We start from the raw sequence: 56,395 nt of genomic DNA on the forward strand, positions 1-56,395 counted from the left end.
ACGCTCGAACTGCTGCTTCTGCTCGGTCGACAGTGCCATTGGGTTCCTCCTGTTGCGAGCAAGCTAACTCGCGAGACCGCGGAGCAACATGGAACATTGGGTCGATCGCATGTAATATTCTGCTATGGCGCAACCTCACGAGTTCTCGCACACCCCTGTTATCCGGCTGCTGACCGGTCATTACCGCGAAACATCCGGCTATCGAGTGCATCGGCCGGATGGTGTCGGAGACTGGCTGCTGATCTTGACCATCACCGGCGCCGGCCGCTTCGGTCACGTCGGTGGAGAGTTGATTTCGGGCCCCGGCGACTGGGTGCTGATCCGGCCGGGGACGCTGCACGACTATGCGGTTGCCCCTGCTGCAGCCGGTTGGGAACTGCTCTGGGTGCACTTCCATCCGCGCGCCCATTGGCTGGAATGGCTTGATTGGCCGGCCATTGCACCCGGCCTGATGCTGCTGCGGCCCGATCCCCCGAAAGCCGCCGAGCGCTTCCACGAGGTGCACCGGCTGATGCACGGCGACCTCAGACAACGAGAGGCTTTCGCCATGCATGCGCTCGAGGGTCTGCTGCTCGAATGCGACCTGATGAACCCGCTTGCCGCCACGTCGCATTACGACGCGCGCGTGCGCCGGGCGATGGACTACCTGGACGGCAACCTCGCCAGCAAGGTTTTGCTCGACGACGTCGCCGCGGCGGTCGGCCTCTCGAGCTCACGGCTGGCGCATCTGTTCACGGCCGAGACCGGCCAGAGCGTGCAGCGCTACCTCGAGATGCGCCGCATGCAGCGGGCCAGCGAACTATTGGCGCGCACCGGCTTCTCGGTGCTGCAGATCGCCGAAACCGTGGGGTTCGACAGCCAGTTCTATTTCAGTCAGCGCTTCAAGCGGTGGACCAGGCAAAGCCCGCTGGCGTTCCGCCAATCTCTGCGGCCGGTGCACCGCGATCGCGTTGACACGCCCTCGGGTCGAGGCTAGCTTTCCCTCGCCGCGCAACAGAGAGGAGGCGCTCCGATGACTGACATTGTGAGAACTGCCTTCCGTCGCGCAGCCGCGTAACTTCCGCACACACGGGATTCCGGCTGGCGCCTTCATGGCCCCGATCCAAGGAATTCCATTTTGCTCGAACAATACGGCTGGAGCGATGCGCTCAAGCAGCAATTCACCACCCACGCGGCCGCGGGCCTGATCCCGGCGCGGGTCATCGTGCAGCAGCGCGGTCTCTACGACATCGTGACCGAGCTGGGCGAACTCACGGCCACGCTAGCCGGCAGGCTCGCCCATGACGCCGAGGACGGAACCCTTCCGGTCACCGGCGACTGGGTTGCGGTACTGGCGCGGCCCACCGAGGGGAGCGCGACGATTCAACATGTGCTGCCACGCAGCAGCACGTTCACGCGCCGCGCCAGCGGCCCGGGTGCGGCGCGCAGCCAGCTTGTCGCCGTCAATGTCGATGTCGCCTTGCTGGCTGCCTCGATGAACGCCGATCTCAACGCACGGCGGATCGAACGCTATCTTGCTACCGCCTGGGAGAGCGGGGCCGACCCGGTTATCGTCCTGACCAAGGCCGATATGTGCAGCGACGCCGAGGCGCGCCTCAGCGAGATCGAAGCGGTGGCGATGGGCGTGCCGGTACTCGCCGTATCGGCGGTGACCGGAGCCGGGCTCGACGCCTTGCGGGGCTACCTCCAACCAGGACGGACAGCCGTGTTGCTCGGCAGTTCAGGCGTCGGCAAGTCGACGCTGGTCAATGCCCTGGCCGGCCGGGAGCGGATGGCTACCCAGGCCATCCGCGAGGACGACGCCCGTGGCCGCCACACCACTTCGCACCGCGAACTGGTGCTGCTGCCCAGCGGGGCGCTGATCCTCGATACGCCGGGCATGCGGGAGCTCGGCCTGTGGGAGGCCGGCGACGGCATGTCGGCGGCCTTTGCCGATATCGAGGCGCTCGCTGCGCAGTGCCGCTTCCGGGACTGCGGCCATGACGGCGAGCCCGGCTGCGCCATCGCCGCGGCGCTCGCTACCGGCGCGCTCGATGCTGCACGCTGGCGGGCCTATGGCAAGTTGCAACGCGAGCTGGAATTCCAGGTCGGCAAGGAGGACCCCAAGGCGCAGGCTGAAAGCCGCAGGGTCCGGATGAAGCGCAACAAGCTGCACCGCGCCGAGATGAAGTTTCGCAAGCGGCTCGAGTGAGTTGGTCGTATCGAACCGCCAGCGCGTTCCGGGCTCACCCGGAGCCGAACGCCCAGCGCACCATCCTGACGAACTCGGCTTGCCAGAATGGGTCGCCATGGTTGCCGGCGCGCTCGTTCATGACGACATCCGCGCCGGCGATCCGCAGGGCCTCGGCCCAGCGGTTTGCGTTTCTCGAGGAAGAAAGGTTCGAGGGTGCCAGCGGTGAGGTAGGCTCGCGGCAACATTTTTGGCATGACCGCAGGCGGGCGGTACCCCGCCCCGGGAGAGGCGGCGAACACGGTGTGGTAGCGATCCGGGTGTCGCATCCCCATGGCGAGGGAGAGTTCGGCGCTCGCCGATACACCAGCTACCGCGGTGCGCTCGGCCGGCGGCGCCGCACCGAACCTCGATCGGACCCATCCGCGGAGGCTATGAACAAAAAACTGCTCGTGCGCCGCAAAGCGTGCCGGATCGATCGGGGGCGAATACTCGCCCAGCCTGAGCATCTCGTCCTCGGACGTAACCCGATGGGCACCGACGATCATTGTCGGCACTGTGCCCGCCGCTTCGAGACAGGCGCCCCACCCGGAAATCAACTGGCCGTCACCAGCGAACACCACGGCCTCGGGACGGTCGGGCGGCAGGTACACCGTAACCTTCCGACCGCCATCGTAGTCAAAGGTCTCGGTGACGAACTCACCGACGACAGGATCGGCGCGAGGCGGTTCCGGAACACTCTCGTCCCCCCTGTCGCGGTCCGGGTCGTCAGCAGGTGCCACGTTGCCCTCCGCCTTTCCGGCATCCGGTTGGTATTGCGAGCGCTGAGAAGTACTGGCTGCCGGTTGATAACAAGGCAGTCCGTCTGGGTCCACATCCACCCGGTTACCGGCGACACGTGGAACGGCTTAAGTCCCATATTCCCGACCCACCCGGTAGGCTAACCTCGCCTTTGTATTTTGCTGCTAATGCTCGGTGGCATTTCGCGAAAAACCGTCGCATTTCCGTCGCGGCCTCACGCTAGAGCCTCGGGAATGCCCTAGTGCTATTGGACGCCCCACGTGCAGGTCTATCTGCCGATCGCCGAGCTTTCGATGAACCTGTTCTTCCTTGTGGGGATCGGGGGCGCGGTCGGGTTCCTGTCGGGGCTGTTCGGGGTGGGCGGCGGGTTCCTGCTGACGCCACTGCTGATCTTTTCAGGCGTCCCGTCCTCGGTCGCGGTGGCCTCGGTAACCGGCCAGGTGGTGGCGGCTTCCACCTCCGGGGCGCTCAGCTACTACCGGCGCGGGCAGATCGACCTGCATATGGCGCTCTACCTGGTGCTGTCGGGTGTGCTTGGGGCGTTCGGCGGCGTTGCGACCTTCCAGGTGCTGCGCGCCGCCGGCCAGCTCGATCTCGTCATCTCGCTCGGCTTCTTGATCCTCCTCGGCTTCGTCGGCACGCTGATGCTGATCGAGGCGGCGCGCGCCATCATGAAGCGCCGCGCCGGTATCGTGGTGCGGGAAAAACTGCCCAACCAGCACAACTGGTTCCACGGCCTGCCGTGGCGGGTGCGATTCAAGAAATCGCGGCTCTATATCTCGGTGATCCCGGTGCTGGCGCTGGGTGTCGCCATCGGCTTTGTCGGTTCGCTTCTGGGCATCGGTGGCGGCTTCATCCTGGTGCCGGCGCTGGTCTACATCCTCAGGATGCCCGGCAACATGGTGATCGGCACGTCGCTCCTGCAGGTGGTGGCGATGATGGCGGCGACCACCATCCTCCACGCCGTGTCGAGCCAGAGCGTCGATATCCTGCTCGCCTTCTGCCTGATGGTCGGCGGCACGGTGGGGGCGCAGTTCGGCGCCTCGGCCGGCAAATACCTGCGCGGCGAACAGCTGCGCGCACTGCTCGCCATCCTCGTTCTCGCTGTCGCCATCCGCTTCGGCATCAGCCTGGTGCTGACCCCGGGCGATGTCTATTCGACCGCCGTGATCGGCGCGTCGGGGGTGATCTGATGCGCCGGCTGCTGCTCGCGCTGGCGCTGGTGCTCGCCGCCTCGCCGGCCTCTGCCGAGCGGCTGGTGACGCAGGTCAGCCAGGACGAGGTGTCGATCACCTCGAGCTTTGCCGGCCAGACGCTGACATTGTTCGGCTCGATCGAGCCGGAAGTGGGCGCCGAACAGCGCTTCGTCGAAGGCCCCTATCACATCATCATCACCGTAACCGGGCCGCTGCAGAACCGGGTGGCGCGGCGCAAGACCAACCAGTTCGGCATCTGGCTCAACACCTCGCAGGCCGAGTTCGAGCGCTTCCCCTCGTTCTACCAGGTGCTGAGCGACGCGCCGTTGAGCAACATCACCGACCCGATCACGCTGGCGGAAAAGGAAATCCCGCTCGACAGCCAGGCGCGCTACACTGCCAAAGCCGGCTGGTGGGACGCCACGGTGTTCGGCGGCGAACTCACCCGGCTGATGCAGCAGAAGGGCATGTTCAAGCTCAACGAGAACGGCGTGGTGTTCCGTTCGGACACCTTCTACTTCGCGCAGGTGGCGCTGCCGTCCGACGCGCCGCCGGGACCTTATCTGGCGCATACCTACCTGATCAAGAACGGCCAGGTGATCGCCGAGAAGTCCGACGGGTTCTCGGTCAGGAAGATCGGCTTTGAGCGCTTCCTCGGCCAATCGGCGCGCACGCAGCCCCTGCTCTACGGCCTGGTCTGCGTGGCGCTGGCGCTGTTCACCGGCTGGCTCGGCGGCGTGGTGTTCAAGCGGTAGAGGCGAGAGCCTCCCGCCCGTGCCGGCGTCATCCCCACCTGCGCGCATACGCGCAAAGTTAGGGTCGTGGCCTACCCACCGGGTCATTCCCGCGAAAGCGGGAACCTCTGTTTTGGTGCCTGCCGCATGATCGCAAACGGTGTTCCCCGCTTTCGCGGGGATGACCCGGTGGGCTTAACCAAACCCAGGTTGTGCCTAAGCCTAGTTCTCCAGCTTGATATCGCTGCCGCTGCTCGCTTCCTGGTCGACCTCGGCTGGGTTGCCGTAGATGCTGAGGTCGGAGCCCGACGAGGCGTTGGCCTTGATCGACTTCGAGGCATAGACCTCGAGGTCGGAACCACTGGAGGCGTTGGCATCCATGGTGGCGCAGAGCAGGTCTTCGGCATCGAGGTCCGAGCCGGACGAGGCGTTGGCCTTGCCGTCGACGCACGTACCTTCGATCTTGAGGCCAGCGCCGGACGAGGCGTCGAGCTCGACCAATTTACCGACCACGCCGCTAAGCGACAGATCAGCGCCGCTCGAAGACCCGAATTCCAGGATGTCGCCGGTCATCCCGGCGGCGACGACATCAGAACCGGCACTGGCTTCGATCTTCTTCAGCGCCGGCACGGTGATGGTGAGCTTGATCTGGTCGCGATCGCCGAAGCTGAAAATGTCGAAGAAGCTCCAGTCGTAATAGGCCTTCAGCGTGTTGCCCTCGACCTTGAGCTGCAGGTCGTCCAGCAGGCGCTTGTCCTTGGCCTCAGCAGTGATCGACTGCGCCGCCCCAATGCTGACGACGGCGTCGATGCCCGAGGAAACATCGAGCGCGGTAAAGGCCGGCAGCTCGATGGTGCGCGTCTCGGCGAGGGCCGGCGCAGCGAGCAACACGAAGGCCACCGAAGCGGCGGCAAGTTTCACGATCCCATGCATGTCAGGCGTCCCATCCTGTGTGAGGCTGACACGTGGGTGGTGTGTTACATGCCGATCAAGAGCAAGGCAGCAGTTTATTTCGGCATGCCGAGCTATTGGATGCAGCCGTCGGGGCCGCCACAGGGCACCTCACCACCGGCACCGCCACCGCCGTCGCCGCCGGCGCCTTCCGAGCTCTTGGTCTCGGGCGCGGCGCCAACGCCAGCACCGAAGTTCAGCACATTGCCCAGGGCCTTCTTGCGCGGAGCGCCCTTGGGCAGGTAGCCGGTGCAGGTGCCGCCATCGGAACAGGCGACCAGAACCCCGTTATTGGTGTTGTAGCAGCCGTAGCCGGTGCCACCCTCACCCTTGACCGGGACACCGCCGCCACCCTCGATGTTGTCGCAGGCTTTCTTGACGTCGTCCTTGCTGGCCTGGAAAACCACCCGGCTCTCGGCGATGGCCGAAGCGCCGAATGACAGGGCGAGGGTAATGCCGAGGATGAGGGCCGGAAGTCGCGCGTTCGCGATATGCAGCATGGCTGTTCTCCATAACTGCGGGCACAGTCAAGCGCCCGGGGGGACGGCCCACCGCCGGACGACAGTTCTCCAAAATGCTGGTCGGGTCGATACGGCCCGAGGTCGCCAAGTGGCTTACCGAGGTCGCCAAGTGGCTTACCGAGGTCGCCAAGCGGCTTACCGAGGTCGCCAAGCAGCTACCAGTCGGAGCCGGGCACCAGCCGCTTCGGGCTCACCGGGTACACCCGCCCCCGCCCGATCATCGCCACCTCGAGGGTCGGCCAGTGCAGCAGACCGACGAATGCCGGACTGAGGATATTGAGGCTGCCGGTAGCGGAGCCGTAGGCGGGGAGCACAAACAGCCGGCCATCGTGGACGAAGCAGGGGCGGCGCACCGAGCGGCCGTTCATCGCCACATGGGCAGCGGGGTGGAGGTGGCCGGCGATGACGCCCTGCCCCGCTCCGGGCTCATGCGTCAGCGTCAGCCCGGAGCGGCTGAGGCCGGTGACGCAAACGCCGCCGAGGCTGTGCGGGGCGGGATCGTGGTTGCCCGAAATCCAGGTCCAACGGGCCTTGCCCATCAGGGTGGCGAGCCGCAGGCGGTCGGCCGGCTGCAGCGTCGAAGTGCCCTCGTCGCGGTGAAAACTATCGCCCAGCGCGATGACTTCGGCTGCGCCGGTCGCAGCGATGTCGGCCTCGAGGCGGCGCAGCGTCAGCCCGGTATCATAGGGCGGCAGCAGGCTGCCGCGCCTGGCGAAGGACGAGAGCTTTTCTAGGTGCAGGTCGGCGACCAGCAACACGCCCTCGGCGGCCCACCACAGGGCGCCCGAGGGGAGCGGCTCGAAGCTGTGACCGGCGAAATGCAGGTACACGGGGTCGCCCCTGTCATCGATCGGGGCAGTGCGCGCTGCCCAGGCTGAAGTCAATTCGCCCGTTTCCTCATCTCGCTTGACGCGGGGCTGACGCCCATGGCCTCGGCGATCAGTTCCTCGGCGGCTTCGGCCATGGTGCTTTCGCGGGCCTCGCCGACCACCGGAACCTTTCCGATATCGAGCAATACCGGTACCGCCAATGGCGAGATTCGGTCGAGCGGCTTGTGCACGATGTGACGCTTGATGCGGGCGAGCATGTGGCCGAGCCGCTCGATGTCGAGCAGCCCGCGGGCAGCGTCGCGGCGGGTGGCCTGGATCAGGATGTGGTCGGGCTCGTGCTGGTAGAGCACATCGTAGATGATGTCGGAGGAGACGGTGATCTGCCGCCCGGTCTTCTCCTTCTGGCCCGGGTGCCGGCGCTCGATCAGCCCGGCGATGATGGCGCAGTTGCGGAAAGTGCGGCGCATCAGCTGGCTCTCGTCGAGCCAGGCCTCGAGATCGTCGCCCAGCATATCCTCGTCGAACAGGTCGTCGAGCGACAGCCGGTCGGTGCGGATCAGCGCCGAAAAATCGCCCAGGCCCCAGACGGCGAGCGAGTAGTCAGACGCGACGAAGCCGAGTGGGCGGGCGCGGGCCCGCTCCAGCCGACGGGTCAAGAGCATCCCCAGCGTCTGGTGCGCCAGCCGCCCCTCGAACGGGTAGCAGACGAGATAGTTCTGCGCGCCGCGGGGGAAGGTCTCGACCAACAGCGAGTCCTCGGCAGGCAGGATAGAGGCCTCCTGCTGCAGACGCAGCCAGTCGCTCACCTGGTCGGGCAACAGGTGCCATTGGTCGGGATGGGCGAGGAGCTTGCGCACTCCGTCGGCGAGGAAGGTGGAGAGCGGGAACTTGCCGCCCATATAGGAGGGGATTTTCGGGTCCTTGCCCTGCGAGCGCGAGACATAGGCCTCGCTCTCGAACATCCCCTCGTAGGCGACGATCTCCGAGCCGAACAGGAACGTGTCGCCCTTGGTGAGGGTGGTGAAGAAGTACTCCTCCATCTCGCCCAGCACCCGGCCGAAGCGGCCGATCGGGCCGGTGGTGGCGCCCTTGGTGAAGCCGCGGCCCTTGACCAGCCGCACCTTCACCATCGGCTCCTCGACGATGGTACCGATATTGAGCCGGTATTGCTGGGCCACCTGTGGGTTGGAGATGCGGAACTTGCCGTCGCCGGTCTGGCGGAGCTTGGCATAGCGCTCATAGGCGCGCAGCGCATAGCCGCCGGTGGCGACGAAATCGACGGTACGCTCGAACTGCTCCCAGCTGAGCTCGCGATAGGGCCAGGCGCGGCGGATTTCGGCGTGTAGTGCAAGCGGATCGAAGGCATCGGCGCAGGCCATACCGAGGATGTGCTGCGCCAGCACATCGAGGCCGCCCGATACCGGATCCTCGCTGTCCTGGTGGTTGTGCTCGACGGCTTCCAGCGCTGCCTCGCACTCCAGCACCTCGAAGCGGTTGGAGGGGACGAACAGCGCCTTGCTCGGTTCATCCAGCCGGTGATTGGCGCGGCCGATGCGCTGCAGCATGCGGCTCGCGCCCTTGGGGGCGCCGACCTGCACCACGAGATCGACATCGCCCCAGTCGATGCCGAGGTCGAGCGTCGAGGTGCAGACTACCGCGCGGAGCCGGCCTTCGGACATCGCCGCCTCGACCTTGCGCCGCTGCTCCACTGCCAGCGAGCCGTGGTGCATGGCGATGGGCAGCATGTCCTCGTTGGCCTGCCAGAGTTCCTGGAACAGCATCTCGGCCTGGCTGCGCGTGTTGACGAACAAGAGCGTCGTCTTGTGCTCTTTGATGGTGCGGTAGAGATCGGGGATGGCGTAGAGCGAGGAGTGTCCGGCCCAAGGGATCACCTGCTCAGACTTCAGAATTTCGATATGCGGCTTCGCTCCGCCCTGCCCCATCAGCAACCGCGCCTCGGCGCCCGGCACCGGGCTCGCGATCCAATCGCGCAACAGGTCCGGGCGGGCCACGGTGGCGCTGAGCGCCGTGATCCGGAGTTGGGGCGCGATCGAGCCGAGCCGCGCGACACCGAGCGACATCAGCTCGCCGCGCTTGTTGGTGACCATGGCGTGCAGCTCGTCGAGCACGACGCGCCGGAGCGAGCCGAACAGCTTGCCGGAGTCCGGATGGCTCAGCAGCAGCGCCAGTTGCTCGGGCGTGGTCAAGAGGATCTGCGGCGGATCGAAACGCTGCCGCTGCCGCCGGTGTGACGGAGTATCGCCGGTGCGGGCCTCGACCCTGATGCCAAGGCCCATCTCGCTGATCGGCGTCATCAGGTTGCGCTGCACGTCGACCGCCAGCGCCTTGAGCGGCGAGAGGTAGAGCGTGTGCAGCCCGGGCCGCGGGTGCTCGATCAGGTCGTTGATGGTGGGCAGGAACCCGGCCAGCGTCTTGCCAGCGCCGGTCGGGGCGATCAGCAGCGCCGAGTCCCCGGCCTCGGTCGCCTCCAGCACCGCAAGCTGATGCGCGCGCGGCGCCCAGCCCTTGCCGGCGAACCAGTCGGTGATCTCTGAGCGGAGGGGCAAGGGGCGTTCCCGGTTTGTGCCTAGTATGGGGGGCGGAAGGTTCAGCGACAAGAGGCAAGCCGGTGGCTGTGCCCCCCACCCCTGTCCCCTCCCCGCAAGGGGGAGGGAGACGCTTCCACTGGCGTTAGTGTTTTGGTCTCCCTCCCCCGTGCGGGGAGGGGACAGGGGTGGGGGGCAGCACGCGCAAATGTTCAACGTTTCATTCCCGCCGCCTCGGGAATCCATTACCAAGGACGGCCGGAGGCCCGCCAATGAACGACAACGAACAGCAAGTGTTGCAACTGAGGCCGGAGGCGGCGCTGGCGCTGCTGGTCGAGCGGGTGCAGCACATGCTGACCACCTACGACGGGCGCATCGCCATCGGGCTCGCCGGCGGGCCGGGTGTCGGGAAATCGACGCTGGCGGTGAAGCTGGTAGAGGCGCTGAACGCGACGACCCCTGAGCTGGCCGCCTATGTGCCGATGGACGGCTTTCACATGCGGCACGCCAAGCTCGAGAGCCTCGGCACGGTGAAGGACAAGGGGGCGCCGCACACTTTCGAAGGCGCGGCGTTCGCTGAGTTCCTCGCTGGGGTGAAGGCGGCGACGGTGCAGGTGAGCGGCCCCGGCTATTCGCGCGAAATCGAGGACGTGGTGATCGACGCCTTCATCGTTCCGGCTGGCGCGCGGGTGCTGGTGGTCGAGGGCAACTACCTGCTGCTGGCCAATGCGCCGTGGTGGCAGGTGCGGCCGCTGCTCGACCTTGCGGTGTTCATCGACCTGCCGCGCCACACGGTGAAGGCGAGGCTGCTGGCACGGCATGCCGAGCATGGCCTGTTCACCGCCGAGCGCAACCGCGAACATATCGAGCGCGTCGACCTCGCCAACTACGATCTGGTAAAACGCTCCCGCGGCCGTGCCGATATCGCCATAGATCTGGTGACCGAGCGCTGACCCGGCTACCGCCGCGCCCATGCGCCTGCTACGCATCTAAGGCGTCTCGGCGGCGGGGTCAGGTCCATGCTTGTTCGCTTCTGCAAGATCGGCTTCGTGGCGGTGGTGGCGCTGTTCTTTTCGGTCATCGCCTACGGCAACATCACCGACTACGACAGCAACTGGCAGTTCGTGCAGCATGTGCTGAGCATGGACACCATTTTCCCCAATTCGACGCTGAAGTGGCGGGCGGTCACCGACCCGAACCTGCAGAGCGCCGGATACTGGGGCATTATCGGCTGGGAGGCGCTGACGGCGCTGGTGCTGTGGATCGGCGTGATCCGGCTGCTCGCGGCCGTCTCCGGTTCGGGGTTCGCCCGCGCCAAGGGCATCGCCGCTGCCGGCCTCACCATGGGCTTTCTGCTGTTCGGACTGGGTTTCGTCGTCGTCGGCGGTGAGTGGTTCGCCATGTGGCAGTCGGAAACCTGGAACGGCCAGCAGAAGGCCTTCGAGTTCATTTCGATGATCGGCCTTGCCCTCGTCATACTGCTGTTGCCAGAACCGGCGGAGGCGTGACCGGGCCGCACGGCTGGCGTAGAGTTTAGCCCGTTCCATCGAATCGCCCACCTCGCCTCCAGTTCAGACGGCCCAATTGACCCGACCGACCTATCCGTTCGACGTGCGCTCGCGCGACGTCTGGGCCATTGCGCTGCCCGCCTCGGTGGCCTTCATCACCGAGCCGCTGGCCGGGCTGGTCGATATCACGGTGATCGGCCGGCAGGGCGATGCGGCAATGCTGGGCGGCGTTGTGCTGGGCGCGCTGGTGTTCGATTTCATCTTCTCGATGGCGTATTTCCTGAGGACCGGCACGGCCGGGCTGACCGCCCAGGCGATCGGGGCGCGCGACCCGCGCGACGGCCTGCTGCATGTGGCGCGGGCCATCGGCATCGGAGTGATCGCCGCCGTGCTGATGATCGCGCTGCAGCTGCCGCTGCTGGCGCTGGCGAACCTCGCGATGGCGCCGACCGCCGGTGTCGCCGAGGCGTTGAAGCAGTATTTCGAGGTGCGGATCTGGGCGGCGCCATTCTCGCTGATCAACTATGCGCTGCTCGGCTGGTTCTATGGCCGGGCGCAGGCCAAAACCGGCATGATGCTGCAGATGCTGATCCACGGCATCGATATTCCGCTGTCGATCCTGTTCGTGATGAGCTTTGGCTGGGGCCCGCATGGCGCGGCGCTGGCGACGGTGATCGGCCAGGCCGCGGCGTGCCTCCTCGGGCTGATATTCCTGGTCCGGCATTTCGGCGGCTTCAGAAAAATCATGGCGCTGATCGTGCCGGACGAGTTGTTCCACGGCCATGCACTGCAGCGGATGTTCGGGCTCAGCCGCGATCTGATGATCCGCTCGATCGCGCTGATGGGGGCCTACGCCTATTTTGCCGCGCAGGGCTCGCGGCTGGGCGAAGTGCCGCTCGCCGCCAACGCCATCCTCCTCAACTTCCTGATGATCTCGGGCTTCTTCCTCGATGGCATCGCCCAGGCAGCGGAGCAGCTCTGCGGCAAGGCGGTCGGCGCCAACTGGCGGCCGGCTTTCGACCGCGCCTACACCCTCGCGTTCCGCTGGGGGACGCTGATCGCGGTCGGGCTGGCGCTGGTCTGGTTCGCCGGCGGCTGGTACCTGATCGACTTCATGACCACGAGCGAACCGGTGCGCGAATATGCCCGGATGTTCCTGTGGGTCGCGGCGCTCTCCTCGCTTACCGGCATGCCGGCCTTCGTGTTCGACGGCATTCTGGTGGGCGTGACGCTCAATACGGTGATGCGCAACGGCATGGTGCTGGCGCTCGGCCTGTTCCTCGCCGCCGCCGTGGTGCTGCAGGGGGCGTTCGGCAATACCGGGCTATGGATCTCGATCCACCTGTTCTTCCTCTGCCGCGCCGGCTTTTACTGGTGGGCGCTGGAGCGGAAGAAGGCGGGGTTGTTTGACGCGTAGCAGCGCAAGAGCAAGGCCCCACCCAGCGACGCTAGCTCGCTTCGCTCACAAGCTTTGCTGCCCTCCCCACAAGGGGGAGGGAGACGCAGGAACCGATAGCTTGCAGTCAGATCTCCCTCCCCCTTGTGGGGAGGGATCAAGGGTGGGGGTGGCCCCACGCTCGAACGCTAGAGGCTAGCTTTGCCCGAAGCCCATTCCGACGTCGTCAGCCCGGTCAGTTCCGATACCGACTTCAAACCCCTGCTCCGCACCGCAGCGCTCAGCCCGCGCTTCAGCCGGTCGAGCATATCGAGCCCGCCGAACACCAGGGCCGAGTAGAGCTGGATCGCGTCGGCGCCGGCCTCGAACTTGGCCACGGCGCTCTCGGGCGAGTGGATGCCCCCAACTCCGATGATCGGGAGCTTGCCCACCCGCTGGCGGACCTGCGCCAGCTTCTGCGTCGCGAGGTTGAACAGCGGCTTGCCGGAGAGGCCGCCGGTTTCGGTGGCATTCTCCAGGCCCTGCACCGGGTCGCGGCTCAGCGTGGTGTTGGAGACGATCAGCCCGTCGAGATCGGTGGCGAGCACCACTTTGGCGATGCCGTCGAGCGCCTTCTCGTCGAGATCGGGGGCGATCTTCAGCAGCACCGGCACGCGCACCGAGGCTTTGGAGCGGGCCTTCAGCACCGCGGCCAGCAGCCGCGTCAGCGCCTCGTCGGCCTGAAGGTTCCTGAGGCCGGGGGTGTTGGGGGACGAGATGTTGACCGTCAGGTAATCGGCGACCTCGGCGAAGCGGGTGACGCCGGTGACATAGTCGGCGACGAAATCCTCAGAGTCCTTGTTAGCCCCGATATTGACCCCGAGGATGGCGCCGACATGCGCACCCTTCAGCCGGGCAAAGGCCGCGTCATGGCCCTCGTTATTGAAGCCCATGCGGTTGATCACCCCATCGGCCGGGGTGACCCGGAACAGCCGCGGCTTGGGGTTGCCGACCTGCGGGCGCGGCGTGACCGTGCCGATCTCGACCATGCCGAAGCCCATGCGGGCCAGCGGCTTGGGCACCTCGGCATTCTTGTCGAAGCCGGCCGCCATGCCGACCGGGTTCTTGAGGTCGAGCCCGCAAAGCGTGATGTGCAGTTCGGGGGGATCGACGCCCTCCTGCTCCGGCGCGAGGCCAAGCCGCAGCGCCGCGATGGTGGCGCCGTGGGCGATCTCGGGGTCCATCTTCAGCAGCGTGTCACGGGTCAGGCCCGAGACCAGCGGCATACGGAGCAGCGGGGAGAGACGCGAGAAGATCATTTGACCCAATCCGGCAGTGAGACGAGACCGTCAGCCGGGACATCGAGCCGTGTCATGTTGGAAACCGCCGACATCGGCAAGCTGGCGAACAGATGCGGGAACAGATCGCCGTCGCGCGATGCCTCCCATTTCAGCGCCTCGCCGAGCGGCGCCGCGGGCACCTGGAACAGCACCTGATCGCCGAGCCCGGCGAAATAGAGCCGGATGGTTTCGCCGAGCTGTGGGGCGCTGGAGAAGTGGATGTAGCCATCCTTGAGGTCGATCGGCTGGCCGACGAAGCGGCCGGCGGCCAGCGAGGCGTCATAGATCTCGCGGCTCGCGACCTTGTAGATGAACTCCGGGGTGGCCACGGCATGCTCCTTGGATCGAACGCGCCGGACCCTAGAGAGTCAGGCCGCCGATCACAAGTTGGTCCGGCCCGCTTTACAAGCGTCTGGGCCAGGTTTTGGATAGGACTTGTTTCCGCGCGGAGACAGCATTCCTCGGGGAGCTCGACCGGAAAGCATGCTCTCGCATAGCGACATCTGGAACGCCATCGACACGATCGCCGGACGGCACGGGCTGTCGGCGTCCGGGCTGGCGCGGCTTGCGGGTCTGGATGCGACCGCGTTCAACCGATCCAAGCGGATCAGCAAGGACGGGCGCAAGCGCTGGCCTTCGACCGAGAGCGTCGCCAAGGTGCTGGAAGCGACCAACGAGAGTTTCGATGCCTTCCTCGCCGGCAGCGGCGCCTTTCTGCAGGTACGGGCGCCGAACGCTACGCGGTCGTCTGTCCCACTGCTCGGTCTCGGACAAGCCGGCTCGGGCGGCTTCTTCGATGCGGCTGGCTTCCCGCAGGGCCAGGGCTGGGACGAGGTGGCCTTCCCGTCGGCGCCCGAGGACGGCAGCTACGCCCTCGAAGTCTCGGGCGACTCGATGCAACCGCTCTATCGCGATGGCGACATCATCGTGGTGTCCCCCACCATGCAGATGCGCCGCGGCGATCGCGTGGTGGTGCGCACGAGGGCCGGCGAAGTGCTGGTCAAAGTGCTGTACCGGCTGACCCCGAAGCTGGTCGAACTCCACTCGCTCAACCCCGCCCATCCACCGCGCATCCTCGCGATGAAGGACGTCGAGGGTATGGGCCGCATCGTCTGGGCCAGCCAGTGACCGAACAACTCGAGATCGTCCTGCCCCCTGACGGCAGCGGGCTGGGTGTGCTGCTCATCCATCCGTGGTGGGGCCGCAACCAGACAGTGCTGGATTTTGGCCGGCGCCTCGCCGAGCGCGGCTTCGTCGTCGGGCTGGCCGACGCCTTCGAGGGTAACGTCGCGACCGAGCGCGATGCGGCGCAGGGGCTGCTGGAGCGCTACTGGCAATCGGCCCCGGCGCTGCTCGCCGACAATGTCCGCACCCTGGCCGCACATGCGGCGGTGACCGGTGGCGTCAGTGGGCTGGGCTTTTCGTTCGGCGGTTTCCAGTTGCTGCAGCTACAGGAGGAGCTGCCGCTCAGGCGCGTCGTCACCTATTACGCCGACCGCGAAGTCAGGTTGAAGGTGCCGGTGCTCGGCCACTTCGCCGAGACCGACCCGTTCGCTGACGATCAGGACGGGATGATCAGAAAGCTCGTGGCCGCCGGTGCGCCCAGCACCGCCATCGTCTACCCCCACACCACGCACTGGTTCGCCGAAGCCGACCGGCCGGAATATGATGCCGCGGCCGCCGAGGCGGCGTTCGAACGCTCGGTGGCGTTCCTCCGCGCCGACTGAGCGTCAGCCGTTCAATCGGCAGCGGTGACCAGCTTGCCGGCCAGCGCATCGGCGATCAGCTTGCGGGTCTCGGCCACGCCGTAAAGCGCGATGAACGAGCCGAAGCGCGGGCCCTGGTCGGCGCCGAGCAGCACCTGATAGATGGCGCCGAACCAATCGCGCAGCGGATCGAAGGCGTGCGCATTGCCGACCGCATAGACGATGTCCTGCAGTTCCTTGGCCTCGAGCGCTTCCTTGCCGGCGAGTTGGTCGGCGAGATCCTGCAACGCGGCGCGTTCCTTGTCAGTGGGAGCGCGGAACGTCTTGGTCGGCTTCACCTCGTCGTTGAAGTACCGCACCGCATAACCCGCGAGCCGGTCGAGCTCGGGGTTGGTCAGCGGCGTCTCGCCTGGCAGGCGGCGCGAGATATAGTTCCACAGCGCCGACTTCTCGTGCGCGTTGGCAGCCGAGGCGAGGTTGAGCAGCAGCCCGAAGGAGATCGGCATATCGACCACCGGGACCTTGCCCGAATGGATGTGGAAGGCCGGGTTCTCGAGCGCCGCTGCCGCGTCCTGGCCGTTATAGGCGGCGACGTGCTGGTAATACTCATCGACGGCGCGCGGGATCACGTCGAAATAGAGGCGCTTGGCCACCCGCGGCTTCTGGAACATGTAGAGGCTGAGGGTCTCGGTGCCGGCATAGGTCAGCCACTCGTCGATGGTCAGCCCATTGCCCTTCGACTTCGAGATCTTCTGGCCCAGGTCGTCGAGGAACAGCTCATAGACATAGTGCTCGGGCGGGGTGCCGCCGAGGATGGCGCAGATCTTGTCGTAGAGGTGCTGGTTGGTCTGGTGGTCCTTGCCGAACATCTCGAAATCGACGCCCAGCGCCGCCCAGCGCATGCCGAAATCCGGCTTCCACTGCAGCTTCACATGCCCGCCGGTGACCGGCAGGGTGGCATCGCGCCCATCCTCGTCGACAAAGGTGACCGTGCCGGCCTTGGCATCGACGTGCTTCATCGGCACGTAGAGCACGCGGCCCGAAATCGGCGAGATCGGCAGGAATGGCGAATAGGTCGCCTGCCGCTCCTCGCCGAGGCTGGGGAGCATCACCGCCATGATCTCTGCATAGCGCTCGGCGGCGCGCAGCAGCACTTCGTCGAAGCGCCCTGCCTTGTAGTACTCGGTGGCGCTGGCGAACTCGTAGTTGAAGCCGAAGGTATCGAGGAAGCGCCGCAACATGGTGTTGTTGTGGTCGCCAAAGCTCGGATAATCGCCGCCGAACGGGTTCGGCACAGCGGTCAGCGGCATCTGCAGGTAAGGCTCGAGTGCGGCGCGATCCGGCACATTTTCCGGGATCTTGCGCATGCCGTCCATATCGTCGGAGAAGCAGAGCAGCCGGGTCGGGATCTCGTCGCGGGTCAGGAGCCGAAAGGCAGTGCGGACCATGGTGGTGCGCGCCACTTCGCCGAAGGTGCCGATATGCGGCAGGCCCGAGGGACCGTAACCGGTCTCGAACAGCACTTCTTCCAGCCCCAGCCGCTCGACCCGAGCCACCAGTTTCCGGGCTTCCTCGAACGGCCAGGCGCGCGCCGTCTGAGCGGCGTCGAAGAAGGCGGGGTCGAGGGTCGGAAGCGGCGCGGGCACGGCAGGCCTCAGATGCTGAGTGGGGAGAAGGCGCTCAATTGCACCAGCCGGCTACGGGCGTCAATGGGAAGCGCCCTGCCCCGCCTTGCCAAGCGCCGGTGCGGTGCCTAGTTATGCGGGACTTTTCGATCAGGTCTTGGTTGTCGCAAGATCGAACCGGAAAGCTCTGCAACTTTCCTGATCTCGCTTTCGAGGACCCGATGGCCATTTCCCTGCAGGACGCTCTCATCCACATCATGGTGGTTACCGCCTCGTCCGACGAAGGCATCTCCGACCACGAGCTGGACGTGATCGGGAGCCTCGTGGTGCGCTCGCCGGTCTTCGCCGATTTCGACCTCGAGCGGCTCTCGGCGGTGGCCAACGCGGCGGTCGACAAGACCAACAGCGCCGGCCTCGACACGGTGCTCAACGATGCCATCGCCGCTGTGCCGAAGCGCCTGCACGACACCGCCTACGCGCTCGCCGTCGAGGTCGCGGTGGTCGACGTGCAGCTGCCGCAGGAGGAGCTGCGCCTGCTCGAGATGGTGCGCGATCGGCTGGACGTCGACCGGCTGGTCACCGCCGCGATCGAAGCAAGCGCCCGCGCCCGCATGCGCGCGGCCTAGAGCATTTCACCGCTTCTTTGAATCGGTGCGTGCTCTGGGTTTTTGATTTGGTCGCGCCTTCGAACCGGAAAAGTCTGCAACTTTTCCTGAAAGCGCTCTAATAGAAACTCACCGGGAACCAGCGCAGGTAGAGTTCGTCGTAGGCGCCCGAGCGCTTCAGCCGGGCGAGGCCGTAGTCGATGACCTGGCGGACGGCGTCGGCGCCCGCCGGTACGGCGACGGCCAGACCATCGCCGAACAGGTCGGGACGGAAATACGCCTCGCCCGCGAACTCGCAGCAGCCGACATGCTCGTTGAGCCAGAACGAGGCGCGCATCGCATCGCCGAAATAGGCGTCTGCTTCGCCCTTCGACAGCGCATCGAGCGCCATGATCTCGCTGTCGAACTGGATCAGCCCGGCTGCCGGCAGGTAGCGACGGATGAACTCGGCATGGGTCGAGCCGCGGCGCACCGCCACCCGCTTGCCGTCGAGCGATGCCGGCTCGAACCCGGCGGCCGCAGCGACGGGCGTGACGAAACGGCCGGGCAGCATCAGGTAAATCTGCGAAAAATCGAACAGCGCCCCGTTCTCGCGGGTCAGCGCCAGCCCGGCGATCAATGCGTCACCCTGCCGGTCTTCCAGCGCCCGTGCTGCCTGATCCCATGGCCAGGCCTGTACCGTGCAGGCAATGGCAAGATCGGCGCAGAGCGCCCGCGCCAGGTCGACATTGAAGCCGACCAGTTCGCCCTTGTCGTCACGGAAGTTGAACGGCGGAAAGTCGGCAGTGGTGAGAAAGCGGATCGACGGCACCGCGGCGAGGCTGGGGACGATTTCGCGCGCGCCGGGATCGATGTGATAGGGCAGCGCCTGCGCCATCACCGGCGCCGACGGGGCGAGCAGCAGAGCGAGGGCGAACAGTAAGGCGCGCATGACGTCCCGGGGCGAGCGATCCTCGGCTTATCGCCCAATTCGCCGCCAAAGGCGAGGGCCGATGCCGGCTGTTCCCAAGCTCTCGGTTTTCGAGCCGCTGGAGCGCAGCACGGATCAGGAAGCGTAACGGCTTAGCCCGAGGCATAAGCGTAACGGCTTAGCCCGAGGTCGGCGACTTCGATGTCGGGTGTCTGGCCGGAAATGATGTCGGCAAGCACGCGGCCGGACCCGGCGGCCATGGTCCAGCCAAGCGTACCGTGACCGGTGTTGAGGTAGAGGTTGGAGAACTTCGAGCGCCCCAGCACCGGCGTTCCATCCGGCGTCATGGGCCTCAGCCCGCACCAGAAACTGGCCTTCGACGCATCTCCGGCACTGGGGAACAGCTCGCGCAGCGAGCGGTCGAGCGGGCCGCGGCGCGCGGGGTGGAGCGTCGTGTCGTAGCCGGCAATCTCGGCGGTGCCGCCGACCCGGATGCGGTCGCCAAGCCGGGTCGTCGCCACCTTGTAGGTCTCGTCCATGACAGTCGAAACCGGCGCCACCGAGGCATCGGTGATCGGCACGGTGAGCGAATAGCCCTTGATCGGGTAGACCGGCAGGCCAATGCCGAGGGGGCGCAGCAGCAGCGGCGAATAGCTGCCGAGCGCCACGACATAGGCGTCGGCGGTCAACATGCCCTTGTCGGTGGCAACGCCGGTCACCGCGCCGGCCTCGATGGCAATGTGGTCGATACGGGTGCCGTAGCGGAAGGCGACGCCGTGGCTGGCGGCACGCCCCGCCAGGGCTTCGGTGAACATCTTGCAGTCGCCGGTGTCGTCGTTGGCAAGGCGCAGCCCGCCGACAAACGGCACTGTGGCCGTGGCAAGCCCCGGCTCCGCCGCGACGCAGCCCTTGGGGTCGAGCACCTCGTAGGGCACGCCGTACCGCTTCAGCACGGCGATGTCGTCGGCGGCGTGATCGAGCTGCTTCTGCTCGCGGAACAGCTGCACCGTGCCCTGCTGGCGGCCGTCGAAGGCGAGGCCGGTTTCGGCGCGCAGGGCGATCATCCTGTCGCGCGAGTACTCGGCCAGCCGCACCATGCGGCCCTTGTTGACGGCATAAGCGCGCTCGGTGCAGTTGGCCAGCAGCTGCAGGCCCCAGATCCACATACGCGGATCGAGCTTGGGCCTGAGCACCAGCGGGCCATCGGTCATCAGCAGCCACTTGATCGCCTTGACCGGGATACCCGGCCCGGCCCAGGGCGAGGCGTAGCCGTAGGACAGCTCGCCCGCATTGGCATAGCTGGTCTCGAGCCCCGGTCCCGGCTGGCGATCGATCACCGTCACCTCGTGGCCTGCCTGCGCCAGATAATGGGCAGAGGTGGTGCCGATGACGCCCGAACCGAGGATGAGGACTTTCATGCCTTCATCATCACGAGAGCGGGCTGAAAGGCAATACGCGACAGCAACATGGGCGGGTTACAGTGCATCAAGCACGCATGCCGACTTGCGCTTGGGTGCGCCCATGGGCATGCTTCGCCCGCGGGGGCGCAACAAAGACCATCGGGGAAATAAACGGTGAGAATTGCCGCGCTGTTCTTGGGGTTGATTGCCGGGCTGTTTGCGCTCCTGGCGCCGAGTGCGCTGCGCGTCGACCTCATTTCACCATTCCTCGACTTCTGGACGACGACCTCGAACGAGCGGCTGCTCGGCACCATCATCTGGTACGCCATCGCCGGCGCCGCGCTGCTGGGCGGCGTGCTCGCCACGGTGACACCGGGCTTTGCCGCGTTGCTGCTGATCGGCGCGGCGGCGGGCTGGCTGGTGGTCGCCATCTCGGTACCACAACTGTTCACCTACCACCTGCTGGCGCCGGCAGGCGCGGCCGGTATCGCGGCACTGTTCGCGTTCCTCGCCGGGGAATTGCAGGTGCGACGGCGGCGACTGGCCCGGCGCAACCGGAAGCTCGCGGCCGAGCCGCCCGAAGAGGTCGACAGCGAGTTCGAGCGCGAGGCAGCGCTGCGGATGGACCCGTTGCTGATGCCGCGGCAGGACGCAGCGCCACCGCCCAAGCGGGCCATTCCGCTGACGCTCGACGATGTGACGGTCACCTCTCGCCCAACGAGCATGCCCCCGCGCTGGCAGGATCTCGATGCGCAGCAGCCGCCGCGTCGGCACGATCCCGACATGTGGGCCGAGGCGCGGCGCGAGCAGCTGCGGCCGGAACCCGAAGCACCGCGGACCAAGGCTGCACCCGAGCTGCGAGCCGAGATGCGGGAACAGGACCCCGGGGTACGGCGACGCGAGCCGGAGAACCGCGAGCGGAAGCGCGAGGCGGAACCCCGGCGCGAGCCACAGGGCCGGCGCAGGACCCGACGCGGCAGCGTCTGGGTCGCAGCGCTGGCGGCGGTGGGCGCTGTGCTGGGTATCGGCATCCTTGCGGCGGGCGGCTACCTGATCTACCGCGACGGCTCGCTCGACGCCCTGCTCAGCCCACTGAACACCCCGATGGTCGCGGCCAGCGGCGAGGCGCCTGCCCCCGGGGCCGCCACGCCTGTTGCCGCAGCGAAACTGCAACCGCCGGCGACGCCTGTAACGGCAGCCGATGCGTCGACTGCTGCCCGGTCACTCGACGCTCCTGCCACGGCGACCCCGGCCGTCGCGGCGCTCTCCGCCCCTCTGCCCGCCGCTGCAGCGCCCGCTACGCCAGCTGCCCCGCTGCTCAGCGAGCCGGCAACAACGCCGACGCGCATTGCTGCCGCGGCGGCGCCGGAAAGCTACGACGACCCCTTCGCCTATTGCCGCGCCGTGGGCACGATCGACTATGTGGACCATCGCTACAGCGGCCCGGCCACCGTCATGGCAATGACCAGCGCGCTGCTGATCCCTGCCGGCTCGGCGCGCGACCGGGTGCGCTGGCGTTGCTTCGAGGGCGCGGTGCTGGCCTGCACATCCTATGTCGGGCCGATCTGCGACATGGCGCCAACGGTGCTGGAGATGCGCGAGTTCTGCGAGCGCAACCCCAATGTCGAGCAGTTGCTGGCGCCAAGCGGGACCTGGGCCTGCGTCGACGGCAAACCGCAACTCCCCGCCGACGCCAGCTGGCCGATCGACGCCCGCGGCTTCCTGCCCCAGGGCTGGATCGCCGTCCCCGACCCGGCAGCGACCGGCGCGGGGTAACGAGGCGCCCCTAGTCGTCGAAGCCGAACGCGAACAGTTCGGCGTCGTCGATCTCGAACCAGAGCTTGATGAAGCGATCCGCGGATCCTTCCGGGTCGGGGGCGGTGCCCGTGGTCCAGCGCACCTGGTTGCGGACGCCGTCGGCGCTGATCGACGTGCAGTCGTCAAAGCTGCGGCCGGGCAGGATACGACCATTGGAATCGCTGATGGCGACACGGATCGCGCCGCCCTTGCCGCGGCTGTTGAGCCAGAGTGAGCGGCCGTCGGTGCTGAGCGGGCGTGTGATGATCCGCCCCAGCCGCGGACCGCGGTTGTCGAGCGAGACCAGACCCTCGAAGCGCAACGTGGCGACGCCCATGCCGAAACGAACCTCGGCACTGGGGTCGCGGGCCTCGTCGTGATCGAGCTTCTGGCCGCCGGCCCACCAATAGTCATGATGCGCCCAGGAGCCGCCGTGGTAAAAATGCCAGCGGTCGCCGACCCGCACCGGCGGCGAGACGATCGACACCATGTGCCTGTCCCAGTGCGCGCCGTGCCGCGGCGCGAGGAAGGCGTTGGCCTTGTCGGTCGGCTGCCAGGAGATGCCGTCGCGGCTGTAGACCAGCCGCACCTCCATTTCGTTATCGACATATTGCAGCACGCCAAGCGTGCCGAAATGCAGGCCGCCGACCCGGAACTGGCCGAGCCCGTAAAAGGCCTCGTCGAGGTTGTCGACCAGATCGTCGGGGGTTACCGCAGCGACCAGATCGGTCCAGTTGAGAAAGTCGGCGCTGACGGTGCGGTAAACCCGGCGCTTGTTCATCAGGTCGGGCCGGTTGGGCCAGTAGCTGGCGAAGCACCCGCCCCAGCCGGAGGGAACGCCGGGCCAATCGCTTGGCGCGCCGGCCGCGGTCATTCGGCCGTGCCGGGTGTATTGCAGGTAGAGCCGCGTCGCCGGGTCATAGGTAATGGTCGAGACATCCGAGAGACGGCCACCGGCATTGCCGAAGCTGGGCGGAACGCCGTAGCTCTGCCAGGTGAGGCCATCGGCCGAATGCGCCACGTCGATCTTGTGGCGATAGTCCGCGGTGGCGCGCGTGAACAGCATGCGGTAGCGCTGCGCCGGATCCGTCGGCTCGGGGTCGATGACGATGGCGGCGGAATGCACGCCAGTATCAGCCCATGGGTTAACCGCACTGGGCGAAGCGCCCTCAACATAGCCGGCGAAGATATTGGTGCGCTGGCCATCGACCAGCACGCGGTCCATCAGAGGTTTCTCGAAATGGACGCCGTCCTCGCTCACCGCGTAGAGCATGCGGTTCTGCCAGGGGTGACGCTGATACGGTGCCATCGGACCAAGGTCCTCGTACCAGCACTTTATCAGCCCGTCGGTCGGGTCCTTCAGCACGTTGAAGTTGCTGTAGGTGAAGTAGGGCGTGTGCTCCCAGGGCCGGTCGGCCTTGAGCACCGGGCCGGCGCCGAGACGCTCGGGCTTGTGCCAACGGCGGGTCACGCTGTCGGACTGCTCGATGAGCCAGTTGTCGACGAAGAGCTGCGGTTGGCGACCAACCTGGAAGATGGTTGCGTCGATCATTTTTCGGCTCCACTGGCTAGGCCCGACACGAGGTACTCCTGTGCAAAGAGGTAAGCGATGATCACCGGCGCCGTGGACATCACCGAGGCCGCAAAAGCGTAGTGATAGGCCGTGTTGTCGGTGCCGAAGAAGCTGAACAGGCCGACGCTCATCACCGCCACCTCGCGCGAATTGGCGAGCACCAGCGGCAGGAGGAACTCCGACCAGGCGCTGAGGAAGGTGAGGAAGCCGGCGGCGGAGAGCCCGGGAAGGCTCAGCGGCAGGATGATGCTCCAGAACACCCGGAACATCGAACAGCCGTCGATCACCGCCGCCTCATCGAGGCTGCGCGGCAGCGTGTCGAAATAGCCCTTCATGATCCAGATGACGAAGGGGACATTGCCGGCCGTGTAGATGATGATCAACCCGGCATGGGTGTTCAACAGGTCGAGCGAGTTGAGCATCATGTAGTACGGTACGATGTTCACGGTGCTGGGGATCAGTTGCAGGATCAGCAGCACGACGAGGATGGTATCCTTGAACGGGAACTCCCAGCGCGAGAAACCGTAGGCGGCGACGGTGCCGATGCCGAGCGAGAAGACCAGGGTGAAGGCGGTGACGATCACCGTGTTCCACAGATAGGTCGGCAGCGCCGTGCGATTGATGACATCGGTGTAGTTGGAAAAGGTGAAGTCGCGCGGCCAGAAGGTCGTCGGGAAGGCGAAGATTTCGCCCGGGTTCTTGAACGAGCCGAGCAGCACCCAGGCGAGCGGGAACAGCACCACCAGCGACAGCAGGCCATAGAGGGCGTAGGTGACCGCCAGCTCAGGCAGCCGATAGCGCGGCCGATCGGCGAGCGGGCGCGAATGGACGATGGCTTCGGTGGTCATCTGGGTACCCTCAGGACACGCAGGTAGGCGACGGTCAGGATCAGGTTGATGATCAGGATCACCGTGGCGATGGTCGAGGCATAGGCCGCGTCGAGCACCTGGAAACCCTGGTTGTAGAGGCTGAGCGACAGCACTTCGGTCGCCCTGCCCGGCCCGCCGCCGGTGAGCGCCAGCGGAATATCGACATGGTTGAGCGTGCCCGACGTCGCCATGATCAGGTTGATCAGCAGGATCGGCTTCAGCGACGGGATGGTGATGTAGCGCAGCACCTGCCAGCGCGACGCGCCATCGATCGAGGCAGCCTCATAGAGTTCCCGGCCGATGGTCTGCAGGCCGCCCAGTTGCAGGATGATAGAAAGCGGCACGCCGCGCCACACCACAGAGGCGATCATGATCGCCATCGATTCCGAGGGGTTGGAGAGCCAACTGCGGGTCTCGAAGCCGAACATAGCGATCACTGTGTTCATGATCCCCAGCTTGCTGCCCGAGAACAGCTGCTGGAACATCAGGCCGATGATCACCGCCGGGATCACCCAGGGCAGGATGGCGATGGAGCGCATCAGCCGGCGACCGAACACCAGCTTGTTGAGCAACAGCGCGATCATCAGCCCGAGCGACAGCTGCAACGCCACCACCGAGGTGACGAATATCACCGTGTTGGTCGCGACCTGCGGAAGCGCCGGCCAGGTGAAGAACCGCACGTAATTATCTAGCCCGACGAAGCGGGAGTCCGGATAGGCGAAGTGGAGATTGGTCAGGCTGATCCAGATGCCATAGAGCGCCGGATAGGCGGTGAAGCCGAGCACCACCAGGATCGCCGGCATGATGAAGAACAGGTACTGGTGACGCGACAGGCCATTAGCCGAGCGGGCTCGAGCCATCTGAGACCCCCGTGATGGTCGTGGGCGGGGCCGGGCGGCAGAACACCGCCCGGCGCGGGATAGGGCGGAGTTCAGTGCGACGACATCCGGTCATACTCGGTCATCACCTGGTCGCGGGCGTTGTCGACCGCCTGCGCTGGGGTGATGTTGCCGGCCAGCACTTCTGCCATCTGCAAGGCCCAGGCATTGGTGATGGTGGGGTAGATCGGCACGTTGGGCCGGGCGCGCATGGCGCCGGTATCGAAGATGGCCTTGAACTGCTGCATCAAGGGGTCGTTGTTGTAGAAATCCTGGTCCCAGATCGACTGCACGATCGGCAGGTGGCCGGCTGCGGCATTGAGCTTGCCGAGGTTCTCGGGCTTGAGCACGAAGTCGACGAATGTCCACGCAGCTGCCTTGCGCTCCGGTTCATCGGCGAAGATGCCGTAAGTCCAGCCGACAAGGATCGGCGAAGCCTGCGCGCCGCCGGGCAGCGGATAGCTGTAAGCGCCCAGATCGCCCTTGAGGTCGGGGACATCGGCGTACATCTGCGTCACCGCCGAGGACGACTGCGCCACCGAGGCGGTTTCGCCCGAGTAGAAGAACGGGCGGATGGCGCTCTCGTCCATGGTCGAGACATCGAGCGGCATCATCCCCTTCGCGACCATCTCGCGGTAGAGGGCGTAGACCTGCTCGAGCGCCGCGCGGTTGGCCCCATCGAAGAACACCGGCTTACCGGTATCGTCGACGAGATTGCCGCCCAGGCCCCAGAACATCGAGAGCATGTGGAGTGCGGTGAGTTCGGTACCCGAGGCGGGAAGCATCACGGCAGACTTGCCAGCCGCCTTGGCCTTCTCGCCGAACGCGACGAACTCGTCCCAGTTTTTCGGCGGCTCGGTATAGCCGAGTTCGGCCATGACGCTGGGGCGGTAGAACAGGCCGCGCCAGGCATTGTGGAACCAGGCGGCATAGACCTTGCCCTCGAAGGTCACGGCGTCGACGGCCTGCGGATAGAAAGCGGCCCGCGCCTCGGCCGGCCACATCTCGTCGAGCGGCTGAAGCTTGCCGGTCTCGACCAGCCGGGCGATCCAGAAGCCGTCGAGCACCGCGAGATCGGGCAGGTTGCCGGCGGTGGCGGCGGTCAGCAACTGCTGCAGCGCCTCGGTGCCGTTGGGCAGGATCTCGAACTTCAGCGTGATATCCGGGTGCTCGGCCTGGAACCGGTCGTAGAGGTCCTTATAGGCGTCGGCCACCGCCGGCAGGCCGGCGGTCGGCGTGAAGGTCGGCGGCGCCCATAGCGTCAGTTCGACGCCCTGCGCCAGCGTTGCGACCACCGATAGCGAGCCGGCGAGTATGGTGGCGGCCAGCAGCCGCGCAGCGCCCGTCCGGCCCCGCAGTTTCTCAGTCTTGAGCATGGATCTCCTCCCAGAGCGACCGGGATAGCGCCCGGCGATGCATCCATACTCGGCACCAGAATCTGCGTAAGTCAAGAAATTTGAGAAACGTTTCGCAAATGTGGATTGACGCAATAGCAGGGCCATGTGGTAAGAAATGAGGGCAAGATCGCGACTTCTGAAGAAACGTTTCTCAAGTGCGTAAGCGACTGCGATACCCTTGCGGTCAGCGTGACGATCTGGCTCTGCTCGAGGCGAGCGGCCACTGTTCGAGGATTCTGACCGTCGATGTCCAAGCCAATCGCTACCATCAAGGATGTGGCCCGCGAAGCCGGCGTATCGATCTCGACCGTGTCCTCGGTGGTGAACGGCAATAAGCCGGTATCGGAGGATCGCGCCCGCCGGGTGCGGGAGGCGATCGCAAAGCTCGAGTTCCAACCCAACCATATGGCGCGCTCGCTGCACGCCAAGCGGACGCGCACCCTCGCCTACCTGACGCCCGATATCACCAACGTTGCTATCGTCCGCACCTTCAAGGCCGTCGAGGCGGTGGCGCATGCCCGCGGCTACGCGGTGTTCCTGCTCGATACCGACGGCTCGGTGGAAATGACCCGCGAGGCGCTCGACCGGATTATCGGACTGAGGATGGATGGGGCGTTCCTGCCGCTCAGTTGGGTCATGGGACACCCGGAGATTGGGCTGTCACGCCTCGCCGAGCGCGGCATCTCGATGGTTGGCGTGTCGGGGTCCTATGATATTGCCGACATCGACTGCTTCCTGCATGACGAGGACGGCGGCGGGCGGCAGATCGGCGACTACCTGCATCGGCTGGGACATCGTCAGGTGTTGTTCGTCGGCCCGACGCCAAGCCGGTCGGCCGAGCGACGCTGGTCCGGCGTGCGCGCCGCCTATGCCGACAACGAACCTGGCAGCGAGGCCGGGCTGGAGCTGGTGTCGACCGGCGGTTACTCCGCGGCGGCGGCCTACGACGCGGTGCAGGCAGCGTTGGCGGCGCGCAGCCGATTTACCGCTATGGTGGCCTTCAACGATGCGGTGGCGACGGGCGCGCTTGCCGCCCTTTCCGACAATGGCCTGCGGGTACCCGACGATGTGTCGTTCGTCTCGTTCGGCAGCGGCCACCGGGATTTTGCCCGTCCGCAGATCACCTCGGTCACCTTCGATGAAGAACGCATCGCCCAGCTGGCCGCCAACCGCCTGATCGACCGGATCGAAGGCGTTGCCCAGGACGCGGAAGGCACCGGGCATATCTATCTGCCGCTGGCGCTGACGATCAGGCAATCGACGAGGCGGCTGGCCTAGGATTCCGATTTCGGCGCAGGGATGGTGGAACTGCGGAGCACCAGTTCGGGGGTGAACAGGTCCGTCGTGCTGCTCGGGCGGCGGCGGCCGGCAATGAGATCGAGCATGATCTCGATGGCCCGCTCGGCCATCGGCGCCAGCGGCACGCGAACCACCGTCAGCGGCGGCGCGAGGAGTTCGGCAAAGTCGAAATCGTCGATGCCGACGATCGACAGATCTCCGGGAGCCGCGAGACCGAGATCGTGCAGCGCATGGAGCGCCCCCAGCGTCATCATGTTGGAGATCGACAGCAGCGCCGTCGGCGGCTCGGGCGATCGCATAACCTCGAACACACTGCTGGCGGCCAGCGACTGGTCGTAGTCGCCCTTGAGCAGCATGCCGGGGTCGACCGTGAGGCCGGCGGCCCGATGGGCTTCGAGGTAACCGGCAAGGCGGTCCTTGCTGGTGGCGAGCTCGGCGATGCCGGTGAGGACGGCGATCCGGCGATGGCCGAGCCCGATCAGGTGCTCGGTCGCCATGCGGGTGGCGGCGACATTGTCCAGCTTGACGACGCTGTAGGCGAGCCCCTCGACATACATGTCGAGCAGGACGGTCGGTACGTGGATCTCGCTTCTGAGCCGCTCGCCGTGCTCGGCGTCGGAGCGGGTGGGGATGATGATCAACCCGGCCACGCGCTGCTGGCGCAGCATGCGCAGGATATGGTTCTCACGCTCGGAATCCTGCCCGGTGGAAAACACCATCGAGAGATAGCCGGCATTGAGGCAGACATTCTCGATGATCCGCGCCACGGCGGCGAAATGCGGGTTGGTGATCGAGGGGACGATCAGGCCGATCAGTCTCGACTGGCCACTCCTCAGGCTCTGCGCCCCGCCATGCGGCACATAGCCCAGCTCGCGCACCGCCTCCTCGACCTTGGCGATCACGTCGGCGCTCACCGGAGCCGAACGGTTCAGCGCCGCCGAGGCCGTGGAAATGGCCACGCCTGCATGCCTTGCCACATCCCGAATGGTTGCCAAATCAAATCCTCGGTCGCCGTGGCCCTTGCCAAATGCGCTGCGAAATGCTGTATACGAAACGTTTCGTGTTCGCAAATGACCAGCGGCGGATGGAGCCGAACTCCAGCCGGCGTCTAACAAGGGCAGCAACACGAAACGTTTCGACCGGGGGATCGGTCAGCGACAAGCGCCTGATAGCGCAGAGGGAGGATTGAGTATGTTCAGGATTTCACGCCGTAACCTGCTGGTGTCTTCGGCGGCACTGGCGGCAGGCGCCGGACTCGGCCTCGGCCGTGCCGTGGCGCAGTCGGATGCCACCGCAACGCTGAAGCTGCAGACATTCGGCGGCGATGCCGAGCTCGCCGGCATCAACAGCGCCATTCAGCGCTTCAACAAGGCCTATCCGAACGTGACTGTCGAGGTCTCGATCGACCCGATCTCGACCGGTTGGGGCGACTACGTCACCAAGGTGCTGGGCCAGTTCACTTCGGGCTCGGCCGCCGATGTCTACGGCACCGCCATCGAGACCTTCCAGGCCTTCTCGGCGCGCGGCCTGTTCCTGCCGCTCAACGACTTCGTCGCTGCCAATTCCGGCTTCTCGGACTTCGCACCCAGCCTGTTCGAACAGGGCTCGTACAAGGGGAACATCAACTACATCCCCATCGGCTGGAACAACATCATGATCAACTACAACCGCGACCTGTTCGATAAGGCAGGCGTGGCCTACCCGGCGCGCGGTTGGACCTGGGAGCAGTTCCGCGAGACCGCCAAGGCGCTCACCGTCAAGGACGGCTCGGGCAACGTCAGCCAGTTCGGCTACGAAGTGCCGAACCAGAACTTCTTCGTGTTGCCCTGGTTCTTCTCCAACGGCACCAACATCCTCAGCGCCGACTGGACCGCATCAAACATGCTGGATCCCAAGGTCGCCGAGACGCTGCAGTTCCTCTACGACCTGATCCATGTCGACGGCGTCTCGCCCATCCCGGGCGCCGAGGCGATGGACAACCAGTTCTTCGCCGGCCAGGTGGCGATGATCAATCGCGGTCAGTGGATCGTCCAGAACGCCAAAAAGAACAACCTCAACATGGACATCGCGGTGCCGCCGCAGAAGGAAAAGGAAGCCACGATCATCGGCTTCGGCGCCTATGCGATCGCCAAGTCCGCTGCGAATGCCGATCTCGCCAAGGCGCTGGTGCTCGAGCTCACCAGCGAGGAGACACAGCGCGAGCAGGGCGAACGTGGTGGTGGCGTGCCGGGCCGCAAGTCGGCCGCGTCCTCCGAGGCCTTCCTCGCCTTTCCACCCAGCGCCTTCCTCTACTACGAGACGCTGCCGTTCACGACGCCTGTCCCCTCGCCTGCCAACTTCCAGGAAGTCGAGAAGATCTTCATCCGGCACTACACCGCGATGATGTCGGGCCAGGAGAGCATCGCCGACGGCACCAAGGCCGCCGACGCCGAGCTCAGCGAGTCCTTCACCCGCCTGAAGCAGCAGCTGGGCGGCTGAGTTCCTCGCGTGGGAGGGGGCCCACTGAGACAGACGGCCCCCTCCCATCCTCCCCCATGAAGGGGGAGGTGCCCCGCCAGTGAGCGTGGCACAATCGAAGACAGAGCCCCGCCTCTTCACCTCCCCCTTTATGGGGGACTTCGAGCCGTCCCACAGGGCAAATCGCTCCAGTGGAGCGATTTGAGGAGAAAAGGCCATGAGAGCTACGCTCGAATGGCGAGGGAGGGGGCCGTCTCTATCAGTCGGGTTTGAAACACCGTGACCACAGCAAGCATGACCGCGCTACGAAAGCCCTCCGATCTCCGCCGCACGCAGGCGCGGACCGGGTACCTTTTCGTGCTGCCCACCTCGGTGCTCTACCTGACCTTCGTGCTGGCGCCGGTGATCCTCACCGTGATCCTCAGTTTCGCCTATTACGATCCGATGCTCGGCTCGCGCTGGGTCGGGCTCGAGAACTTCCAGCGCTTCTTCACCGACCGGCGCTCGCTCGAGATCCTGTGGAACACGCTGCGCTTCACCTTCTTCGCCGTGACCTTCAACGTCTCGATCGGGCTGATCCTCGCCCTGGCGCTCAACCGCGCCATGCCGGGCTGGCTGCTCTACTTCTTCCGACTCGCCTTCTTCCTGCCGGTGATCATCGCCGCGGCGTTCGTCTCGATCGTCTGGAGCTATTTCTTCGGCGACGACCTCGGCGTCATCAACTACTTCCTGCGCGTGCTCGGCCTGCCGGCCGTGCGCTGGCTGACCGATGCCTCGACCGCCATGACCTCGATCGTCATCATGGATGTGTGGAAGAACACCGGCTTCTTCATGATCATCTTCATCGCCGCGCTGCAGGGCGTGCCCAAAAGCATCATGGAAGCGGCGGTGATGGACGGCACCCCGGCCTGGCGGCAGTTCTTCCGCATCACCCTGCCCTACATCTCGCCGGTAGTGTTCTTCTGCATCGTCTACGCTTCGATCGGCGCGCTGCAGGTCTATGAATCGATTGTCATCCTGACCCAGGGCGGCCCTGGCGACGCCACGCGCTCGCTCTCGATCCTCATCGTCGAGCAGGGCTTTGGCAGCTTCCAGATCGGCTATGCCGCCGCCATTTCGGTGGTGATGACAGTGATCATCCTCGTCATCACCGCCATCCAGCAACTGTTGTCGCGCAAGTGGGTGCAGCGATGAACACCGCCATGCAGACCCAGGCCGCCAAGCGCTGGCTGGACTACACCATCATCGCCGTTATCGCGGTGCTCGCCATCGGCATGCTGCTGCCGTTCCTGTGGCTGTTCTCGGTGTCGTTCAAGCCGGTATCGGAAGCCTACAAGCTGCCGCCGACCTTCTGGCCGACCAGCCTCGACCTCTCCAACTACGCCGCCGTGCTCGCCTCGCGCGTGCCGTTCCTGCAGATCTACGGCAACTCGCTGCTGATCGCGGTGGTGGTGACGGTGGGCCAGCTGGTCACCTGCACGCTCGCCGCCTTCGCCTTCGCCCGGCTCGAGTTCCGCGGCCGCGACACGCTGTTCGTCATCCTGCTGATCGGGCTGATGTTCCCGGCACAGGTCACGATCCTGCCGATCTATCTCGGCTATGCCCAGGTCGGGCTGATCAACCAGCCGATCGGGCTCGGGCTCATGTACCTCACCTCGAGCTTCGGGGTGTTCCTGATGCGCCAGTTCATGCTGAGCCAGCCCAAGGCACTTGAGGAAGCCGCGCTGATGGATGGCGCGGGCTACCTCAAGATCTTCTGGCGCATCTCGCTGCCGCAGCTCAGGCCGGCGCTCTCGGCGCTCGGCATCATCACCTTCACCCAGACCTGGAACTACTATTTCCAGGCCCGCGTGCTGCTCGGCCGCGAGACCTCGATGACGCTGCCGGTCGCGATGGACGTGCTGCGGGGCTATCTCGGCTCGGGCAGCCTTTCATTGGTGATGGCAGCGATGAGCATGTCCATCCTGCCCGTCGTGCTGCTTTTCCTCATCGCCCAGAAGTTCGTGATCGAAGGCATCACGATGAGCGGCATCAAAAACTAAGAACCAGGATTTTGCATCTTATGTGGGACGATCTCGCCTCCATCGACGCGCGCTTTCATTATGCCGGCGAGCGTTCCCGCTACCTTGCCTTCCCGCTGGGCGGCATCGGCTCGGGCGGCTTTTCCATCTCGGGCAGCGGCCGGCTGATCGACTGGTCGCTGCGCAACCGCCCGGCGCTGCAGAGCTATAACGGCTACTCGCACTTCGCCATCAAGGCCGAAAAGGATGGCAAGCTGGTCGATGCCCGCGTGCTCAACGGCCCCTATGATCTCAACCCGGCCGGCGCGCCGGGGATGCGCAAGATGTTCGATGGGTTCGGGCACGGCGCCAACCGCCAGACCCTGGTCGGGGTGCCGCATTTCCGCAACGTCGAATTCTACGGGCGCTTTCCCACCGCCGACCTGGTGTTTTCCGACGACCGCTTCCCGGGCGCCGTCCGGCTGACGGCGTTCTCGCCATTCATCCCGCATGAGGATCGCGACAGCTCGATGCCCGCCGCGATGCTGGAGTTCGAGATCGTCAATACCGGCGCCGAGGCGCTGACCTACACGCTCGCCGGTACGCTCGGGAACTATGGCGCCAATAGCGGCAAGAACAGCTTCCGGCAGGCGAGCGGCGTGAGCGCCATGCACCTCACCTCTGATGACCCCGAGCTCAAGGAAACCGAGCGCGGCGACCTGACGATCGCGACCGACGCCGAACTGGTCGAGCACACCGACTATCACTTCCGCGGGCAGTGGTTCGACGATCTGAGCGTCTACTGGAAGGAGTTCGCCCGCCCCGGCCCGCTCCCGACCCGGCATTACGACAAGCCGCGCAGCAAGCACATGTATTTCCAGCCCGAGCACACGACGCTCGGCGCGAAAGTCGCCGTGCCGGCGGGCGGTCGCAAGACCGTGCGCTTCGTCATCTCGTGGAACTTCCCCAAGGGCGACGTCTACTGGGCCCACCGCCCCAAGCCCGATGGCATCATCCCCGATCGCGCCACGCCGGCCTGGACGAACTATTACTCTACGCAATGGGCCGACTCGCTGGCGACCGCCACCGACGCCCTCAGCCGTTGGGACGAGCTGAAGCGGCGCACCCTCGCGTTCCGCGACGGGCTGTTCGGCAGCACATTGCCGGCCGAAGTGAAGGACGCGGCGAGTTCGACCCTGGCGTTGCTCCGCACCGCCACGGTGATCCGGCTCGAGGGCGGCGAGCTCTGGGCCTGGGAAGGCCAACACACCGCTGACGGTTCCTGCGAAGGCTCGTGCACGCATGTGTGGAACTACCAGCAGGCGCTCGCCCACCTGTTCCCGGCGATCGAGCGCACCCTGCGCGAGACCGAGTTCACTTACAACATGCTGCCATCGGGCGGCCTGACCTTCCGCCAGAAGCTGCCGCTCGGCAACGGTTTCGACATTATCGGCCCCTGCGCCGACGGGCATTTCGGCGCCATCATCAAGACGTTTCGCGATTGGAAGCTGAGCGGCGACACCGAGTGGCTGAAGCGCTACTGGCCGCAGGTCAGGCGCGCCATCGAATATGCCTGGAGCGAGGAGAACCCCGATCGCTGGGATCCGGGCCAGACCGGCATCCTCTCCGGCCGCCAGCACCAGACGCTCGACATGGAGCTGTTCGGGCCCAACTCATGGCTCGGCTCGATGTATGTGGCGGCACTGCTCGCCACCTCGGAGATGGCCACTGTCATCGGCGATGACGAACTCGCCGCGACGACCGCGCGCATGGGCAGGGCGGGCGCGGAGTATATCGACCGCGAACTGTTCAACGGCCGCTGGTTCATCCAGAAGATCGACCTTTCCGACAAGTCGGTGCTCACCCCGTTCGATGAGGGCCGCGCCGCCGGCGTCCTCGCCGACAGCTTCATGGACGTCTACTGGTCCGACGAGTTCGGCGAGATCAAGTACCAGGTGGGCGAGGGCTGTATCTCCGACCAGATCCTCGGGCAGTGGCACGCCGAAGTCGCGGGCATCGGCCGCTTCCTCGACCAGGGGCAGATCGAGACGGCGTTGCGCTCGGTTCATGCCAACAATTTCCGCCCAAGCCTCGCCGATCACTTCAACCCCTGCCGCAACTATGCCTTCGAGGACGAGGGCGGGCTCTTGATCGCCACCTATCCCGACGGCATCCGCCAGCCGATGGTCGCCGCGCCTTATGCAGAGGAAGTCTGGACCGGCATCGAATACATGTCCGCCTCGCACATGATCATGCACGGGCTCGTCAAAGAGGGCCTCGACATCGTCCGCGCAGCGCGCGACCGGCACGACGGCGCGGCCCGCAACCCGTGGAACGATATCGAATGCGGCTCCTACTACGCCCGCTCGATGTCGGCCTGGCAACTGGTCAACGCCTTCTCGGGCCTCGAGGCCGACTTCGTGGCGGGGCGGCTGAGCTTTGCGCCGAAACTCACGGGCGACTACCGGCTGTTCTGGTCGGCCGGCACCGCGTTCGGGACGCTCAGCCGCTCCGGCGCCGAGATCAATATCGCGCTGCTGGGCGGATCGCTGCAGCCCGGCACGAAGATCATCGTCGATGGCCGGACCATCGCCGCCCCAGCACCCGTTGCGACCTCTGAGTTCCAGTAAAGCCCATGGCCGAAATCCAGCTCAAATCGGTGACCAAGAGCTTCCAGTCGCTGGAAGTGATCCACGGCATCGACCTCACCATCAAGGATGGCTCGTTCACGGTGTTCGTCGGCCCCTCCGGCTGCGGCAAGTCCACGCTGCTGCGGATGATGGCGGGGCTCGAAGAGGTGACCAGCGGCGAGGTGCATATCGATGGCGCTCGCTGCGATCACCTGCTGCCCTCGGCCCGCGGCATGGCCATGGTGTTCCAGTCCTACGCGCTCTACCCGCATATGAGCGTCGAGCAGAACCTGCGCTTCGGGCTCGAGAACCAGCGGCTCGCCAAACCCGAGATCGCAGCGCGCGTGGCCAAGGCCGCCGATATCCTGCAGATCACGCACCTGCTCGCCCGCCGGCCCAACCAGTTGTCGGGCGGCCAGAGCCAGCGCGTCGCCATCGGCCGCGCCATCGTCAAGGAGCCCAAGGCCTTCCTGTTCGACGAGCCACTCAGCAACCTCGATGCGGAGCTCCGCATCAAGATGCGCAGCGAGCTGATTGCACTGCATCAGCGGCTCGGCTCGACCATGATCTATGTCACGCACGACCAAGTCGAGGCGATGACCATGGCCGACCAGATCGTCGTGCTGAACGAAGGGCGCATCGAGCAGGTGGGCAGCCCGGTCGAGCTCTATGCGCAGCCCAGGAACCTATTCGTCGCCCATTTCATCGGCGCTCCGCCCATGAACACGCTGCAGGGCAGGCTACGGCGCCTCGCCGACGGCGCCGCCGTGGAACTCGCCTCCGGCGCGGTGATCCCCCTGCCCGGCCGTCAGTTCGCATTCGCCGACGGAACCAAGGTGACGCTGGGCATCCGCCCCGAGCACGCCGAACTCGGACAAGGACCGTTCGAAGTCACCGCCACCACCACCGAGGTACTCGGCTCAGGCACCATCGTCCATACCAAGGACAGCGCCGGCAACGACTTCGCCCTCGCGCTACGCGGCATCAGCCGCGTCAAGGCAGGCGACAGGCTCTTCATTCGTTTCCCGGAGCACTTCGTGCACCTGTTCGATGAGGCTGGGCTAACCATCGGGGCGCTGCCGGACTGGCGGGGCAGTTACTTCAACTGAGGTTTGCGGCTGGGCGGGGCCGGCCACCGGCGGATTGCTCGTCCGTCCGGCTGCGTCGCGCAGTCCAAGGCGCGACAGCGGAGGCTTCGGGCCGCAGCTAGTCGCATCTGGATGAGGCTTGGAGCGGGTGAAGGGAATCGAACCCTCGTCGTAAGCTTGGGAAGCTTCTGCTCTACCATTGAGCTACACCCGCGACGGGTTCGTATGTGCCGGAGTGCGGCGCGGGCGTCAAGGTGGGGCGGTAGACTCGCTTTGGGGTTCGGTCTGGTAGCGCTATACTCCCGCCATTGGCCCGACGTCCCGGGAGCTGATTTTCGGGTGCGGGTGGCCATGGAGGTCGTGAGATGGTTCGGACTGCGATTGCAATTGCCGTTCTCATACTGAGCGGCGGAGGAGCTTTGGCTCAGGGCGGCGATGCCACGCTGGGCGAAACAGTGTTCAAGAAGTGCATGTCCTGCCACGCGGCGGGCGAAGGGGCGACGAACAAGGTTGGCCCGGTGCTGACGGGGGTGGTCGGGCGGACCGCCGGGACCTACGAGGGCTTCAACTACTCGCAGGCGATGAAGGATGCCGGCGCCGGCGGGTTGGTGTGGACACCCGAGAACCTGGCGCAGTTCCTCGCCAAGCCCAAGGATTTCGTCAAAGGCACCAAGATGAGCTTCGCCGGGCTCGCGAAGCCCGAAGACGCGATGAACGTCATCGCTTATCTCGCGTCACTGTCGCCGCCGCCAGCCCAGTAGGCCGCCAGACCAGCTTCAATGCACCACCGGCGCGGGCACTGCGGGGCTCGCGCCGAAGAACTCCATGCGCGTGAAGAAGGTGTAGTCCGCCTCGAACGCCATCAGGATCACGAAGACCAGCACCAGCACTGGTGGCACCAGGATGGCGTAGCTCAGCGCCAGCCGCTCCCACACCATGTGCATGAACACCGCGATGATCAGCCCGGCCTTGCCCACCATCAGCATGAGGATCAGGCCCCAGCGCAGGTACCCTTGGAACTGCAGCAGATCGACCGCATAGGAGCAGGCGCTGAGCACGAACAGCCAGAACCAGACGATCAGGTAGAGGCGGATGGGGTGCTGCTGGCCCTCGGCATGGTCGGTCGGGGCCGCGAGGGTTTGTGAGCTCATGTGTGCTTCAGCCATGATTGCCTCTCACCACAGGTAGAACAGCGCGAAGATGAAGACCCACACCAGGTCAACGAAGTGCCAGTAGAGGCCGGTGATCTCGACGATCTCCCAGCGGCCCTTGCGTGAGGTGAAGAAGCCCTTTTTGCCGGTGTCGAAATCGCCGCGCCAGACCTTGCGGGCCATGAGCAGGAGGAAGATCACCCCGATGGTGACGTGGGTGCCGTGGAAGCCGGTGATCATGAAGAACACCGAGCCGAACTGCGGCGCGCCCCAGGGGTTCTCCCACGGGCGGACGCCTTCGGAGATCAGCTTGGTCCACTCGAACGCCTGCATGCCGACGAAAGTGGCGCCGAGCGCTGCGGTCAGCAGCATCAGCACCGTGGTCTTCACCCGGTCGCGGCGATAGCCGAAGTTCACCGCCATCGCCATGGTGCCGCTCGAGGAGATCAAGACGAAGGTCATGATGGCGATGAGGATCAGCGGCATGTGCACGCCGCCAATCTCGAGCGCGAACACCTCGGACGGGTTCGGCCAGGCCTCGGTGGTCGACATGCGCACGGTCATGTAGGCGATGAGGAAGCAGCTGAAGATGAAGGTGTCCGAGAGCAGGAAGATCCAGATCATCGCCTTGCCCCAGGAGGCGGTCTTGAAGGCGGTCTTGTCGGACGACCAGTCGGAGACGAAACCGGTGAGGCCTGGTTGCGGGTCGGTGTGGGTCACGGCCGGATCGGACATGTGAGGCTCCCCTCAGCTCAGCAACTGCTGGCAGAATGCGATGAAATCGCTGGCCCAGCCGGCCAGCAGGCTGAACAGCACCATCCAGACGAACAGCATGAACAGCCAGTAGGTGGCGCAGAGCTCGACATTGAGCCGGACGCTCTCGATGCCCCCCCTGCCCCAGGCCTTGATGCCCGCCCAGCCCAGCGCCACGAGGCCGCCGAGGATGTGGAGGCCATGCAGGCCCGTGACGAGATAGAAGAAGCTGTTGGCCGGATTGCCGTCGACGAGATAGCCGGACGCAGCGAGCTCGCCCCAGGCGATCAACTGGCCGGCCAGGAAGGTGATGGCGAAGACGCCCGCCGCAGCGAGGCCGAGGCGGAGCTGCGTCTGGTTGCGCTGGCGCACCGCCCGCTGGGTCCATTCGAGCGCGAGGCTCGACAGCACCAGCATCGCGGTGTTGAACCAGAGGATTGGCGGCACCGGCAGCGGCTGCCAGTCGCCGAGCTCGCGGCGCATGAAATAGGCGCCGGTGAGCAAGGCGAACAGCGAGCCGACAACGGCGAGCAGGAAGCCGAGGCCAACGCGCTTGGCGGGATCGCGAGAGGCCTCAAAATCGGGGACGCCCTCGATCACCCCCTGCTCCAGCCATGGCTTGACGGTCAGGCGCTGGCGCGCCAGCCACCAGCCGGCGAGGCCGGCGATGATGGCAAAGAACATCACCACGACGCTCATGACTTGGCGCCCCGGCGCTTCTTGGGTGCTTCGGAATGCGGCGGGTTGGTGCCGGGCTGGTTCTGCGGGATGAAGTCCTCGGCGGCGCCGGGCACGCTGTAGTCATAGGCCCAGCGATAGACCACCGGCAGCTCGCGGCCGAAATTGCCGTGGACGGGCGGCGTTTCGGGGGTCTGCCACTCGAGCGTGGTGGCTCGCCACGGGTTGCCGCCGGACGGCTTGCCGTGCCGGATCGACCAGATCAGGTTGAAGACGAACACCAGCTGCGCTGCGCCGACGATCAACGCCATCACAGTGATGAAGATGTTGAGATCGTGCGCCGAGGGTGGCTGGAACGAGATGTCACCGGATTCGAAGTAGCGCCGCGGCACCCCCATGATGCCGAGATAATGCATGGGGAAGAAGATCAGGTAGGCGCCGAGGAAGGTGACCCAGAAGTGCAGGTGCGCCAGCGTGTTGTCGAGCATGCGGCCGGTGATCTTGGGGTACCAGTGATAGATGGCGCCGAAGATCACGAGGATCGGCGCGACGCCCATCACCATGTGGAAATGCGCCACGACGAACATGGTGTCGGATAACGGCACATCGACCACGACATTGCCGAGGAACAGCCCGGTGAGTCCGCCATTGACGAAGGTGACGATGAAGGCCAGCGCGAACAGCATGGGCGGATTGAGGTGGATGTCGCCGCGCCACAGGGTGAGCACCCAGTTGTATACCTTGATCGCCGTGGGCACGGCGATGATCAGCGTGGTGACGGCGAAGAAGAACCCGAAATAGGGGTTCATGCCGCTCACATACATGTGGTGGGCCCAGACCACGAAGCTCAGCGCGCCGATGATGACGATGGCCCAGACCATCATGCGATAGCCGAAGATGTTCTTCCTGGCATGCGTGCTGATCAGGTCGGAGACGATGCCGAAGGCCGGCAGCGCGACGATGTAGACTTCGGGGTGGCCGAAGAACCAGAACAGGTGCTGGAACAGGATCGGGCTGCCGCCGTCATGCGGCAGGAGTTCGCCCATCTCGACCAAAGCCGGCATGAAGAAGCTGGTGCCGAGCAGCTTGTCGAACAGCATCATCACGCAGGCGACGAACAGCGCCGGGAAGGCCAGCATGGCCATGACGGTGGCGATGAAGATGCCCCAGACGGTCAGCGGCATGCGCATCAGCGTCATGCCGCGGGTGCGGCCCTGCAGCACGGTGACGATGTAATTGAGCCCACCCATGGTGAAGCCGATGACGAACAGGATCAGCGACACCAGCATCAGGACGATGCCGGATTCCTGGCCGGGGGTGTTGGAGAGGATGGCCTGCGGTGGATAGAGGGTCCAGCCGGCGCCGGTCGGGCCGCCCGGGGTGAACCAGCTCGCCACCAGCACCAGCACGGCGAGCAGGTAGGTCCAGTAGCTGAGCATGTTGACGTAGGGGAACACCATGTCCCGCGCGCCCAGCATCAGCGGGATCAGGTAATTGCCGAAGCCGCCGAGAAACAGCGCGGTGATCAGGTAGATCACCATGATCATGCCGTGCATGGTAATGAACTGGTAGTAGGCGGCAGCGTCGATGAAGGTGAGGAAGCCGGGGAAGGCCAGCTGCATGCGCATCAGCCAGCTGAGCACCAGCGCCAGCATGCCGATGGCCAGTGCGGTACTGGCGTACTGGATGGCGATGACCTTGGCATCCTGCGAGAAGACGTAACGCGTCCACCAGCTTCGCGGATGGTAGAGTTCGACATCCGGAAACTCGGCAGCATGGGCATCGGGCCCGTGAGTGGCGTCGACCATCAGAGTGCCTCCTCGCACGTCATCTGATGCAAAATCGCGCCCGGAAGTCCCGGCGGCCTTGAAGCGCTTTCAGGTTCGGCAGCGCGACAAAAACTAGTCGATATCGGCCGTCTTGAGCACCTCCGGCGCATAGAGTTGAGCGTAGGTCTGCTGGCCGGCGAGCCAGGCGTCGTAATCTTCCTGGGTGTCGACGACGACGCCGCCGCGCATATAGGGGTGGCCGGTGCCGCAGAGCTCGGCGCAGAGCACTTCGAACTGGCCGGTGCGGGTGGGGGTGAACCAGAAATAGGTGACGGCGCCGGGGATCATGTCCATCTTGGAGCGGAACTCGGCGACGTAGAAATCGTGCAGCGTATCGACCGAGCGCAGCAGCATCTTCACCGGCTTGTCGATCGGCAGGTGCAGGTAGTCGGCCTCGATCAGCACGTCGTCATGGCCGTTCGGATCGTCCGGCTTGATGCCATAGGGATTGTCGGCGGCAACGAGGCGCGTGTCGGAGAGCCCCAGCTTGCCGTCGGCGCCGGGCAGCCGGTAGGCCCATTGCCACTGCGCGCCGACCACTTCGGCCTCGGTGGCTTCGGCCGGCACGCTGATGAACTGGCCCCAGACGAACAGGCCGGGGATCAGCATGGCGGCGACACCGACCGCAGTCAGCCCCATCAGCCAGTTCTCGAGCCGCTTGTTCTCGGGTTCGTAGTCGGCCTTCTGCCCATCCTTGTGGCGGAAGCGCCAGACGCAATAGGCGACGAACAGCACCACCGCCGCGAACACCGCCCCGGTGATCCAGAAGGTGATGATGATCGTGTTGTCGATATAGCCCCAATTGGAGGCGATCGGCGTCCACCACCAGGGGCTCAGGAAGTGGAATACCACCGAGCCGACGACGATCAGGACGAGAACGACTGCTACGACCATCCCACTCCTCCTCCAGAGGGCAGACGATGAGGCAGTCGGCGCCTAATGCGGGGCACAAAACAGACATCGGGCGCAGCAGAGGTTCTGCTCGTCTTCAGCCATGAGTGGCGCGTCGCTACAGAGCAAATACGGCCCGGATGGTCGCAGGCCAGCTAGAATCGGAGCCATATTTGCTTTAGGCACCGGCACTTAGAACTTGATGATCACATCGGCACACGGACTTGTCAATTGCGACCAATTCCCGCAGCCGGTCGATGACAGCCGCAACACGCTCCCGAAGCCGTGGCTTGTTTGGGCCAGTTCTGAACGCTAAGGTGGCGGCTGGACTTGTAGCCGATGGGCTTGATGTCCGATCGGCAGGTCCATCGAGAGATGGCGATGCAGACGTGTCTCAAGTGTGGTTTCAACAACCCGGACGCGGCTAAGTTTTGCGCCAATTGCGGCAATGCGCTCGAGGTCGCCCGATCCGTCGAAGGCGAACGCCGCTTTGCGACGGTGCTCTTCGCCGATGTGGCGCGCTCCACAGCCATTGCCGAGCAGATGGATCCGGAGGATTGGGCCGGCATCATGAACGGCGCCTTCGCCTTCATGAATGCGGCAGTCTCGCACTATGGCGGCACGGTCTCGCGACTGATGGGCGACGCGGTGCTGGCGCTGTTCGGGGCGCCCATCGCGCATGAGGACGATGCCGAGCGCGCGGTGCGCGCCGGGCTCGAAATGCAGGACGCGGCGATGCGCTATGCCGGTGGCATCAAGCAGCAGCACGGCGTCGATTTCGACCTGCGGGTCGGGATCAATACCGGTATGGCGGTGCTGGCTTTCGTCGGCGACGCGATCAGAACCGAGTACACGGCGCTCGGCGACGCCGCCAATATCGCGGCGCGACTGCAGTCGGCGGCCGAACCCGGCACCGTGCTGATCAGCGCCGATACCCACAAACTGGTGCATGCGCTGTTCGATTTCCGGCCGCGGGGCCGGATCGAGATGAAAGGCAAGACCGAGGCGGTCGAGTCCTACGAGGTTGCCGGCATCAAGGCGGTGCCCGAGGCGACGCGGGGCCTCGAGGGGCTGTCCTCGCCGCTGGTCGGCCGCGAGCGCGAGATCGGGCTGCTGCGCGACCGGTTGAGTGACCTCACCATGGGCATCGGCTCGGTGGTGGCGGTGCTCGGCGAAGCGGGCCTCGGCAAATCGCGGCTGATCGCCGAACTGAAACACCTGCGCGATGCGCTGCCGGAGCCGCGGCCGATCTGGCGGGAATCGCGGGCAATTTCCTACGGGCAGTCGGTGCCCTACTATCCGTGGCGACAGCTGGGCCGGATGATTGTCGGGGCCGACGATATGGATGCGGCGCCCGCCGTACGCGACAAGATCGCCGCGTGGGTCGAAAGGCTGGGGCTCAAGCCGAGCGACATCCCGTTTTACGAAACGATGATTGCGGTCGAAGGCGATGCGAGCCGCATGGCGTTGCGCGCCATGTCCGGCGAGATGGTGGTCAACGGCGTTGCGGCGGCGATCGTCAACGCCATCAAGACCGTGATGCACGCCGATAGCGGCATGACACCCTACGTGATGGTGATGGATGACCTGCACTGGTCGGACTCGGCGACGCTGGAACTGATCGCCCAGGTGGCGACGCTGGCGGCGTTCGAGCCGATCATGCTGGTGACCATCATGCGGCCCGACCGCAAGGCGGAAAGCTGGCAGCTGCTGGATCGGCTGCAGGGGAGCCTCGGCAGCAGTTTTTCGCGCATCGACCTCGAGCCGCTCGATGCGGCGGGATCGAGCGAATTGCTGGGCAACCTCCTCCACATCGAGGAGCTGCCCGAGAGCATCCGGGCGCAGATCCTCGAGCGCTCCGAGGGCAACCCGTTCTATCTCGAGGAAGTACTGCGTTCGCTGATCGACGGCGGCCAGGTGGTGCGCGAGGGCGAGCACTGGCGCGCCACCCGCGCCATCCTCGAGGCGACCATCCCGGACACGCTGGCGGGCGTCCTCAGCTCGCGCATCGACCGGCTGCCCGACGCCACCAAGCGGGTGGCGCAGACGGCAGCGGTGATCGGCCGGGTGTTCCAGCACCGGGTGCTGGAATCGGTGCTGCATAGCGGGCCGGCGCTGGAGCGGATCGAGCATATCGAGCCGCATCTGGCGACGCTCAGCTACGAGCAGCTGGTGCGCGAGAAGGCCCGCGACCCCGAGCGGGAATATATCTTCAAGCACGCGCTGACCTGCGAGGCGGCCTATGACCTGCTGCTGCGGTCGCGGCGCAAGGACCTCCACGCACGTTGCGGCTCGGCGCTGGAGCTGCTGTTCGCCGAGCGGCGCGACGAGTTCGCGGCGATGCTGGCGCACCATTTCGAAGAAGCCGGCGATCTCGAGCGGACATTGCAATATGCGAGGGTCGCCGCCGACAACGCGCGCCGGGTCTACGCCGTGCGCGAAGAGCTCGAACATCGCGACCGGATACTCTCGACGCTCGAGAAGATGCCGGGCGCCATGCCGGCCGAGCTGATTGATGCGGTGCTCGAATGGGCGTGGGTGCGCAACCGCCGCGGACAGTACGAGGGCATGCTGGAAAAGATCGAGCGGGCGGTGCAGATCGCCCGCGAGCTCGGCGACAAGCGCAGGCTCGGTCTTACCCTGTCGTGGATGGGCAACGTCCACATGGTCACCGGCTTCCCGTCGCGCGGCTTCCCCTACCTCGAAGAGGCGCAGGCGCTGGCAACTGAGACCGGTGATGACCAGGTGCTGCTGCTGCCGCTGTTCATCGCCACCTGGTCGCTGGTGGAGCGCGATGCCCGCTCGGGGGAGGAAAAGCTGGCCGAGGTGATCGACATGGCGCGCAAGCAGGACGCGCCGGATATCCTCGGCCACGCGCTCACCTATCGAGCGATTGCGCTGGCTCGACTGGGGGAGTTCGACGAGGCCAGCGTATTGGTCGAGGAGGCTTTGGCGCTGATCCCCAGCATCGGCTCGCCGGTGAAGCGGGCGGACGTGCATATCGGCGCCAGCATGGCGTATTACGATATGGGTGACATCGAGACGGGGCTCGAGCACGCGCATATCGGGGCGGATCTGGCTATGTCGGCCAACGGGCTGGAATGCGCCTGCGCCGGTTATTTCGGAGTGGGTCGCGGCGAGCTCGACAAACGCAATATCGATGATGCGCTGGCGCAGTTCCGGCGCTCGCTGAAGCTCGCCGATGCGGTGGGCATGGACTACTACATCAACCTGATCCGCGCCGGGGTGGCGGAGGCTGAGTTCGAGCAGGGCTCGACGGGTTCGGTCGAGAAGCTGCGCAGCGCCATCGACAGCGCCCGGTCGACCGACGACGATTTCGTCGTCGCGGCACTGGCCATGCCATTCTCGCGGGCGCTCCTCCGGCTCAAGCGGGCAAGCGAAGCGCGCGACACCATCGTTGCGGCCATCGCCTATTTCCGCCGCATGGACCTGAAGCCCTATCTCGCCAATTCCCTGAGCGTGCTCGGCGACGTCGCTGATGCCTTGGACGACCGCGAGGCGGCGGCCGCGGCGCGCGAGGAGGCGGCGAGCCTTCGGGACGAGATCAAGCTACCTCCGCCGACGGCGGCCTTGCCCCACATCATCCAGGCCTAGCCATGGAAAAACCGGTGATCCTTGCCGTCGACGACGAACCTTCGGTTCTCGCCGCGGTGACGCGCGACCTCAGGCGGCACTACGCCGCGCATTACGATATCGAACGCGCAGCCTCCGGGGCGGAGGCGCTGGAGGTGCTGGGCGAGCTCAAGCTCGCCAACCGGGTGATCGCCCTGTTCATCGCCGACCAGCGGATGCCTGAGATGAGTGGCGTCGAGTTTCTGGCGCGGGCAATGGAACTCTACCCTGAGGCGCGGCGCGTGCTGCTCACCGCCTATGCCGATACCGATGCGGCGATCCGGGCGATCAACGAGGTGAAGCTCGACCACTACCTGATGAAACCGTGGCACCCGCCGGAGGAACAACTCTATCCGGTGCTCGATGACCTCCTGGACGACTGGCGGGCCAACTATCAGCCGGTGTTCGAGGGGGTGCGGGTGGTCGGCCATCGCTGGCTGGCCGATGGACACCGGGTGCGCGACTTCCTCGCCCGCAACCTCGTGCCGTATCGCTGGCTCGACATCGAGACCGACGCCGAGGCGACGACCTTGCGTGAGCTGGCGGGGGCCGCGGCCGAACCGCTGCCGCTGGTTATCCTCGCCGACGGCACGGCGCTGTCGCGTCCGACCATCGCGGCGCTGGCCGAAAAAGTCGGGCTGCACACCCATGCGGTGGCCGAGACCTATGACCTCGTGGTGGTCGGCACCGGCCCGGCTGGGTTGGCGGCGGCAGTGTACGGGGCGTCCGAAGGGCTCAGGACGTTGCTGATCGAGCGTGAAGCGCCCGGCGGACAGGCGGGCACCAGTTCGCGGATCGAGAATTATCTCGGCTTTCCGGTCGGGCTCAGCGGCGCCGACCTGGCGCGCCGGGGCGTGCAGCAGGCGCGGCGCTTTGGCGCCGAGATCCTGACGCCGGTGGAAGCGCTGAACCTCGAGACGCAGGACGGCTATCACATCCTGACGCTCAGCAATGGCAGCAAGGTCGCGGCGCAGGCGCTGATCGTCGCGACCGGCGTTTCCTATCGGCTGCTCGACGTGCCGGGGGCGGAGCGGCTGTCCGGAGCCGGGCTCTACTACGGCGCCGCGATGACCGAGGCGATGGGCACCGCCGGCCAGGACGTGTTCGTCGTCGGCGCCGGCAACTCGGCCGGCCAGGCGGCGCTGCACCTCGCGCATTTTGCCCGCTCGGTGACGCTGCTGGTGCGCGGCAAATCGCTCGCCGACAGCATGTCGCAATACCTGATCGAGCGGATCGAGGAGGCCGAGAACGTTACGGTCGAGACCGGCGCCTCGATCAGTGCGCTGATCGGCGAGGAAAGTCTCGAGGCGGTGGCGGTGCTCGACAGCGCCAGCGGCACGGTGACCGAGGTGCCGGCGCGGGCGGTGTTCGTGTTCATCGGCGCCTCGCCGCGCACCGACTGGCTGAAGGACAAGCTGCAGCTCGATGCGCAGGGCTTCATCCTCTCGGGTCCGGACCTGGTGCGCGAGCCCGGGCGCAAGCCCGAAGGCTGGATGGCGGAGCGCGAGCCGTTCTGGCTGGAAACCAGCGTGCCAGGGGTATTCGTCGCCGGCGACGTAAGGCGGCAATCGACCAAGCGGATCGCGTCGGCGGTCGGCGAAGGGGCGATGGCGGTGACCTTTGTGCACCAGCATCTGCGCGGCCCTGCCCCGGCGCAGCGGCCACCGCCGGCGGCCGGTGGCTGAGCCATGTCCGCAGCCGCCACCGACGTGGGACACAGCACCGACCTGATCCGCCAGGTGCCGATCTTTGCCGAACTGAGCGAAGCCGAAGCCAGCGAGCTCTGGCATGCCGGCCAGCGGGTCAACGTCACCCCCGGCGAAGTGTTCATCCGTGAGGGCGAGCAAGGCGGCTCGCTCTACATCATCCTCGCAGGCGCCGTGGAGGTGACCAAGCAGGATGGTGAGCACGAGGTGACGCTGGCAACGCGCGGGCCGGGCGAGTTCCTCGGCGAGATGTCGCTGCTCGAGCAGGCGCCGCGCACCGCATCGGTGCGGGCCACCGAGCCGAGCGAGTTGCTCGCCATCGGCTCGGAGGCGTTCCGCCAGCTGCTGGCGCGCCGGCCGGAGGCGGCGGCAACGCTGCTGCGCACGGTAACCTCGCGGCTGAGGAGCACCGAAGCCTCGCTGGTGCAGTCGGACAAGCTGGCGGCGCTGGGTACCCTGGCGGCGGGACTGGCGCATGAACTCAACAACCCCGCCGCGGCGATCCAGCGCTCGACCGGCTATCTCAGCGAAGCATTCGAGGGGTGGCGCCGCCGGACGGTCGAACTCAGCATGCTGGCGATGACACAAGAGGAGCGGCAGGGGCTGGCGGAACTCGAGCGCAGCATCGCCGATTGCCGCGCGACCCGCTGCTCGGACGCCGAAGCACGGCGGATCGAATCTCGCCTCAGCCAGCGGCTCGAAACGCTCGGGGTGGCCGAACCCTGGGAAATCGCTCCGGCCATGGCGGCCTATGGCTGGTCGGTCGAACGGCTGGAGCCGGTGCTGGCCACCTTTGCGACGGCACATGTCGATCCGGTGCTGCAGTGGCTGGGGCGCGGGCTGGCGGCGCAGCAGCTGATGGAAGAAATCGAGGTCGCCTCCAAGGCCATCTCGGGCATCGTCAAATCGGTGAAGGCCTACGCTTATCTCGACCAGGCGCCAGTGCAGGATGTCGATATCGCCATGAGCCTCGACGACACGCTGATGATCCTCAATCACAAGCTGAAGCATGGGATGGCGGTCACGAGGATGTATGAGCCGGCCCTCCCCCGGATCGAGGCCTATGCCGGCGAGCTCAACCAGGTGTGGACCAACCTGATCGACAACGCGGTGCAGGCGATGGGCGGCGAGGGCCGGCTCGAAGTGGGGGCAAAGCGGCTGGGCGATGAAGTCGAAGTGCTGATCGCCGACAGCGGACCGGGCATCCCCGAGGAGGTCGGGCGGCGCATTTTCGAGCCGTTCTTCACCACCAAGGCGCAGGGCGTCGGCACCGGCCTCGGGCTCCACATCGCGCACAATATCGTGGTCAACCGACACCGCGGACGCATCAGTTTCACCTCTCGCCCCGGACGGACGGAGTTCCGCATCGTCTTGCCGTTGCGGCTGGGCCACCCGGCGACACCGGAGAAGACCTATGTCGTTCGATGAGGTCGGGCGTTGCGCCCATGATGCATTAATCGGCGATGTCGAGCCGAGCTCGGCTGACAGCTGTCCCGAGTGCGTGGCGCGCGGCGACGACTGGGTCCACCTGAGGGTGTGCCTCGTCTGCGGCCATGTCGGCTGCTGCGATGAATCGCCCAACCGCCACGCCCGCCGGCATTTCCATGCCACGGGCCATCCGGTGATCCAGTCCTACGAGATCGGCGAGAACTGGCGCTATTGCTTCATCGATGACATCGAACTGCCGTCCGGCGAGCCGATGCGCAGGAGTTAGCCTAGAGGCAGGTGAGTGCAAGGCGCGTCAGCAGCGACACCAGTTCCGACTGCCGTCGCGTGCCGGTTTTGCGCATGACCCCCACCAACTGGTTGCGCAGGGTCTGTTTGGATACCTCACGCTCCTTGGCGAAATCCGCCAACGTGGCGCCGTTGAGCAGCGCTTCGGCCAGACGGGCTTCGGATTCAGTGAGCGAGAAGGCGCGCCAGAGCAGGTCGGTCGGCAACGACGACATTTCGAGGCTGCCGTGGATGATGAGCATCACCAGCGGCCCGGGGTCGAGGACCGCGTCGTGCAGTTGGTAGTGCTGGTTGCCGCGCAAGGCCAGCCGCGCGATGGCGAAGTAGCGCTCGTCCATTCCACCCAGCGAAATCTGCTGCACCGAGGTTGGGGTGCGCTTGGAGGTGGTCACGCGTTCCACCAGCGTGCGCAGCTGGTGGTCGGCCCGCTCGTCCGCCGCGCGCAGGATGCCATCGGCGCTGCTGAACGGGCCACCGTGCTGACGACGAAGGGCTTCGCCATGGACGTTGGAATAGTGAATCCGCATGTCCTCGGAGACGAAGAACACGCTGAACGGCAAGTCGGCGACCACGCCCTCCAGATAGCCGCGGCCACCGGAAAATCGCGTGCGGCTGGCGATCTCGAAGGCGCGTTCGAAATGCTGAGCGGCTTCGGAGAGCACGCCGGCGATAAGCGGCCGCAGCTCGGCCTGCCGCTGTGCCGAGTAACGCACCTCGAGCGTAAGCTGGCGGGTGCCCTGGCGGAGCAGGACCACCCCCGACGACGCGGCGAAATCCCCCAGCTGCGCGACCCACTTGCGGTGGAAGGGCGCTGCGGCGGTCACGGCGCGATCGAGCAGATGGTTATCGTGGAACACCTGGTTGGCGGCGAGCAAGGCGGTCGCCGGCAGGATCGGATTCAGCGAGGCATAGGTGGAGACATAGCTGGCGACAGCCGACGGCGCCAAGCCGCGCGAGGCGAAGGCGAGGTTCGTGCCGGTTGCGACGTTGTCCGCCGACCCCGTGATGATGCAGCCGGGAAAGGTTGCCGCGAGGATATCGAGGATGGTGTCCCAGTTCGAGCGGCCCAGCGCCATGTCATAGATGCAGCTGGTGAGACTGTTCTGCGCAAAACCCATGCGTTTGTACTCTTGTCACAAGCGCCGAGAAGGTTACTCGCCCCTTCTTCCGCAACAACGTTGTCGTCCCGATTTTGCTGAGGTCCGGCACGTCGCCGTCGCCTGCAGTCCATCCTCGAGCTCGCCGCCAGTTCTAGGCCGGTTTTCGGCGTTTACCACATGTATACCATGAGGATGGTTACCGGCCGACCGGCCATGGCGCATCCGCGCCCTCGGTCCAGGGCGCCGCAGCCGACCCCAGCCGCTCTGCGACAGCTTAATCCGGATCCCGGCGGCAGCGCATCACCAGACAGGACATTCATACCAGGCCGCTGGTTCACCAACGTCATCGGAACGGTATGCCCTGGCCCGCCGTGTCTCAGATGACGATCGAAATACTCAAACACCCCATCACTTCGATCTGGCCTGCAGTTTCAATTGGTAAATATGCAGGACTTCCCATTACTCACCTCACCTCAGCATTACGATAACGTTGTTGTAGAATTTAGCCTCCTGAGTTTCTTTCACCGGCGGCAGCGGCGGGGATTTCGGTCGCTGTTTATTTCAAAGCGACTTTCATTCCTCAGTAGAATAAAGATGTATCGCGTTGTTCTTTCCGCCGCCGTCGTGCTTCTCGCCACGAACTCCGCCTTCGCTTGGGGCATCAACACTGCCTATATCACCCAAGCCTCGCCCGTGGTGGGCACCCAGATCGCAGTGACCACCCAGAAGGGTGCGGCCAACTACTCGAACACCCTGCAGGTCGGCTTCCCCGGCTTCCAGGCAGCGCACACCAAGCAGCGCGGGGTTGGCAATTTCTCCCACACCGAGCAGTGGGGCTCGCTGCAGGCGTCGAGCACCACGCAGCGCGGCGATTTCAACGAGGCCGTGACCATCCAGGATGGCCTCCTGCAGCTCTCGATCATCGATCAGAAGGGCACCGGCAACACTGCCGTCGTCAGCCAGGTCGGCGTCGGTCAGATCGCCATCATCACGCAGGAATAAGCTGCGCGATGCTCGCGGTTAAAGCGGTCGCGATCTTTCAGATTCGCTCCATGCGCTTTAGCTATTTGTTTCCACGCATGTCTTTGTCCCGAAACCGGTACCCACTTTCGGGAGACATGCTGTAGCGAGCCAAAAACAAACGGGCGACGCCCTGCGCCGCCCGTTTTGCCCATATGCCGGCGTCTGATCAGAACTGCCCGGTAATTCCGGCGGTCAAGGTGAACGACCACATATCGCCGAAAGTCAGGAAGCTGCCGCCGCGGTTGTCGTGCGGGCCGCTATAGGTGGCGTCGTCCCCGATGACCGGGTCAAGGGCGGCACTGGTGATCGCTGCCGGATCACGTCCGATGGACGCGACCCGCGACAGGTATTCCCCACCCACGCCGAAGCTCAACTGCATCGCCTCGCCGATAGCGGTCGTGTAGTTCGCCTGGGTCCGCACCGCGTAGGCGAAGCCGCTGTCATCGCCCATCTCGATGACATTCCCGACCGAGTGGCCGACCGCGCTCGGCACGCCGCCGGAGACGGCGTAGGTCTCGCGCACGTCGTAGCTGGTGCCCATGAAGTAGGCGCCGCCTTCGAGACCGAGCGTGAGGCTCGCCGTCTCGGCGACCGGCATGGTGATGTTGCCGCCGACGATGCCGCCGACATAGTGCGAGTCGAGCGTCTCGTCGGTGGTCTGGGTGTAGAGCGGATAGGCGAAATTGGCGGGCGCGGTGGGCTGGAGCTCAGCCGCGTCGACCGAGATCTCGGTGGTGATACCCTGCCCCAGGAAACGGTAGCTGGGACCGGCATAACCGGTGATGGTGGGCTCGCCCGCTTCAGGGGCCTTGGTGAGGGCGAAAGTGACGTCGCCGCCAGTGTAGACGAGGCTGTGCGAGACCTCGGTGTTCACCTCCCAGCCCGCGAGGTCGCCGACGGCGAGGAAAACGCCGCCGGTTTCATCGGCGATGGCGCCGAAGGCATAGGCGAGGTTCGGAGCGCCGGCCAGGGTTGCGATGCCCACATAAGAGAAGCCGTCACCTGCGGCCGCGGGATCGACACCGTAGCCGTTCGAGGCGCCGGCTGGATTGGACAAGATGGTCGCAACCTGATCCATGCCGGCCGTGCCACTGACCACTGCGGACGCGGTGGGGCCGGCAGGATCGGTGGTCAGAGTAATCGTGCCCGTCGGCGTCGTGATACCCGGGATGAACAGCGAGCTGTCATTGCCCAGCGCAACGGTGCGGCTGGAGCTGCGGGTCGCGAAGGACATGAAACCGGAGATGCCGAGCGAGCTGATGGTACCGTTCTGCTCACCCAGCTGCGTGGACGCGCTGATGCCAACGAGGCCACCCAGCGCCAGTCCATCGGACTCCAGCTCGACCTGGCTGCCATCGACCTCGAAGTAGGATCCGACGACTCCGGGCACAGCGTAACCCGCCACGCCGGCGCCGATGGTCACGACCCAGGGGTTCCCGGGCTCCTCGATGACCAGTTGATCCAGGTCGGCGGCGCTGGCGGCCGTCGTCGCCAGCAGAACCGCGTTGATACCAGCCAAAAGCGCAACCTTCAGGCGCATGCCCCCACCCACCTTCAAATGAGCCAAGTATGATCAATGCCGGCAAAACCCCCGGCTTACGCCACCTTGTCGATAACCTGTTGAGAATTACTTAACCTTAACGAAGATTTACGCAGGCACGCTCGCGGGCGACTTGGCAACCAAGCAAGTGGCTGAAATCGCTGCGTAACGACTGCCCTAGACGGCCTGTGCGAGAGGGCAACGCAAGGCGGACGGACTTGCCCGCTGCCTGATCGACAGTTGGTGCAAGTAAATTCGTCGGATCAGTACTGAGGGACGGACCTGCTCGCCGGCGCTGTTTGCGACCGAGCAAGCGCAGCCGCGGCGCAGCGGGGCTGATCGGCGTCGGCGCTACAGCGCGAACGGCTTGAAGTGCTTGCTCAGCTTCAGCGTCTGGGCCTGGTAATTGGAGCCCAGGCCCGTGCCGTAGAGCCGATCGGGGGCCTCGGCGAGACGCTCGTAGATCAGGCGGCCAATGGTCTGGCCGTGGCCGAGCAGGAACGGCACCTCGCGGCTGCGCACTTCGAGCACGGCGCGGCTGCCGGTGCCACCGGCGGCCGAATGGCCGAAGCCGGGGTCGAAGAAGCCGGCATAGTGGACGCGGAACTCGCCGACCAGCGGATCGAACGGCACCATCTCGGCGGCATAGGCCGGCGGGACGTGCACACTTTCGCGCGACACGAGGATGTAGAACTCGTCGGGATCGAGGATGAACTCGTCGGCGCCGCGCTTGATCAGCGGCTCCCAGTAATCGAGGACATCGAGATTGTCCTTGATATCCATATCGATCACCGGGGTGTGGCGCTTCGAGCGGAAGCCGATCAGGCCGTTGCGGTCAGTGCCCTTCAGATCGATCGACAACAGCACGCCCTCGCCGACCTCGGCATTGGCGTCGAACACCAGGGTTTCGACATTGTGCAGCGACTTGTGCTCGAACAGGGTGAGCCGGCTGTCGCCGACGCGGAAGCGCATCTGGCTGAGCCGTGAGCCGGTGCGCACACGGACCGGAAAGGTGCGCGGGCTGATCTCGAGATAGAGCGGCCCCTTGTAGCCGTGCGGCAGGGTATCGAAGCCGCGGGCGTGGTCGCCGATGACGCGGGTGAAGACATCGAGCCGGCCGGTGGAGCTTTTGGGGTTCGCCCCGGCCGACACGGTGTCCGGCAGGTTCAGGCTCTCCTGCAGCGGCACCAGGTAGACGCAGCCGCGCTCGAGCACGGCGCTGTTGGTGAGATCGAGCTCATGCAGCTTCAGCGTCTCGATGCGCTCGGCGACGGTGTGTTCGGGGCCGGGCAGGAAGCTCGAGCGAATGCGATAGGCGACCTTGCCCAGCCGCAGGTCAAGGCTCGCCGGCTGCACCTGGTCAGCATCGAACGGTCGATCGGTGACGATGTTGCCGCGCGCTGCCAAACGCTCGATGAAACGAGCGGGAAACACGCCCTTGGCCCAAAGCTCACTATCCAATGGTCTACCCCGCAACCTGAAGCGTTTCACCGTTTCGGTGAAAGGGCGAAACGCTGCAGGGTTTTGATTTTGCCACGCTTTCGAACCGGAAAAGTCTGCAACTTTTCCTGAAAGCGCTCCGGCTACATCCCCTAGCAACCTGAGGCGTTGACGCCAAGACCGCATGGGTCGTATATCCACGCTATGCGCCTTTGCGGTAACGCCAGAAGTGCATGGTGGTGATTTGGCCGGTCTGATTGCAGCCACCTAAAACAAGTCGCTAAAGGGACCTTCGAGCCGGCCGCCCATGCGTGCCGGCTTTTTTTGTTTTCGAGGCAAGGACATGTCGAAGTCGAAGAACCCGCTGAGCGACGAAAAGAACCGCGCCCCAGCCACGATGCTCGTCCATGGCGGCACACAGCGCAGCCAGTTCAAAGAGACCTCGGAAGCCATCTTCATGAACTCGGGCTATTCCTACCCGAGCTCGCAATATGCCGAGGACCTGTTCCTCAACAAGATCAACAAGCCGGCGCATAACTACTCGCGCTTTGCCAACCCGACGATGGACATGTTCCAGGACCGGATGGCGCTGCTCGAAGGGGCCGAGGCGGCCCGGGCCTTCGCCACCGGCATGTCCGCCGTTACCAACGCGGTGATGAGCCAGGTGCGGGCCGGCGACCATATCGTTGCGGCGCGGGCGCTGTTCGGCGGCTGTCGTTATGTGGTCGAAGACCTGATGCCGCGGTTCGGCGTCAACTCGACGCTGGTCGATGGGCGCGACCCCGCGAACTTTGAACGGGCGATGCAGCCCAATACCAAGGTGATCTTCATCGAGACGCCGACCAACCCGACGCTCGAGCTGGTCGACATCGCTGCCGTCGCCAAGATCGCCAAGGCGCATGGCGCCAAGCTGATCGTCGACAATGTGTTCGCCACCGCCCTGTTCCAGAAGCCGCTGCAACTGGGCGCCGATCTCGTCACCTATTCGGCCACCAAGCATATCGACGGCCAGGGCCGGGCGCTGGGCGGCATCGTGCTCGGCTCGAAAGCGCTGATCGAGGGCGACGTGCACACCCTGCTGCGGCAGACCGGGCCGTCGCTGTCGCCGTTCAATGCCTGGGTGCTGCTGAAGGGGCTCGAGACGCTGCCGATCCGCGTCAGGCAGATGACCGAGAGCGCTGCCAAGGTGGCCGAGTTCCTCGCCGACCATCCCAAGATCGACCGGATCTCCTATCCGTTCCACCCGTCGCACCCGCAATACGAGCTGGCGAAGCGGCAGATGGCGAACGGCTCGACGCTGGTGGCGTTCGAGGTGAAGGGCGGGCGCGAGGCGGCATTCACGCTGTCGGACTCGCTGGCGGTGATCCTGATCTCGAACAATCTTGGCGATGCAAAGTCGCTGATCACCCATCCGGGCACCACGACGCATGCCCGGTTCACCGAGGAGGTGCGGCTGGAATCGGGGATCACTCCAGGCCTGCTGCGGCTTTCAGTGGGGCTCGAGGATGCGGACGATCTGATCCGCGATCTCGAGTACGGGCTCAGCCAGGTCTAGTGCGGGCTAGCCGCCCAACAGTTCGGCGACGCGCCGGACTGAGGTGATCGAAGCGATCTGCTCGGCCGTCAGATTGCGGCCGAGCTCGTTCTCGATGCCGGCGACAATCGCCATATGGCCGAGGCTGTCCCAGGCGGCGACCGAGCTCATGTCGGCGCCGATGGCGATGGCGCCGGGGCAATTGAGCGCCTCGCCGACGATGACGCAGGCCCGCTCATCAAGGCTCATCGGGTGCCTCCCAGAACGGTCCGCGCATCCATTGATCGCGGAACATCTCGAAGTTGACGAAGTCGATGATCTCGCCCGTGACCGGATTCTGCTTCTGGCGGTGCCAGGTGCCGACATGCTCGAACCCAAGCCGGCGATAGCTGAAGATCGACGAGACGTTGCGGGAATCCACCACGCCATAGAAGCGCTCGATGCCACAATGGGCGAAGAAGTGGTTCATCAGTCGCGCGCGCACTTCGACCACGACGTTCTTGCCCCACCAGGTGCGATCGTGCACGGCGACGGTGCCGAAGGCCGAACGATAGCCCTGCAGCCGCACCATGTGCGCGCCGATCGGCGCCGCTTCGCCCTTGGGGATAATGGCGAAAGCGAAGCGGTTCTTGCTGCGAGGCAGCGGCCCGCGCAGCAACCAGTGCGGCAACGACCGCGGCTTGGTCGTCTGCATCAGCCCATTGAGGATGTCCGGGTCATACCGCCAGCTATTGGTGACGCGCAGGGTTTCGATCATCCCCATCGGCTTCAAAATGAAGCGCTCGGTTTCCAGCGGACCGATGACCAGCTTGCTCATTGGCGTTCGACCATGGCGCGGACGTCGGCGCGGACGATCTTGCCGCGATCGTTGCGCGGAATGGCGGCGACGGCGAACAGCTTCGAGGGCACCGCCTCGTCACGCGCGCGCGCCCGGCACCAGGCCTTCAGCGCTTCGGGATCGAACGCTGCTCCATCAGCGAGGACGATGGCCGCCGCCACCGCCTCACCGGCAATCGCATCGGGAATGCCGAAGGCGCAGGCCTCGGCAATGGCCTCATGCCGCTCCAGCAGCATGTCGATCTCCTCGGCCTGGATCTTGATGCCGCCGCGGTTGATCTCGGACTTGCTGCGCCCGACAAGGATCAGCTTGCCTTGCTCATCGAGCTCGCCGATATCG

At 65.6% G+C, this 56,395-nt stretch carries 50 protein-coding genes, 1 tRNA gene, 1 pseudogene and 1 riboswitch (2 of these 53 cut by a window edge); of the genes and pseudogenes, 24 read left to right on the forward strand and 28 right to left on the reverse strand.

Translation table 11 applies throughout. The features are described 5' to 3' along the window. Positions 1–39 carry the 5' portion of a phytanoyl-CoA dioxygenase family protein gene (locus ACSQ23_RS00275; RefSeq protein ID WP_055887587.1) on the reverse strand. It extends 789 nt beyond the left edge of the window, so 39 of the gene's 828 nt are visible here — the first part of the coding sequence; its start codon is at positions 37–39; its stop codon lies off the left edge, out of view. 85 nt (positions 40–124) lie between these two features. Between ACSQ23_RS00275 and ACSQ23_RS00280 the strand changes: the two genes are divergently transcribed. Both ACSQ23_RS00280 and rsgA read left to right on the forward strand, forming a co-directional pair. Next, positions 125–976, forward strand: coding sequence for a helix-turn-helix domain-containing protein (locus ACSQ23_RS00280; RefSeq protein ID WP_436089347.1), 852 nt, complete (start codon positions 125–127; stop codon positions 974–976). Positions 977–1,117: 141 nt separating this feature from the next. Continuing rightward, positions 1,118–2,191 (forward strand): ribosome small subunit-dependent GTPase A, encoded by a 1,074-nt coding sequence (gene rsgA, locus ACSQ23_RS00285; RefSeq protein ID WP_436089348.1) that lies wholly within the window; start codon positions 1,118–1,120, stop codon positions 2,189–2,191. A gap of 272 nt (positions 2,192–2,463) precedes the next feature. Here rsgA and ACSQ23_RS00290 read toward each other — a convergent pair. Further along, positions 2,464–3,051: pseudogene (locus ACSQ23_RS00290) on the reverse strand (alpha/beta hydrolase-fold protein); the annotation flags it as partial. Positions 3,052–3,231: 180 nt separating this feature from the next. On the opposite strand from ACSQ23_RS00290, the gene ACSQ23_RS00295 reads away from it, so the two are divergent. Both ACSQ23_RS00295 and ACSQ23_RS00300 read left to right on the forward strand, forming a co-directional pair. Then, positions 3,232–4,164 (forward strand): sulfite exporter TauE/SafE family protein, encoded by a 933-nt coding sequence (locus ACSQ23_RS00295; RefSeq protein ID WP_055887600.1) that lies wholly within the window; start codon positions 3,232–3,234, stop codon positions 4,162–4,164. Next, a complete protein-coding gene (locus tag ACSQ23_RS00300; protein WP_436089349.1) occupies positions 4,164–4,922 on the forward strand; it encodes a TIGR02186 family protein in 759 nt (252 codons plus the stop codon). The genes ACSQ23_RS00295 and ACSQ23_RS00300 overlap by 1 nt, the downstream gene beginning before the upstream one ends. Positions 4,923–5,123: 201 nt before the next feature. Here the strand turns inward: ACSQ23_RS00300 and ACSQ23_RS00305 are convergent, their stop codons facing one another. From ACSQ23_RS00305 to ACSQ23_RS00320, 4 genes are all read right to left on the reverse strand, one after another. After that, complete coding sequence (locus tag ACSQ23_RS00305; protein WP_436089350.1) at positions 5,124–5,834, reverse strand: head GIN domain-containing protein; 711 nt, start codon at positions 5,832–5,834, stop codon at positions 5,124–5,126. A 92-nt stretch (positions 5,835–5,926) separates the two neighbouring features. Continuing rightward, on the reverse strand, positions 5,927–6,352 hold the full coding sequence (locus tag ACSQ23_RS00310) for a hypothetical protein (protein WP_436089351.1): 426 nt from the start codon (positions 6,350–6,352) through the stop codon (positions 5,927–5,929). Between the two features lie 176 nt (positions 6,353–6,528). Then, complete coding sequence (pdeM, locus tag ACSQ23_RS00315; RefSeq protein ID WP_436089352.1) at positions 6,529–7,257, reverse strand: ligase-associated DNA damage response endonuclease PdeM; 729 nt, start codon at positions 7,255–7,257, stop codon at positions 6,529–6,531. Continuing rightward, positions 7,254–9,821, reverse strand: coding sequence for a ligase-associated DNA damage response DEXH box helicase (locus ACSQ23_RS00320; RefSeq protein WP_436089353.1), 2,568 nt, complete (start codon positions 9,819–9,821; stop codon positions 7,254–7,256). The genes pdeM and ACSQ23_RS00320 overlap by 4 nt, the downstream gene beginning before the upstream one ends. A 200-nt stretch (positions 9,822–10,021) precedes the next feature. Here ACSQ23_RS00320 and ACSQ23_RS00325 point away from each other — a divergent pair, with 200 nt between their 5' ends. The 3 genes from ACSQ23_RS00325 to ACSQ23_RS00335 all read left to right on the forward strand — a co-directional run bounded on the left by ACSQ23_RS00325 (position 10,022) and on the right by ACSQ23_RS00335 (position 12,674). Then, positions 10,022–10,702 (forward strand): nucleoside/nucleotide kinase family protein, encoded by a 681-nt coding sequence (locus tag ACSQ23_RS00325; protein WP_436089354.1) that lies wholly within the window; start codon positions 10,022–10,024, stop codon positions 10,700–10,702. Positions 10,703–10,768: 66 nt separating this feature from the next. After that, positions 10,769–11,257 (forward strand): DUF2165 family protein, encoded by a 489-nt coding sequence (locus tag ACSQ23_RS00330; protein WP_436089355.1) that lies wholly within the window; start codon positions 10,769–10,771, stop codon positions 11,255–11,257. Between the two features lie 76 nt (positions 11,258–11,333). Continuing rightward, positions 11,334–12,674: an MATE family efflux transporter gene (locus ACSQ23_RS00335; RefSeq protein ID WP_436089356.1), complete on the forward strand. Its 1,341-nt coding sequence runs from the start codon at positions 11,334–11,336 to the stop codon at positions 12,672–12,674. A 167-nt stretch (positions 12,675–12,841) separates the two neighbouring features. Here ACSQ23_RS00335 and ACSQ23_RS00340 read toward each other — a convergent pair whose 3' ends face one another. Further along, positions 12,842–13,918, reverse strand: a complete 1,077-nt coding sequence (locus ACSQ23_RS00340; protein WP_436090552.1) for a quinone-dependent dihydroorotate dehydrogenase — start codon at positions 13,916–13,918, stop codon at positions 12,842–12,844. A 29-nt stretch (positions 13,919–13,947) separates the two neighbouring features. Next, positions 13,948–14,301, reverse strand: coding sequence for a DUF952 domain-containing protein (locus tag ACSQ23_RS00345; RefSeq protein ID WP_436089357.1), 354 nt, complete (start codon positions 14,299–14,301; stop codon positions 13,948–13,950). Positions 14,302–14,455: 154 nt separating this feature from the next. Between ACSQ23_RS00345 and ACSQ23_RS00350 the strand changes: the two genes are divergently transcribed. Both ACSQ23_RS00350 and ACSQ23_RS00355 read left to right on the forward strand, forming a co-directional pair. Next, positions 14,456–15,100 (forward strand): S24 family peptidase, encoded by a 645-nt coding sequence (locus ACSQ23_RS00350; protein ID WP_436089358.1) that lies wholly within the window; start codon positions 14,456–14,458, stop codon positions 15,098–15,100. Further along, positions 15,097–15,699 carry a dienelactone hydrolase family protein gene (locus tag ACSQ23_RS00355; RefSeq protein WP_436089359.1) on the forward strand — a complete coding sequence of 201 codons (603 nt, stop codon included), beginning with the start codon at positions 15,097–15,099 and terminating at the stop codon, positions 15,697–15,699. Before ACSQ23_RS00350 ends, ACSQ23_RS00355 begins: the two co-directional genes overlap by 4 nt. Before the next feature lie 11 nt (positions 15,700–15,710). On the opposite strand, the gene ACSQ23_RS00360 is transcribed toward ACSQ23_RS00355, so the two are convergent. Next, positions 15,711–17,363 carry a lysine--tRNA ligase gene (locus ACSQ23_RS00360; protein ID WP_436090553.1) on the reverse strand — a complete coding sequence of 551 codons (1,653 nt, stop codon included), beginning with the start codon at positions 17,361–17,363 and terminating at the stop codon, positions 15,711–15,713. Between the two features lie 161 nt (positions 17,364–17,524). Between ACSQ23_RS00360 and ACSQ23_RS00365 the strand changes: the two genes are divergently transcribed. Then, a complete protein-coding gene (locus ACSQ23_RS00365) occupies positions 17,525–17,929 on the forward strand; it encodes a tellurite resistance TerB family protein (protein ID WP_055887634.1) in 405 nt (134 codons plus the stop codon). Between the two features lie 97 nt (positions 17,930–18,026). On the opposite strand, the gene ACSQ23_RS00370 is transcribed toward ACSQ23_RS00365, so the two are convergent. Then, positions 18,027–18,839, reverse strand: a complete 813-nt coding sequence (locus ACSQ23_RS00370; protein WP_055887637.1) for a transporter substrate-binding domain-containing protein — start codon at positions 18,837–18,839, stop codon at positions 18,027–18,029. A 131-nt stretch (positions 18,840–18,970) separates the two neighbouring features. Further along, positions 18,971–20,236: a D-amino acid dehydrogenase gene (locus ACSQ23_RS00375; protein WP_436089360.1), complete on the reverse strand. Its 1,266-nt coding sequence runs from the start codon at positions 20,234–20,236 to the stop codon at positions 18,971–18,973. Positions 20,237–20,392: 156 nt separating this feature from the next. On the opposite strand from ACSQ23_RS00375, the gene ACSQ23_RS00380 reads away from it, so the two are divergent. Continuing rightward, on the forward strand, positions 20,393–21,994 hold the full coding sequence (locus ACSQ23_RS00380; protein WP_436089361.1) for a hypothetical protein: 1,602 nt from the start codon (positions 20,393–20,395) through the stop codon (positions 21,992–21,994). A gap of 10 nt (positions 21,995–22,004) precedes the next feature. Here the strand turns inward: ACSQ23_RS00380 and ACSQ23_RS00385 are convergent, their stop codons facing one another. The 4 genes from ACSQ23_RS00385 to ACSQ23_RS00400 form a co-directional block, all read right to left on the reverse strand. Next, on the reverse strand, positions 22,005–23,567 hold the full coding sequence (locus tag ACSQ23_RS00385; RefSeq protein WP_436089362.1) for a hypothetical protein: 1,563 nt from the start codon (positions 23,565–23,567) through the stop codon (positions 22,005–22,007). After that, positions 23,564–24,436 carry a carbohydrate ABC transporter permease gene (locus ACSQ23_RS00390; protein WP_056002546.1) on the reverse strand — a complete coding sequence of 291 codons (873 nt, stop codon included), beginning with the start codon at positions 24,434–24,436 and terminating at the stop codon, positions 23,564–23,566. Before ACSQ23_RS00390 ends, ACSQ23_RS00385 begins: the two co-directional genes overlap by 4 nt. Then, a complete protein-coding gene (locus ACSQ23_RS00395) occupies positions 24,433–25,317 on the reverse strand; it encodes a carbohydrate ABC transporter permease (RefSeq protein ID WP_436089363.1) in 885 nt (294 codons plus the stop codon). Before ACSQ23_RS00395 ends, ACSQ23_RS00390 begins: the two co-directional genes overlap by 4 nt. Positions 25,318–25,388: 71 nt before the next feature. Next, positions 25,389–26,711 (reverse strand): extracellular solute-binding protein, encoded by a 1,323-nt coding sequence (locus ACSQ23_RS00400; RefSeq protein ID WP_436089364.1) that lies wholly within the window; start codon positions 26,709–26,711, stop codon positions 25,389–25,391. Positions 26,712–26,978: 267 nt separating this feature from the next. On the opposite strand from ACSQ23_RS00400, the gene ACSQ23_RS00405 reads away from it, so the two are divergent. Continuing rightward, positions 26,979–28,010 (forward strand): LacI family DNA-binding transcriptional regulator, encoded by a 1,032-nt coding sequence (locus ACSQ23_RS00405; RefSeq protein WP_436089365.1) that lies wholly within the window; start codon positions 26,979–26,981, stop codon positions 28,008–28,010. On the opposite strand, the gene ACSQ23_RS00410 is transcribed toward ACSQ23_RS00405, so the two are convergent. Beyond that, complete coding sequence (locus ACSQ23_RS00410) at positions 28,007–29,008, reverse strand: LacI family DNA-binding transcriptional regulator (protein WP_436090554.1); 1,002 nt, start codon at positions 29,006–29,008, stop codon at positions 28,007–28,009. The two genes, ACSQ23_RS00405 and ACSQ23_RS00410, sit on opposite strands and share 4 nt — an antisense overlap. Positions 29,009–29,222: 214 nt before the next feature. Here ACSQ23_RS00410 and ACSQ23_RS00415 point away from each other — a divergent pair, with 214 nt between their 5' ends. The 5 genes from ACSQ23_RS00415 to ACSQ23_RS00435 all read left to right on the forward strand — a co-directional run bounded on the left by ACSQ23_RS00415 (position 29,223) and on the right by ACSQ23_RS00435 (position 36,227). Continuing rightward, the gene (locus ACSQ23_RS00415; RefSeq protein ID WP_055887652.1) at positions 29,223–30,509 is read left to right on the forward strand and encodes an ABC transporter substrate-binding protein; all 1,287 of its coding nucleotides are present in this window, start codon (positions 29,223–29,225) and stop codon (positions 30,507–30,509) included. A gap of 273 nt (positions 30,510–30,782) precedes the next feature. Beyond that, the gene (locus ACSQ23_RS00420; RefSeq protein ID WP_436089366.1) at positions 30,783–31,682 is read left to right on the forward strand and encodes a carbohydrate ABC transporter permease; all 900 of its coding nucleotides are present in this window, start codon (positions 30,783–30,785) and stop codon (positions 31,680–31,682) included. Further along, complete coding sequence (locus tag ACSQ23_RS00425; RefSeq protein WP_055887660.1) at positions 31,679–32,530, forward strand: carbohydrate ABC transporter permease; 852 nt, start codon at positions 31,679–31,681, stop codon at positions 32,528–32,530. Before ACSQ23_RS00420 ends, ACSQ23_RS00425 begins: the two co-directional genes overlap by 4 nt. A gap of 20 nt (positions 32,531–32,550) precedes the next feature. Then, positions 32,551–35,118: a GH116 family glycosyl-hydrolase gene (locus ACSQ23_RS00430; RefSeq protein WP_436089367.1), complete on the forward strand. Its 2,568-nt coding sequence runs from the start codon at positions 32,551–32,553 to the stop codon at positions 35,116–35,118. A 5-nt stretch (positions 35,119–35,123) separates the two neighbouring features. Further along, positions 35,124–36,227 (forward strand): ABC transporter ATP-binding protein, encoded by a 1,104-nt coding sequence (locus ACSQ23_RS00435; protein WP_436089368.1) that lies wholly within the window; start codon positions 35,124–35,126, stop codon positions 36,225–36,227. A gap of 119 nt (positions 36,228–36,346) precedes the next feature. Here ACSQ23_RS00435 and ACSQ23_RS00440 read toward each other — a convergent pair. Next, a tRNA-Gly gene (locus tag ACSQ23_RS00440) sits at positions 36,347–36,420 on the reverse strand. A gap of 205 nt (positions 36,421–36,625) precedes the next feature. Here ACSQ23_RS00440 and ACSQ23_RS00445 point away from each other — a divergent pair. Beyond that, the gene (locus tag ACSQ23_RS00445) at positions 36,626–36,967 is read left to right on the forward strand and encodes a c-type cytochrome (protein WP_248310614.1); all 342 of its coding nucleotides are present in this window, start codon (positions 36,626–36,628) and stop codon (positions 36,965–36,967) included. A gap of 15 nt (positions 36,968–36,982) precedes the next feature. Here ACSQ23_RS00445 and ACSQ23_RS00450 read toward each other — a convergent pair whose 3' ends face one another. From ACSQ23_RS00450 to ACSQ23_RS00470, 5 genes are all read right to left on the reverse strand, one after another. Then, positions 36,983–37,372, reverse strand: coding sequence for a cytochrome C oxidase subunit IV family protein (locus ACSQ23_RS00450; RefSeq protein ID WP_055887698.1), 390 nt, complete (start codon positions 37,370–37,372; stop codon positions 36,983–36,985). Positions 37,373–37,381: 9 nt separating this feature from the next. Further along, positions 37,382–38,092 (reverse strand): heme-copper oxidase subunit III family protein, encoded by a 711-nt coding sequence (locus tag ACSQ23_RS00455; RefSeq protein WP_055887701.1) that lies wholly within the window; start codon positions 38,090–38,092, stop codon positions 37,382–37,384. A 12-nt stretch (positions 38,093–38,104) separates the two neighbouring features. Next, complete coding sequence (locus ACSQ23_RS00460; protein WP_055887705.1) at positions 38,105–38,809, reverse strand: cytochrome c oxidase subunit 3; 705 nt, start codon at positions 38,807–38,809, stop codon at positions 38,105–38,107. Continuing rightward, a complete protein-coding gene (locus ACSQ23_RS00465) occupies positions 38,806–40,596 on the reverse strand; it encodes a cytochrome c oxidase subunit I (protein ID WP_056002574.1) in 1,791 nt (596 codons plus the stop codon). The genes ACSQ23_RS00460 and ACSQ23_RS00465 overlap by 4 nt, the downstream gene beginning before the upstream one ends. Positions 40,597–40,689: 93 nt before the next feature. Next, positions 40,690–41,511, reverse strand: a complete 822-nt coding sequence (locus ACSQ23_RS00470) for a cytochrome c oxidase subunit II (RefSeq protein ID WP_055887714.1) — start codon at positions 41,509–41,511, stop codon at positions 40,690–40,692. Positions 41,512–41,889: 378 nt separating this feature from the next. Here ACSQ23_RS00470 and ACSQ23_RS00475 point away from each other — a divergent pair, with 378 nt between their 5' ends. From ACSQ23_RS00475 to ACSQ23_RS00490, 4 genes are read left to right on the forward strand one after another with little or no spacing between them, the layout of a single operon-like run. After that, complete coding sequence (locus ACSQ23_RS00475; RefSeq protein WP_436089369.1) at positions 41,890–45,123, forward strand: adenylate/guanylate cyclase domain-containing protein; 3,234 nt, start codon at positions 41,890–41,892, stop codon at positions 45,121–45,123. Between the two features lie 14 nt (positions 45,124–45,137). Further along, positions 45,138–46,826 carry an FAD-dependent oxidoreductase gene (locus ACSQ23_RS00480; RefSeq protein WP_436089370.1) on the forward strand — a complete coding sequence of 563 codons (1,689 nt, stop codon included), beginning with the start codon at positions 45,138–45,140 and terminating at the stop codon, positions 46,824–46,826. 3 nt (positions 46,827–46,829) lie between these two features. Continuing rightward, on the forward strand, positions 46,830–48,275 hold the full coding sequence (locus ACSQ23_RS00485; protein ID WP_436089371.1) for a sensor histidine kinase: 1,446 nt from the start codon (positions 46,830–46,832) through the stop codon (positions 48,273–48,275). Further along, positions 48,262–48,561 carry a UBP-type zinc finger domain-containing protein gene (locus tag ACSQ23_RS00490; RefSeq protein ID WP_436089372.1) on the forward strand — a complete coding sequence of 100 codons (300 nt, stop codon included), beginning with the start codon at positions 48,262–48,264 and terminating at the stop codon, positions 48,559–48,561. The genes ACSQ23_RS00485 and ACSQ23_RS00490 overlap by 14 nt, the downstream gene beginning before the upstream one ends. Position 48,562: 1 nt before the next feature. On the opposite strand, the gene ACSQ23_RS00495 is transcribed toward ACSQ23_RS00490, so the two are convergent. Then, a complete protein-coding gene (locus tag ACSQ23_RS00495; protein WP_055887730.1) occupies positions 48,563–49,699 on the reverse strand; it encodes a helix-turn-helix transcriptional regulator in 1,137 nt (378 codons plus the stop codon). Positions 49,700–50,275: 576 nt separating this feature from the next. On the opposite strand from ACSQ23_RS00495, the gene ACSQ23_RS00500 reads away from it, so the two are divergent. Next, positions 50,276–50,683: a hypothetical protein gene (locus ACSQ23_RS00500; RefSeq protein ID WP_055887733.1), complete on the forward strand. Its 408-nt coding sequence runs from the start codon at positions 50,276–50,278 to the stop codon at positions 50,681–50,683. 187 nt (positions 50,684–50,870) lie between these two features. Here the strand turns inward: ACSQ23_RS00500 and ACSQ23_RS00505 are convergent, their stop codons facing one another. Next, positions 50,871–52,244, reverse strand: coding sequence for a hypothetical protein (locus ACSQ23_RS00505; RefSeq protein WP_436089373.1), 1,374 nt, complete (start codon positions 52,242–52,244; stop codon positions 50,871–50,873). 351 nt (positions 52,245–52,595) lie between these two features. Beyond that, positions 52,596–53,705 carry a 2'-deoxycytidine 5'-triphosphate deaminase gene (locus ACSQ23_RS00510; RefSeq protein WP_436089374.1) on the reverse strand — a complete coding sequence of 370 codons (1,110 nt, stop codon included), beginning with the start codon at positions 53,703–53,705 and terminating at the stop codon, positions 52,596–52,598. A 205-nt stretch (positions 53,706–53,910) separates the two neighbouring features. Then, positions 53,911–53,989, forward strand: a riboswitch (SAM riboswitch). Between the two features lie 38 nt (positions 53,990–54,027). Here ACSQ23_RS00510 and metZ point away from each other — a divergent pair. Next, positions 54,028–55,239, forward strand: a complete 1,212-nt coding sequence (metZ, locus tag ACSQ23_RS00515) for an O-succinylhomoserine sulfhydrylase (protein WP_436089375.1) — start codon at positions 54,028–54,030, stop codon at positions 55,237–55,239. Positions 55,240–55,245: 6 nt separating this feature from the next. Here metZ and ACSQ23_RS00520 read toward each other — a convergent pair whose 3' ends face one another. The 3 genes in view from ACSQ23_RS00520 to ACSQ23_RS00530 are tightly spaced (each overlapping or abutting the next) and all read right to left on the reverse strand, a layout consistent with a single transcriptional unit that may run on beyond the window. Continuing rightward, positions 55,246–55,467 carry an acyl carrier protein gene (locus ACSQ23_RS00520; RefSeq protein WP_055887749.1) on the reverse strand — a complete coding sequence of 74 codons (222 nt, stop codon included), beginning with the start codon at positions 55,465–55,467 and terminating at the stop codon, positions 55,246–55,248. Then, a complete protein-coding gene (locus tag ACSQ23_RS00525) occupies positions 55,457–56,035 on the reverse strand; it encodes a GNAT family N-acetyltransferase (protein ID WP_436089376.1) in 579 nt (192 codons plus the stop codon). The genes ACSQ23_RS00520 and ACSQ23_RS00525 overlap by 11 nt, the downstream gene beginning before the upstream one ends. Beyond that, positions 56,032–56,395 carry the 3' portion of a class I adenylate-forming enzyme family protein gene (locus tag ACSQ23_RS00530; protein WP_055887756.1) on the reverse strand. Its footprint extends 1,028 nt past the window's final position, so 364 of the gene's 1,392 nt are visible here — the last part of the coding sequence; its start codon lies beyond the right edge, outside the window — the gene reads right to left on this strand; it ends in the stop codon at positions 56,032–56,034. Before ACSQ23_RS00530 ends, ACSQ23_RS00525 begins: the two co-directional genes overlap by 4 nt.

This window comes from Devosia sp. LjRoot16 (genome assembly GCF_964252795.1).
Classification (GTDB): domain Bacteria; phylum Pseudomonadota; class Alphaproteobacteria; order Rhizobiales; family Devosiaceae; genus Devosia_A.

Coding starts and splice junctions, on each gene's coding strand:
- ACSQ23_RS00280 (WP_436089347.1), top strand. CDS start 125: ATGGCGCAACCTCACGAGTTCTCGCACACCCCTGTTATCCGGCTGCTG.
- ACSQ23_RS00300 (WP_436089349.1), top strand. CDS start 4,164: ATGCGCCGGCTGCTGCTCGCGCTGGCGCTGGTGCTCGCCGCCTCGCCG.
- ACSQ23_RS00305 (WP_436089350.1), bottom strand. CDS start 5,834: ATGCATGGGATCGTGAAACTTGCCGCCGCTTCGGTGGCCTTCGTGTTG.
- ACSQ23_RS00310 (WP_436089351.1), bottom strand. CDS start 6,352: ATGCTGCATATCGCGAACGCGCGACTTCCGGCCCTCATCCTCGGCATT.
- ACSQ23_RS00325 (WP_436089354.1), top strand. CDS start 10,022: ATGAACGACAACGAACAGCAAGTGTTGCAACTGAGGCCGGAGGCGGCG.
- ACSQ23_RS00330 (WP_436089355.1), top strand. CDS start 10,769: ATGCTTGTTCGCTTCTGCAAGATCGGCTTCGTGGCGGTGGTGGCGCTG.
- ACSQ23_RS00340 (WP_436090552.1), bottom strand. CDS start 13,918: ATGCCGCTGGTCTCGGGCCTGACCCGTGACACGCTGCTGAAGATGGAC.
- ACSQ23_RS00350 (WP_436089358.1), top strand. CDS start 14,456: ATGCTCTCGCATAGCGACATCTGGAACGCCATCGACACGATCGCCGGA.
- ACSQ23_RS00365 (WP_055887634.1), top strand. CDS start 17,525: ATGGCCATTTCCCTGCAGGACGCTCTCATCCACATCATGGTGGTTACC.
- ACSQ23_RS00370 (WP_055887637.1), bottom strand. CDS start 18,839: ATGCGCGCCTTACTGTTCGCCCTCGCTCTGCTGCTCGCCCCGTCGGCG.
- ACSQ23_RS00375 (WP_436089360.1), bottom strand. CDS start 20,236: ATGAAAGTCCTCATCCTCGGTTCGGGCGTCATCGGCACCACCTCTGCC.
- ACSQ23_RS00385 (WP_436089362.1), bottom strand. CDS start 23,567: ATGATCGACGCAACCATCTTCCAGGTTGGTCGCCAACCGCAGCTCTTC.
- ACSQ23_RS00390 (WP_056002546.1), bottom strand. CDS start 24,436: ATGACCACCGAAGCCATCGTCCATTCGCGCCCGCTCGCCGATCGGCCG.
- ACSQ23_RS00395 (WP_436089363.1), bottom strand. CDS start 25,317: ATGGCTCGAGCCCGCTCGGCTAATGGCCTGTCGCGTCACCAGTACCTG.
- ACSQ23_RS00400 (WP_436089364.1), bottom strand. CDS start 26,711: ATGCTCAAGACTGAGAAACTGCGGGGCCGGACGGGCGCTGCGCGGCTG.
- ACSQ23_RS00405 (WP_436089365.1), top strand. CDS start 26,979: ATGTCCAAGCCAATCGCTACCATCAAGGATGTGGCCCGCGAAGCCGGC.
- ACSQ23_RS00415 (WP_055887652.1), top strand. CDS start 29,223: ATGTTCAGGATTTCACGCCGTAACCTGCTGGTGTCTTCGGCGGCACTG.
- ACSQ23_RS00420 (WP_436089366.1), top strand. CDS start 30,783: ATGACCGCGCTACGAAAGCCCTCCGATCTCCGCCGCACGCAGGCGCGG.
- ACSQ23_RS00425 (WP_055887660.1), top strand. CDS start 31,679: ATGAACACCGCCATGCAGACCCAGGCCGCCAAGCGCTGGCTGGACTAC.
- ACSQ23_RS00430 (WP_436089367.1), top strand. CDS start 32,551: ATGTGGGACGATCTCGCCTCCATCGACGCGCGCTTTCATTATGCCGGC.
- ACSQ23_RS00435 (WP_436089368.1), top strand. CDS start 35,124: ATGGCCGAAATCCAGCTCAAATCGGTGACCAAGAGCTTCCAGTCGCTG.
- ACSQ23_RS00450 (WP_055887698.1), bottom strand. CDS start 37,372: ATGGCTGAAGCACACATGAGCTCACAAACCCTCGCGGCCCCGACCGAC.
- ACSQ23_RS00455 (WP_055887701.1), bottom strand. CDS start 38,092: ATGTCCGATCCGGCCGTGACCCACACCGACCCGCAACCAGGCCTCACC.
- ACSQ23_RS00460 (WP_055887705.1), bottom strand. CDS start 38,809: ATGAGCGTCGTGGTGATGTTCTTTGCCATCATCGCCGGCCTCGCCGGC.
- ACSQ23_RS00465 (WP_056002574.1), bottom strand. CDS start 40,596: ATGGTCGACGCCACTCACGGGCCCGATGCCCATGCTGCCGAGTTTCCG.
- ACSQ23_RS00470 (WP_055887714.1), bottom strand. CDS start 41,511: ATGGTCGTAGCAGTCGTTCTCGTCCTGATCGTCGTCGGCTCGGTGGTA.
- ACSQ23_RS00475 (WP_436089369.1), top strand. CDS start 41,890: ATGCAGACGTGTCTCAAGTGTGGTTTCAACAACCCGGACGCGGCTAAG.
- ACSQ23_RS00485 (WP_436089371.1), top strand. CDS start 46,830: ATGTCCGCAGCCGCCACCGACGTGGGACACAGCACCGACCTGATCCGC.
- ACSQ23_RS00490 (WP_436089372.1), top strand. CDS start 48,262: ATGTCGTTCGATGAGGTCGGGCGTTGCGCCCATGATGCATTAATCGGC.
- ACSQ23_RS00495 (WP_055887730.1), bottom strand. CDS start 49,699: ATGGGTTTTGCGCAGAACAGTCTCACCAGCTGCATCTATGACATGGCG.
- ACSQ23_RS00500 (WP_055887733.1), top strand. CDS start 50,276: ATGTATCGCGTTGTTCTTTCCGCCGCCGTCGTGCTTCTCGCCACGAAC.
- ACSQ23_RS00505 (WP_436089373.1), bottom strand. CDS start 52,244: ATGCGCCTGAAGGTTGCGCTTTTGGCTGGTATCAACGCGGTTCTGCTG.
- metZ (WP_436089375.1), top strand. CDS start 54,028: ATGTCGAAGTCGAAGAACCCGCTGAGCGACGAAAAGAACCGCGCCCCA.
- ACSQ23_RS00520 (WP_055887749.1), bottom strand. CDS start 55,467: ATGAGCCTTGATGAGCGGGCCTGCGTCATCGTCGGCGAGGCGCTCAAT.
- ACSQ23_RS00525 (WP_436089376.1), bottom strand. CDS start 56,035: ATGAGCAAGCTGGTCATCGGTCCGCTGGAAACCGAGCGCTTCATTTTG.